The following is a 47,393-nucleotide window of genomic DNA, read 5'->3' as shown; positions in this document are numbered from 1 at the left end:
GTAACACCTGAGCCCCCTGTAACACCAGAACCGCCTGTGACACCGGAGCCGCCTGTTACGCCATCTGTTCCACAACCAGAACGAAAACATCTGTATCGCCCGGAAATTGGTAGCTATCTGGCCAATATTCAGGCGGCAAATACGCTGTTTAATACCCGGCTGCATGACCGTCTGGGGGAAACACAATATACCGACCTGCTCACTGGCGAACAGAAAGTGACCAGTTTGTGGATGCGTAACATTGGCGGGCATAATCGCTTTAAAGATCGTTCGGATGAACTGAATACCCAGAGCAACCGTTATGTTCTGCAACTGGGCGGCGATCTTGCGCAATGGAGCAGTAACGCACTCGATCGCTGGCATCTCGGCCTGATGGCTGGCTATGCCAACAGCAAGAGTCACACGCATTCCAGCCTGACCGGGTACAGCTCACGTGGGCAAATCCACGGCTACAGTGTGGGCGTGTATGGCACCTGGTACGCTAACGAAGCAGACAAAACAGGGACTTATGTTGACAGCTGGTTGCTCTATAACTGGTTTGATAACACCGTCTCCGGCGAGTACCTGCCGAGTGAGAAATATCACTCTGACGGCATCACTGCTGCCGTTGAAGCGGGTTACACCTTCCGTCTCGGTGAAAGCGCTGATGCCCGCACCAGCTACTGGTTGCAGCCCAAAATGCAGCTGACGTGGATGGATGTGAAGGCAGACAATCATACTGAAGACAATGGCACGCTGGTTGAGGACAGCACCGAAGGCAACCTGCAAACGCGTCTGGGGGTGAAAGCGTATCTGCAGGGTCATCATGCTATTGATGATCATAAAGAACGTTCCTTCCAGCCTTTCGTGGAAGCCAACTGGATTTATAACTCCCGCAATTACAGCGTGAAAATGGATGGCATCAGCGATGCAATTACTGGCACGCGTAATATTGGCGAGTTAAAAGTCGGGGTGGAAGGTCAGATTACTCCGCGTCTGCAACTGTGGGGCAACGTCGCCCAGCAGTTGGGCGACAATGGTTACAGTGATACCCAGGGAATGCTGGGCGTGAAATATCTCTTTTAATGCCACTTTGCCACCTGTCACGTACAGGTGGCACTTTCTTAGATCGACAACCTTTGTGATCGCGCTCGCATTCAGTCATTTTTACTATAAATATGATGAAGTTAATTCAGCTTATTTATGGGTGAAATCACTATGGACCCCTTGCACGCCGTTTACCTGACCGTCGGACTGTTCGTCATCACCTTTTTTAATCCGGGGGCAAATCTCTTTGTCGTGGTACAAACCAGCCTGGCCTCAGGCCGTCGTGCAGGTGTACTCACCGGGCTTGGCGTGGCGCTTGGCGATGCCATCTATTCCGGGTTGGGATTGTTTGGGATGGCGACGCTCATTACCCAGTGTGAAGAGATTTTCTCACTCATTAAAATCGTCGGCGGCGCTTATCTTTTATGGTTTGCCTGGAACAGTATGCGCCGACAATCAACACCACAGATGAGCGCATTACAGCAGCCGCTTAATGCTCCCTGGTATGTATTTTTCCGCCGTGGACTCATTACCGATCTCTCTAATCCACAAACAGTTTTATTTTTTATCAGTATCTTCTCAGTGACGTTAAGCGCAGAAACGCCGACCTGGGCGCGGTTTATGGCCTGGGCGGGGATTGTGCTCGCATCTATTATCTGGCGTGTATTTCTTAGTCAGGCGTTTTCTTTACCCGCCGTGCGTCGTGCATACGGGCGTATGCAGCGCGTTGCCAGTCGGGTTATTGGTGCGATTATTGGTGTCTTTGCGCTACGGCTGATTTATGAAGGAGTGACACATCGGTGAGCTGATAATTGTAACCAACCCAATTGAGAAATTGGACCGCCATCGAGGCCTCGAACCCCGTACCATACAACAATCCTGGTTGTCGTCTGCTCTTCCTGATGAGCTAATGGCGGTTTTTTGATACGAACCTTACAGCATATTTCCTGTCAGGCCCTGGTGCGATGCATAAGATACAGAAACTGCCCTACGCGAACATGACGAAATTATGATTTTTTTCATATGAATGTCAACTTATACATTCACAAAATATCTTTGTTGTTCATTAATAAAGCAATAGCAAATCCCTGTCGATTTACTCGCCCATGGCATTCCCTACGCCAGGGGAGTACCCGCCAGCACTGCTTCAAAATCTGCGGCGGTCAGATCGGTTGCCCCTTTGAGCATATCTCTCGCCAATGCCCGGCGTCGGTTCAGTAATTCATCCAGCGTTTCTTCAAAAGTCATTAACTGAGTATCACGCACCGTCGGATAATAGACGTAAACATCTTTCTGCTGCCCGATACGGTATGCCCGATCGGTCGCCTGATCTTCCTTCGCCGGATTCCAGCAACGGGTAAAGTGGATGACATGATTTGCTTTCTGGACATTGACGCCAAACCCAACCGCGATGGTGGATAAAATAATGATGTTAAAACCGGGCGTTGATTGAAATGCATCGATCAGACTCTGACGATTTTGATCGCTGCCAGATTTGGTGCTGGTATCACCATTAATAATAAAAGGCTTAAAGCCAAAATGCTGCACAATCAGATGTTGCAGTTCTCGTTGAATATCGCGCAGTTCCGTAAAAATAATCACTTTGTCATCAGATGACTGGCGAATGGCGTTTAATGTCTCCAGCAGCCATTTTACTTTCGGAGCATCGTTCCGTAAGCGCAAATCTGCACTTACGGAATAAGGCCATGCGCAAATAAGTTTCAGGCGATGCAGTAACCCCAGCATACCTGAGCCTCGTTGATCCAGCCCTTCGCTGATCTCCTGTTGGTTTCGCCAGCTTGCAACCGAGTGGGTATAGAGCTCCCGTTGCAATGGCAGCATATTCAACTGTTTACAGCGTTGATCTTCAATCTTTTCCGGCAGGTCTTTCGCCACTTCTTCTTTGGTGCGGCGCAGCGTCTGCGGTTCAATTAATTTACGTAGCGATTCGAGGACAGCATTATCATTCTGTTGCTCAATTGGGCGTAAATAATCTTTACCAAAATTGTTTAAAGCCCCCAACAACCCCGGTTGAACGAAGTCAAATAAACACCACAGATCAACAAGGGTATTTTCGACCGGAGTTCCGGTACATGCGACTTTAAATTGTGCCTGAATGGCTTTTGCCGATTGGGTAATTAATGCCGCCGGATTTTTAATTTTCTGCGCTTCGTCGCACACCATTATGGACCAGGGCTGGCGAGCCAGGGAAAATTCCTGATCGCGTAACGTCTCATAGGTGGTAAGAACAATATGCGCGTCCCCCACCCAGTCACTTTGTAGTAAGTTCTTAATCCCCTTACTTTTAAGCGCCTGAGGGATGCTCTCTTTCGCGCATTTCTTAGCCTTAAGTTCATTACCGTAGAGTTTTAAAATCGACACCTGCTCGCGCAGGAAGAAATTCCCAACCTCGCGCTCCCAGTTATCGAGTAGCGACACCGGAGCAACAATCAGCGAAGGAGGCGCATCCGGGAAACGTTCACGATGCCAGATGAGAAAAGTTAGAATCTGTAAGGTTTTACCCAGCCCCATATCGTCTGCGAGTAAACATCCCGCCGTCTCTATTGGCGACTTTAGATACAACTGCTGGAGCCACGCTACCCCTTTACGCTGGTGTTCACGTAGCTGAATGGACGTTTTGAGGATCATCGGCAGTTCGACTTCTGCCTGATGTGCGCCGAGCAAGGAATCCCGCCGTTGTTTAACATACAGCGCCTGCTCGATATTTTGTTCTATCAGCAGAACGGCACGACTGACCGGTTCACTACTTACGCCATCATTTATTTCACCGTCGATTTTCTTTTTCCATTTATCGTGGAAAATTTCTGCTTCTTCACGGGGCAAAAGGTTGTCGTTCCAGGGCATGGCGACTTCCGACGCATCCGTAGCTTTTGCCTCTTCCAGCCGCTCTTCCAGTTCCTGAAAATGTTGATGATTATCGAGATCCCAGCCAGAGAACATGGCCTCGCACATCTCTTGCGCAAGGTTCTCCGGAAGCCATTTTTCACTTTCACTTTTGACCAGATAAGGCGAACTTATTTTTTCAAATTCACCGATCCCGATAACCCGGTCGCTGTATTTGTTCAGATCGAGGACGTGGGTAAAATTCATTCCCGCCGCCTGGTGCTGCCAGTTTTCAAGCAACGCCTGATAACCTTGCAGTTCTTCCTGGCTGAATCTGGAAAGCTCCAGATCGTAACCCTGCCAGACTCCGGCGGGCAGTTGTGCCGCTAACTTTTGCTCCAATTCAGAGAGCAACGCCGCCAGTTCACCTGGACGTTTAAAGATATAGGTTTCATCCGCCACAGATTGCTCAGTTCTGGGGCTGAGAAGAAGCGTTACCGCCGCAATTTGCCTGTTTTCATCAATCTGCGGCTCCAGACGGAAATCATAAAAGTAGATCCCGGCGTCCTGCAAATTCTGCTCATAAACGTCAGGATCGAGCACCTGGCTCGCCTCTTCACCAATCCAGGTGTAGGGGTTGCGAACAAATGAGAGCGCATCATCCCCCGCCACGCGACGTCCCGTAATAGCGTGCACGGAGGTCAAGACGTCTTTGACTTCAGGGGAAAGAATGACATGGTTTAAGACACCGTCGTCCCCTAAAACACGGTAACGATCCTGTACCTGTTGCGTACGGTCAAAACTCTGTAACCAGTTGGCAGGCTGCTCATCAAAAACAGGTTCAATTTCCAGTACCGGAGTATCCACCACCAGCGATTTTCGCAGTTTTAACTGCAACGATTCCGGCCTGATGACGATCGTTTTCGCGAGATAGTCATCCAGTTTTGCCCCTGCTTTTTTGGCCTGCCGCCGTATTTTGGCCCAACGGGTTTGGTTGACCGTTTCGCCCGGCGTCTGTCGCTGCTGCAATCTGAGTTGGTGTAGTGCGTCCAGAAGCTGCCAGTTCTCTTCACTTAACACAAAGGTGCCTTCCGCAGAGGAAAAGCTGGCTCCTGTGCTGGTTATCTCAACGGGGCGATAGTCGTCAGGTAGGGTCCATTTATCAATGAAAACGCGAAAAGTGTCATCGCTAATGCTTCCTGTTGCAGCAAGATGAGCCGTCAGATTGCGCTGTGGGGGGAAAGCAAAAATCGCCAGACTGCTGGCATAGTCGTCATTTTTCCGGATGTGATAAAAATCATCCCAGCTAAGAAACCAGCAATCAGACCAGTGTGAAACATAATCTTCCTCATGAAGCTGTTCCAGGCATGAGGCGACAGGCCAGTTATCTTCGCTATCGGCAAGACTAAAGGGGAAAGCAAACCCCTCTTCTTTCATTACATACAGCGGCACAAATGAAGCAGGTAGTGAAGTATTCTCTTTAATAAATTTACCCAACAATTTTTTAAACACTATTTGCTCCAGTAAGTAAATTTACCCAGCACAGGTTTAAACCCAAGGCTGAGTAATTTTTGCGCCGCTTCATGGTCTGGTTCATTGAAATGAATATGGATTGCGCCCCCAAGCCCTCGTTTATCCATCACTTTGCAATCGACCGAACGAATAATCTCCCGGATTTGTTGTTCCCGGTCGGGGAGACCTTTTTTGGCTTTTAACGAGGAGGCGATGATTTTGATTTGCTCTTCCCGGTCTGACTTTACATCACTGACTTCACGTTCAGGTAACGATGCAGGCACTGACCGACTCATGGTCTTTGAGGCATTGAAACGGGAGATATCCAAAGTGACAGAAGACTGATTTATATCTTCCGCAACGTAATCAATACCCAGCTTACGAAGTTCTTCGTCATATCGGCTCATCCACCCCTCAATTCGGTTGAGTGAGTAGAGAAATACCGGCGATAAATGCGGTAAACGCAACCGGACTTTACGGCGGTTATTCCGCTTATCTTTCAGATCATAATCAATATCAAGAATGCCGGTTTCCGGATTAAAGGGCGCATTCCCCATATGGTAGGCATACATTGCCCCCACTTTCGAAAATTCGACAAACAGATAATCACCAATGCGCATAATCATGGCGTTGTTATCGCGTGAACCAGAACCTTGCAGGCGGCTTAATCGCCCTGCGTTTTTCGCCCTGAATTCAACATAATCGACATCTTTGGATCGCAGCGCATCTTCGCCCAGCACAATGCGCGTATAGCTCATTTGGTTGGCAAAACGTAGCCAGTAGAACAGGCGCGCATGGTCAACATCCCGATTACCTTTCAGCAATTCAAAGAACAGTTTCAGATCGTCTTTGGCGAACCAGCCTTGCACCATCAGTAATACGGGATTTTCAACGTGAACCTGCCAGCTTTTATTACGACTGGTTAACTGCGGATTTCCCCAATATTCCAGGGCCAATTGCTTGAGTTCGAAATGTGTTTGATGTTTAAAAGCCGACTGATAATAACGGGTCAGAGTGGCTGCCAGAATATTATCTTTAAACCGCGTAAGCTGGCGGCTCAAGGCGATAATAGAATGAATTTTCTGCTGAAAATCATCGTCAGTCAGGCAAAAAATCTCATTGACCAGGTGGTTAACAATTTTGCGCCATAACCAGCTGGTTTGCGGAATTTGTGCGACTTTCTCCAGCACCGAAATATCCGTGATATCTCCACGCCCAAGCTGTTGTCCGAGAAGAAAACCTGCATTATCGGTAAAAATATCGCTATAGGTGTCAATGACCGACATCCAGGACATCTGACGCGGCGCACTCTCTTTTAGCTGTTGAAACCCGCGAGCAATCTGCGTGCGTAGCTGAAGCCACTGCGGATTCTTTTCCGGTGTATCGCTGGAATGACCAAAGTAGCTGGTACATAACGCCAGCCATTCGCGGCGTGTTAACCGCTGCTGCGCAATTTTTTGTTCAATTTCAGCGATAATCCTCGCGAAGTTTTTTGCATCATCAATCAATGCAATTTCAAACAGATCGCCTTCAGCCACGTCATTAAGACCAAAAAAAATCATCTTCCACTCGAAGGGCTTTGGCGTATCCCCCGCACGCAGCCGGGCAATGGCCTGTCGGCGTTTCTCCAGAGGGGGAACCATCTGCACCGCGCGAGCATCTACCTTCCTCTCTAGTTGCGCGATAACGCGCTGAAGATAGTGAAAAGCATGACTTACCGTCGGCTGCAAGTTCTGCTCCCGATAGGGCAGCAAACGGGTTTTCAGTTTTTCAATAGCGCAAGTCATTGCATGGCTCCCAACTGACAGGTTTCCTGACTAATGCCAGGAACAACATCCATGCTTTCGTCGTGCTTTTTGTCTTTCAGACCAAAGAATTGCATCCGCAGTTCTACGCGACGGCTGGCTTCTTTGCTCTCTTTCGCATTGTTAAACGAAACCCCACCCGCCAGAAATAATTTGCGGATCTGAACCTGTTGTTCCGAGGTTATTTTTTGCTGTAGCGCGCTTCTACTATCCAGCAGACTGCACATCACCCATTCCGAGCGTTGCAACGAAAGGTGCAGGTTATAGAGATAAGAACCGTCAGTATCCGTAAAACCTTCTATAACAATTTGCTTAAACCATTTTTTGCCTTCATCGCTATTTGCCGCTTCCAGCACTAACGGCACCACATCCTGTAGCGCCTGTAATCCTTCGGCGTTAAGCGCAAAGCGATTGTGCTCAAAACGCCCTGCTTCACCAAAGCTGATACGGTTGTCATGGCAGTCAACCTGAATCGTCTTGTTGAGATTCTTTGCCTGAAGCTCAAGTTTTTCACACAGGCGAGCAATATCATGCCCGCGCGATTTCTCCCCCGCTTCCGCCTGCTGGATCCGCTGCGTAACAGAGCTAAGTGACGCCACCATCACCACCAGAAACAGCACCATCATGGCGGTCATCAGGTCTGCATAGGAGATCCAGAAGGGTTTTTCCGCTTCATCGCTGCGCCGTTGCCTGCCATTAAATACCCGGTTAAACATCAGCCTGTTCCTTACGCGCGACGATGACGGAGTACTGTTTCCAGCGTATCCACGCTTTCACCAATAATCTCAACCGAAGAACTTAAGGCTCCCGCGGCTTTAGTCAGCTGCGTATCCATCTCCTGCAGTGAACGATTCAGGCCGTTTTCCACCCCGGTCGTAAAGGATTCAAAACTGGTTCCCATCACCTCGGCAATGTTATGCAGGAACTCCTGAGCCTCACGGTTATATTGTTGCAGGCGTTCCGAATACGCTTTCAGATCATCAACAAAACGGCTGCGGGATGATTGTTCATCATGGCTACGGTTAATCAGCGTTTCGAGTGCCGTTATGGCATTCGCCACGACTTCACGGGTATTACGATAATCGGCAATCAATGCCCCCAACTCCGCGCTGGCACTGGAAAGCGTGCGTCCCGCCTGTTGCGTGCCATTGAGCACCTCAGCAGTTAACTGATTAGCCTCAGCAACACGATCGCCCGCAGCTTCAAAGCGGTCGGCAGCCACGCGCATTTTATCGGCTCCTGTTTGTATCTCTTCCAGATGGCGCGTGGTGTTTTGCGCCATCTGTTGCAGCAGATCGCCAGAAGCAGATTGCTGTTCACGCAGCATCTGCATCAGCGACTCAACCTGACTTTCAAGCTGACCAATGATTCGCTGCGCTTCCTGTTGTAACGCACTCTGCGCCGATTGCTGTTGCTGACTGAGCGACTTCTGACCTTCTTCCAGTTGCCCAAACAGGTTGCCAAGTTGGCTACCCAGGTGATCGATACCGCTGGTCATTTTCTCTCGCAGGGCATCCTGACCGGAATGCATGGTTTGCTGTAACGACGCCATAAACTGTTGTTGTTGCTCAGCCGCCGCCTGCTCACGCGCTTCGCTACGTGCCAGAAGCTGCTGAGTTTCTTCATGCAGCACGCGTTGCCCCTGTTCCTGAGTCTGGCTCATCTGTTTTTGCCCAGACTCCAGTTGGCTGAATACACCCGCCAGGTTTTGCGTCAGCGTTTCGACACCTTTGCTCATATTGCCTATCAGCAAATTTTGCGCCTGGTTTTGCTGCTGATTAAGTTGCTGCTGACCATTTTCCAGTTGTGCAAAGAGCGTCGCCATATGGCTGCCAAGCGTATCCACGGAAGCCGCCATTTTCTCCATGGTTTCATTTTGCCCGTGCTGAACACTGGACTGGATAGCCTCAATAAACGCGCGCATCTGTTCCGCCATCGCTTTTTCACGCGCTTCGCTGTCGGCAAAGATTTTTTCCAGTTGTTGCGCCATCCGTTCGCCCGCGCCCTCACCTTCTGCGCCAATACGGGCAACGGATTCCTGCAAGCTGCGCAGCATCTCATTCATCCCAGCCTGCATCTCCTGCTGACCGCTTTTCATTTCGCTTAACAGTTGAGAGATCAGTTGCGCGCTGCCCTGACGTGAGTCATCCCCGGCCTGACGCATATCCTGCAACAACGTTGAGAAGCCGCTTTGCATAGACTGAATGGCTTCCACAGAACGCCCCATCATCTCCTGCATGGTGGTGAATTGCTGACCAAAGGTGTTATCCATTTTGCTCATAAAGGCGGTCAGGACGTTCTCCAGCATCGACTGCACACGATGGCTCTGGTCGCCGGAGGCGGTTTGCACCACACCAGCAATTTTATCCAGCGGATTTTTCAGACTGGTTTCGATAGCACCACTGACCTGTTCAGCAAACTGTTGGCCTGACTCGCGGTATGTTGTTGATAATGTCTCTGCCAGCTTTTGATTTTCCCGCACATGGCTATCCACCAGGTTTTGCAGCATTTCACGCAGGTCAGTGACCAGACCATCCTTAAGTTGCCGCGCATGGGTGGTGTTTTCTTTAGTACTGGAAAGAAGTTGCGAAAGGTAATCTTCACCGACGCCGCCCTCAAAAAGCTGGTCAATGCTGGCGGTAAGAAGTTCCAGGTTTTTATAGCATTGCGCCAGTCGCCACTTTTCAAACATGGTGACCAGAATGGAGAACGTAATAGCAAACGCCGAACCTAAGAACGCATACAGAACGTCGCGTAAAAGGTTAGCGACGCTGGCGCTGACCTGCTCTGGCGTGCTGGGGTCAAAATGGTGCAAACCAATCATCAGTCCCGAAAAGGTGCCGATGATCCCAATTCCGGTCAGGATGCCAGGGAGATGTTTAAACGCTTCCGTATAGAGAGGAATTTCGACTAATAACGGTTCCGTAAACCATGCTGACGACGGAGCCGTTGAGCGGATGGCGCTAATTTTTTTTTGCCCGCTGTTTTCGTCAAACTCAAACTGACGATGTAGAGACTCTTTAAATTCGCGCCAGGGATGCGCAAAAAATTTATCAGAGAATAACGCGTCTAATTTTTCGAGTTGTTGTGCCGGTTTTTCATTGCCAAGTTGCCGAATTGCTTTCGCTTTTTGTTTAAAGCGCGCTGAAACCCTAAATGAAGGAATAGCGTAACGGACAATGAAACCCAACAACAAAACCCCAACCACAATAGCGACATAAATCGGCACATTTTCTGGATTAACAGAGGTTAACGTGTCGAGGAACGAAGTCAGCGAAAACATCTAAATACCTTGAGTGAAGGAAAAGAAATTTGCAGGGCAGAACATCACCAGCAAGGAAAAAAAATCGCCCGCTCATTATAGGAAAAGTCTCGATTTTTACATCAATAAAACGTTATATATCTCACAAAAACATTGATCACACGCATACGTAAGAAATTTAAACTGCTTGGTGAAAATAATTCACAGAATTTATGCTTTATGGCACAAAGATTGGGGATTTTATTTTTTTCACCGCCAGACTTACGTATGAAACTTTTTCGTAGGGCGCGCTGCTTCTAATAACGTCCAGTCACTATTCAACGAGACAATTAAATGAGTGAGATTGACATTAAGGGCGACGAAACGCTGGTTGCTCTGCTACTGAACGCCGACAAAAACGATATCGATCTGCTGATTGATTACATTACCCCAGACGGAAAATTTAATTTTTCCCAGTCTGACCGAGTTAAAAAGGCCTTGCGCGATGGTAAAAATAGCGAAGCTGTTGATGAGGAAACATTGCGTTTGCTGATTCGCGAACTGCAACATTTTGGCGGTAACACCGTAATGAATCTGTTCCGACGCAATGGCGTTAGCTATAGCGAAATTGTTGACGATGTCGCCAGCCATCTGAAAATTAAAGTCGCGAAAAATGCCCCGGTAAAAGAAAAAGAATCACTGATTATCGATGCCGTTTTCGCGTCATCCTGGAACAAAATGTCAGATGACGATCGCCGTCAGCTTCTCCGTGATATGGGAATTAACACCAGTATTAGCCTGGATAAGTTGTCACGTATGGAGCTGCCACTTTTGCAACGTGCGGCAATGGTAGCAAGCGGTCTGGCGCAGATCGCCACGGGGAAGGCACTCCCGCTAATTGCGGGTCTGGGGATAGGTCGCGTGTTGGGCGTTCTCACCGGTCCTGTCGGGTTAGCCCTCACCGGTTTATATACCGCTTATGATATTTCCAACCCGGCGTTCCGAATCACCTTGCCCTGTGTAGTGCAAATTGCCTGGATTCGCTTAAAAAATTCCCGCCATCACCGTCTGAGCGAATCGGTATCATCAACGGCAATGTCAACCGCAAACTATGACAATCGCTGGGTGTTTGAAAATGAAAAGTCGCAGCACGTTTTAACTGTATCGTCTATCGCTTTAAATGAAATTACCCACCCCGACACTCTGGTACGGCATGACATTACTGAAATTTCACGGTTAGGCCCACTCTTACAGACGCTTCCTTCGCTCGCCACCGCCGCCCATATCGCCAGTCATCACTATATGGAAGTCATTATTGATGGCGCACTGGCGAAAGTGAAAGATAGCTCGGGATATCGTGGCTTCAGTCTCGGGGAAAAAGGAATTAAAGCGCACGCAGTTTTGCTGAACCCTGACAAACTGAATCAATTAGTCAACGCCAGCATATTACTGAATGTCGCTTCGGCGATACTAGCACAAAAACATCTGGCAGATATCAGCAATAAACTGACGCAGATAATTGAAAGTATTCGGGAGATTTCTGCGTTCCAGAACAATGCCCGCAAATCTGAAATTGTCGGCGCTATTCAGTATTTACAGCAAATCACGCCTGTCGTCATTGAGGGGCAATCTTCGCCAGAAATACGGCAAATACTTGAAGCTATCGAAAAGGATTTTTCAACACTCCAGGATCATCTGCTGACGGATATTGCCTTTGCTGGCGAGAAGGTAGCCTCTATAAATGACGGCAGTTTTTTCAGTAGCGCAACCATCACCAGTAAAATTCAGGCGCAACAAAAAATTATTGAAGAACGGACGATGGAGTGGGATTTAGCGATGAGAGTACGCGGGCAAGCATTACATCTGGTCAGCCATAGTGAGGGTCAGACGATGCTGGTAGAACGCCGTCAGCAGGCTATAGAACATCATTATGCGCAGTTCGATACGGTTATCAGCAAGGTAGAAAAACAATTACAGTCACGAATTGATAGCATCGGCGCCGTAGCGGAACAGGCGAATACCACCAGCGCCAATAAAGTCATTTTGCGAAAATGGAGCAGTAACCGCTTAATGCCGCAAAAAGTCGCAATTAAGGAAGCCCGCATGGCGTTCGACCAATTCCAGCAAAATATGCTGGACAAGCCGTTGCAGACCAGCCGCATGTTGGTGGAAATGAAAGACGGTAAACCGGTGAAGTGTTATGCGTTGCCGGATGCTTAAGGCAGCTCGTAAGGTTTACTGTGTGGTTAGCGGTGCCACACACAATGTCTCCGGCTCAGGAGAATCAAGGCCAACAACCCCATATCCAAGCAGCCCCACTCCCTGGGGCTTAAATCTCTTACTATTCACCGTTGCAGACATATCAAATGCGTATCAACCTGCCACACTCCCCCACACCAGTTGTCCTTTATGGAACGTTGCCGTTCTCGGCGAGATACGCGCCACCGCCTCGGCAGAACAGGAGGCGTCCACCAGCACAAAGCTGGCGTCATCCTGCGCTTTTGGCCACACACGCTCGCCTTTTTCATTCAGCGGCAATACGTCTCCAGTGGCTAAAAACAGCGAGCGGGATAAATTCTGTTCGTTAGAGCGAATATAGAGCTGTGCGTACAGATTGGCTTTTTCCAGCATGTCGCCCAGGCCGTAAGGCGACCAGTGGTCGATAACGCTGTCGGTGCCGGTCATCACTTTTACGCCTTTGTCGTGGAGCTGTTTGAGCGGCATATGCAACGTGCCAATCGGCACCGTCGAGGCGATAGAAATTTGCTGCGCCACCATCCGGTTCGCCAGTTCATCAACCTGTTGCTCGTTGAGCGTTGCCAGCGCAAAGGCGTGACTGATGGTCAGTTTGCCTTTCAGCTGTGGCGTTTTCTCCACCGTTTCAACCATATAATTGATGGCTGCCACGCCTGCCGGAGTGGTTTCGTGCAGGTGAATATCGACGCCTTTGTCGTAGTCCAGCGCAATCTGGAACATGGTGTCGAGGGATTTTTCCATCGCGCCATCGACACTGGTTGGGTCCAGCCCGCCGACGTAATGCGCCCCTGCCTGCATCGCTTCACGCATTAAGGGTTCCGATTTCGACAGCAGCAAACCGTGCTGCGGGAAGGCGACAATTTCACACTCGAAACCCGCCTGACGTCGCGCCAGCACCGCCTGCAAATTTTGCAGATTTTTCAGGCCGGAAACCGGTTCGATATTGCAGTGGCTGCGGGCAATGGTGGTACCTTTCGACTGCAATAAATCGATCAGTTTTTCCGCCCGTTCCTGGGTGTACGGTTGCAGCTCCGGCAGCATTTTCTGCTCGAGTTTGATCATGTCCTGGATGGTGGTGCCTGCCGGACGATTGAGCGAGCGCCACGGCCCGCCGTAAAAGGTTTTGTCGAGATGAATATGCATGTCGCGGGTGGTGGGCAGCATCAGCTTACCGCCAGCGTCATAGTGCGGCAGCATGGCGTCCGGATGCTGCTTATTCTCGCGCAGGGCGACAATTTTACCGTCCTGAATCTCCACGGTCTGACGCGTCGTGCGGGTCTGCACCGCCACAGCGTTTTCGTAGTCAAAACCGGTTTCCAGCAGCACGTTGTCGAGATAGTAATGCGGGTCAGTGATTTTCATGGTGTTGTTCGCTTCGCAGTTTATAGTGCCAGAAACCGCCGCATGGGCGAGCGGCACAGAGGTACCAAACAGCGCGGCGGCGGTAACCATCTTACCGCTCTGACTCAGAAACTCACGGCGGCTATTGCTTTCTTTCATCTTACGTCCTTACGTTTTAATAATATGGGTGCCCGTTTCGCCACGCAGCGCCGCAGGCAGGCATTCCGGCGTGGTGATAATCACTTCTTTGCCGCCCTGTTCCAGGAACGTCAGGCTGGCGATGATTTTTGGCAACATGCTGCCGGGCGGGAAATGCCCTTCCTGCATATAGCGGGTCATGGTGGCAATATCTACGCGATCCAGCGCCTGCTGCTGCGGCTTGCCAAAGTGAATACACACTTTTTCCACGCCGGTGGTGATCACCAGAATGTCGGCGTGAATTTCGCGAGCCAGTAGCGCGGTGGAGAGATCTTTGTCGATAACCGCGTCCACGCTTTGGTAATCCCCTGCTTCGCTGCGCACCACAGGAATTCCACCGCCGCCTGCGCCAATTACCACAAAGCCTTGTTGGATCAGCGCCTTAATGGCAGGTGCTTCGACAATACGTTTCGGTTCCGGCGAGGCGACAACGCGGCGATAGCCGCGTCCGGCATCTTCAACAAAACGCCAGTCAGGGTTAGCCTTTTGTAGTTCGTCACGCTGGCTTTCACTGAAGAATGCACCGATGGGCTTGGTGGGATGAGCAAAACCCGGATCGTTTTTATCCACTTCCACCTGAGTCACCACGGTGACGGCTTTTTTCTCGCCGTGACGCGCCAGTCGGTTGTTCAGCGCCTGTTGGATCAGATAGCCGATGCCGCCTTGCGTATCTGCCACACAGTTCGCCAGCGGCGTTAAGGGCAGCCCTTCGCGCTCGTGGGCAATCTCCGCACGGCGTAAATCCAGCCCGACCTGCGGCCCGTTGCCGTGGGTCAGCACAATGTCGTAATCGGAAGCCAGCATTTCCAGCACCGTATCGGCGACGGCTTTCACCGCCTCCGCCTGATGCTCAATCGACTGGCTGGCGTTATCTTTGATAATGCTGTTGCCACCAATGGCAACGACCACAAGTTCTTTCATGTTGTTATGTCCGCTACAGAGGGTGATGGGGTTATGACCAACGCCAGACTGCCTGATGCGCTACGCTTATCAGGCCTACAATTCTTGTGCCATCCGTAGGCTGGATAAGGCGTTCACGCCGCATCCGGCAGTGGTGACAAATGCCTGATGCGACGCTCACGCGTCTTATCAGGCCTACAAATTCTCGTGCCATCCGTAGGCCGGATAAGGCGTTCACGCCGCATCCGGCAGTGGTGACAAATGCCTGATGCGACGCTCACGCGTCTTATCAGGCCTACAGATTCTTGCGCCATTCGTAGGCCGGATAAGGCGTTCACGCCGCATCCGGCAGAAGCAACGCGCACTTTACAGTTCAGACGCCGTAACGTTCGCACCAGCCAAGAATGGCTTTCTCGAAGCAGGCGAATGGTGGATGCACAATGCCCGCGCCAATCATGCCGACGCCCGCATCTTTATGGGCGATGGCGGTGTTGATCACCGGCAGAATGCCACTGCTACCCACGCGGGTGATGTCGATTGCCGACGGCACGCCCATAAAACCGAGCAGCGGAATGGTGACGTTGGGGTTTTCGCCAAGGGTGATTTCGCGCATCTGACGGGAGAAATCGATAGCCTCTTCCACCGTACCGCCCACCAGCGCGACGATTGCGGGCGCGGTCGCCATAGCAAATCCGCCAATGCCGTAGGTTTCAGTGATGGCGCTGTCGCCGATATCCAGCCCCGAATCTTCCGGCTTATAACCGGCAAACATCGGGCCGATCACCTGCTGCGCTGGGCCGGTAAACCATTGTCCCGGTAATCCGCTGACCCGCAGGCCAAACTCGACGCCGTTACGCGCCATGGTGGTCACCACGGTGCTGTATTCGATGCCGTGCGCCGCATCCATCGCCGCTTTACACATCGCCATCCACGTCGGGCCGGAGAAGTAGTCGCTGCTGGCAACAAACTCAAACACTTCGCGCTGTTGCTCCACGGAATAACCTGCCTGAATAATCCCCGGCGTCAGCGCCTGAATCAGTAGCGTCGTCCCGGCGTTATTGCGGTTATGGCACTCATCGCCCATATGCAGCGCTTGCGCCAACATTAAGCGCAGATCGATCTCGCCGATAATTTTCATGGCGTCGCGCAGCATTGGCCCCTGCACATCGCGCATCCAGTTGAGGCGGTCAATCACGCTCTGGTCGTTAGCGCCCATGCGCAAAATCTTCGCCATCTGCTCGCTCATGTTGGTGTAAGCGACGTTGCCGTAGGTTTTGTTTTTTACGATGTGCATAAACATCGAGGCCGAGGTGACGCCCGCCATCGAACCTACGCAGTCATGTTCGTGGCACGGCGAGAAAGTAATCTCCCCGGAAGCCGCCAGTTCAGCCGCCTCGTCGAGATCTTTCGCCAGCCCTTCGAACACCAGCGCTCCGGTGACCGCGCCTTTCATCGCGCCGCACATTTTTTCCCAGGTAACCGGCGGCCCGGCGTGAAGAATGGTTTTCGCCGTCATGCCCGGCACCACGTTGATCGCCTGATCAAAACCAATCAGCACCGGATGCGACTGGATAATGCGCTCCAGCGCCTGCTGGTTAGCGGCGGCGATTTTGTCCGCCAGCGGCGAATCGGCAATGTTGTCCAGCGCCTGCACCACCTGCATATTGCCCTGCCCCGGCGGCGTCCAGTCGAGTTGGGTCACTTCTACATGCTGCTTTTTCAGGTCATCGCTAAACATGGCGATACCGACGTTAATAACATTCAACGGTTGGCTAAACAGTGACTGGCTCATCAGGCTTCCTCCCCTTTGCAGATAAATTCACGCGCCAGCAATCCGGTATTGGTGCTGCTGCTGGCCAGAATCACTCCGGCATCAAGCAGCATCTGGCTTTGTTGTTCTAACGATGGCGTATCGAGATCGGTACCCAGCACATAGGCGAGAATGATCAACTCGCGTCCTTCGGCAGCGGCGATCGCTTTCGCTTCTTTGATCGCATCGATGGTGGAGCCGACCGGATCTTCATGCGATCCAAATCCGAGCACAAAATCCATCACGATCACCGCCACTTCTGGATCGCGCGCTTCTTCGATCAAGCGGCTGATGCGGTTGGTGGGGTCAATCATTGGATGCGGCTTGCCGTTGGTGAAGTCGTCATCGCCAAAGTCGAGGAAGGTGTGTTTGATGCTGCGGTTGATATCTTTCAGGCGGAATTCAGGATCGGGCTGAATGTTGCTGTAGACATCGCCGTGTTTTTCCATCACCGCGAACATGGTTTCGTCACACAGCGTGCCGCCGCAGAACAGGCCACGAATGTATTTCTGCTGCGGTTGCAGACGCGCACGCACATCCGCAATCAACGGCTGGTTCAGGGTATGCAGGTCGAGATGTTCCTGTTTCACGCCGGAGAGCATCACTGCTTTCAGCGCCGCTTCTTTGCTGCCGCGGGCAAACTGGAGTCCCTGCTCGTCAACCGGCGTTTCGCCACGACCGAGGAAGCAGACCACTACCGACTTGCGGCAGGCGCGCGCACGTTCCAGCACTTTGCGGGCCACCGCAGGCGCTGGCGGTTTGGAGATAAGCACAATGATTTCAGTTTGCGGATCGTTTTCCAGCATCCCGATAGCGTCGAGCATCATCAGGCCGCCGATTTTCTCGCTCAGGTCGCGCCCGCCAGTGCCAATCAGTTGCGAAACGCCGCCGCCAAATTCATGGATACGGACGCTCAGTTCCTGGCTGCCGGTGCCGGATGCGCCAACAATACCGATGTTGCCGCGACGCACGGCGTTACCAAAACAGAGAGCCGCGCCGTTGATAATCGCCGTGCCGCAGTCTGGCCCCATCATCAGCAGCCCTTTTTCGTGGGCCAGCTGCTTGAGCGCCAGTTCATCTTCAACCGAGACATTATCGGAAAACAGCATCACGTTAAGGTCGTTTTGCAGCGCCTGACGCGCTTCGCGCGCAGCAAACAGGCCGTTGACCGAAATCACTGCCAGGTTACTTTCCGGGATATGCTTTTTGGCGCTGGCAATAGTGGCGTAACGCGCCTCGTGCGAGCCGCTTTGGGCTTTGGTGTTGAACAACTCTTCAATCTCCACCAGCAACTGCTCGTTGTCCGCGCCCGCTTTGCCGTTGATGACAATCATCAGGTCGCCGTTTTTCGCCTGTTCCAGCTCCGGCGTCAGCAGCCCTAAATTTTTCAGTACGCCTTTGTTCATTTCGGTCGCCATCGCCACAAATGCCTGCTCGACGCCGTCGAGTTTATTTGCACGCGTGGAGATAGACATCAGCGAGACAGAATCAAAATAGGTATTCGGTTTAATGACTATTTTAACTGACATAATTCCCTCCGTAGGTTTGGCTCAGCGCACAACCATCGGCCATGCCATACAGCATGTCGCAGCCGGAACTGGAGCCAATATGTTTAATTTTTTCTATTGCCTGAGTTGCGTTCCCAGGGATGTCATAAATAATGTTGTGTATAAAACGATGAATATTTTCCCGGCAGCGTTGTTGTAATGCGGTTTCCAGCGTTATGGCACTTAATAACGTGGTATTATTTTTGCCGCGTTGCAGACCGAGATAAAATTCCTCTTTGTATTTTTCCGCCGGATGCCCGGATATAAATAAAATAAGCGCCAGTCCTGTTAAATAATCGTCGGCTGATGGCGTAAGGCCAATCCCTAAGCCCATCATACTGGCGACTGCTAAGGCGATATTTTGTTTATCGTTTACTGCCTGAATAACTGCCCGTCGTTTAATATGTAATTCTTTATTTAATGCCTGATAAAACGGATTATCGCCGCGATAATTAAACAGGGTTTCATTTTCCCCCAGGTGCTGATGAATAATGTCGTGCCACTGTTGCCAGGCGATAAGGTGAAAATTCAGAGCGGTCATTTGCAAGGTTGGGGACAGCCAACGCTGACATCGACTCATCTCTATATGAAGATGTTGACCAACCGTAATGCCTTGATCGTCAAACTGAACCTTATCACCATGCCGGAACAGACCATCAAAGTGAGTGAGTGCCAACCGACAACTGTTTGGCGCATTGTCGTACTCTTCACAAAGCAGCGTCAGCAACTGCTGGCGAGCCGGGAGTGCGATATTTACCGCTCTGGCAAAGACCTGTTCAACCTGTCCTTTCCCCCGCTGCGCCAGAAAATCCGCATCCGCAGTTAGCGCCCACACACACCGTCTTTCTGGTGTGTCGATAGCCAGCCTCCTGGTTTATGCGCCTGCGGCAATCAGCAACTGCGCAATCTCTTCAAAACCCCGTTCCCGCGCCAGTTCCAGCGGCGTTTTGCCATATTTATCCGTCATGTGCGGGCTGGCACCGTGTTCCAGCAATAGCTGGACAATCGCCTGCTGTTTAATCCCGCCATCGTTAAGCACAATCGCTTCCAGTAGCGGCGTCCAGCCAACATGGTTGGTCTGGTTAACGTTAATCTCCGTATGCGCCAAAAGTTCTTTCACAATACTTAAATGGCCTTTTTCACAGGCAGGCGTCAGGCCGACACCACCGAAACGGGTGACGCAATTAAGGTCTGGTTTAGCCGGTAAAATAATTCGTAGCAGCGTTAAATCACCGTTCAGGCAGCTCATTAAAAAAGGATTTAAACATGTCAGGTCTTGTTTATTAATATCCGCTCCGGCATCAATTAATGCCTGAACGCAAGCATATTGCTGATATAAACTTGCCAGCGTAATTGCCGTTTTCCCCTGGCGATCGCAGGTATTAATATCGACACCCAGCGCAAGACAGGTTTTTACTTTATCGATATCGCCCTGTTGTGCAGCCAATAAATAGTCGGCAGGTAGATTTTTTATAGTCATTCACATTCCCCTGGTTTTTGTGGCTGTTTTCGATGAATTGAGAATAGCAACGATAATCTGATAAAAGAACCCGCTTAAATTTAATTCGCCGTATTTCGCCTTTTTGTTGAATGATGTTCAACAATCTTTTCGCAGTGTGCGGTAGTGCAATATTTGTTTCTTTGACCCGATACCCTTTCACTCAATCAGGTTTTATTTCTCTATAGTCTGCACATGTAAGCGCAGCTTTCGTCCATGTCTAACCAGAGGGGAACAAGATGAACGGACTCACTGCAACGGGTATAACCGTCGGTATTTGTGCAGGGCTTTGGCAGTTAGTGTCTTCACATGTCGGGCTCTCTCAGGGATGGGAATTATTAGGTACGATTGGGTTCGTCGCCTTTTGCAGTTTTTATGCCGCAGGCGGCGGTAAATCGGGGTTTATCAGAAGTCTGGCGGTTAATTATTCCGGGATGGTGTGGGCGTTTTTCGCCGCGCTGGCTGCCGGTTGGCTGGCCTCTGTGAGTGGACTGTCCGCGTTCTGGGCGAGCGTGATTACGACTGTACCCTTCTCGGCGGTGGTGGTCTGGCAAGGGCGTTTCTGGTTACTGTCATTTATTCCCGGTGGCTTTCTCGGCATGACGCTGTTTTTTGCCAGCGGGATGAACTGGACGGTAACGTTACTGGGTTTTCTGGCGGGTAACTGCGTGGGGATAATTTCAGAATATGGCGGACAAAAATTAAGCGAAGCGACGACTAAACGCGACGGGTATTAAAAGTTATTCAAAAATGATTATCTATCTTTAACCGATACCTCTACAGTCATAGCTGGAGAAATTCATAGTAGATAATGGCGGGAATGGTTTAATGAACTCAATTTTTACCGAAGAGAATCTGTTGGCATTTACTACCGCTGCGCGTTTTGGCAGCTTCAGTAAAGCGGCAGAAGAGTTGGGTTTAACCACTTCCGCCATTAGCTACACCATCAAGCGTATGGAGGCGGGGCTGGATGTGGTGCTGTTCACTCGTAACACCCGCAGCATTGAGTTAACCGAGTCCGGGCGTTATTTTTTCCGCAAAGCTACCGACCTGCTGAATGATTTTCACGCCATCAAACGCAGTATCGATACTATTTCTCAGGGCATAGAAGCGCGCGTGCGCATTTGTATTAATCAGCTACTTTATACGCCCAAACACACCGCACGCTTATTACAGGTGCTGAAAAAGCAGTTTCCTACCTGCCAGATTACCGTGACGACCGAAGTGTATAACGGCGTCTGGGATGCGATTATCAATAATCAGGCGAATATCGCCATCGGCGCGCCCGACACGCTGCTGGACGGTGGCGGTATTGATTACACTGAAATTGGCGCGATTCGCTGGGCTTTTGCCATTGCCCCGGATCACCCACTGGCCTTTATGCCAGAACCGATCGCTGAAAGTCAGTTGCGTCTTTACCCTAATATTATGGTGGAGGACACCGCGCATACGATTAATAAAAAAGTAGGTTGGTTGCTGCATGGGCAGGAGTCGATTCTGGTGCCAGATTTCAATACCAAATGTCAGTGCCAGATTTTAGGTGAAGGGATTGGTTTTTTGCCGGATTACATGGTCCGTGAGGCGATGACGCAATCCCTGCTGGTTACCCGACAAATCCATAATCCGCGCCAAGATTCGCGCATGTTACTGGCGACTCAGCATTCTGCTACGGGGCAGGTGACGCAGTGGATTAAAAAACAATTTGCGCCAAATGGCATATTAACGGGGATCTATCAGGATTTACTGCATCGGGAGAATTGATACCACTCAACCTCCCGATGCGTTGTGAATAGCGGTTTAGATCAACCACCTGCTTTCATTACCCATTCAGAGATAAATTTATTACCCGGTACTGGCGGAGAATACAAATAGCCCTGCAAAAAGTGAACGCCTTTACCGATCATTAAGTCCGCCTGTTCCTGAGTTTCCACCCCTTCAGCCACGATACTCAGACCAGGCTTACGCGCCAGTTCAACAATATTGTCAACAATATGACCAGAGATTTCGTCCACGCTCGCCATTTGCACAAACGACTTATCGATCTTAATAAAATCGACCGGGAACGCCTGCAAGTAACGATAGGTCGCATAACCAGTACCAAAGTCATCCAGCGCAAAGGTAATGTTGTGCTGATGAAGGCTGTCAAATATCGCTCTGGCTTCTGGTGTTACCGGAATAGGGTTACGTTCTGTCAGCTCAAGAACCAGCTTGATTTTATCGTTACCTAATTTCTTAACCAGGTTCAGGCACTCTTTTTCAAATCCCGCAGCCAAAAAACAGCCCGCCGAGACGTTGATACCAATATGGAAATTGTCCGGCAGCAAATGTTTTACCGGCATCAGAATATCCGCAGTCTGTTTCATCAACTGGCGGGTCATTATGACGATAAGACCAGATGACTCCGCCAGAGGAATAAATTGATCCGGCGGGATGATTCCCGTTTGCGGATGTTCCCAACGAACAAGCACTTCACAACCTGTCAGTACCCCTGTCTGAGCACAAAATACCGGTTGGATCCACGGTTTGAATTCATGGTTTTCCAGCGCCAGACTGATGGCTTCAGGTGTGACAATATGGTGACAACGGTTGTCAGGAAGATAAATTTTATTTTTATTTCCCGTAGCAGTGGTTACCTGCGGGTGATACTGAAAAAAGATATCCCGCCAGAAGGTAATATCACTCTGGATACCTAATTTCTCATACAACTGCTTCTTTTGATGTGAAATTGTCTTTGCACTGCGATTTCTGTACTGTGAGATTTCTGTAACCGACATCCCCTCCATTAGCAGCTTGAGTAAAAGCCGTTCTTTTTCGGACACAATACCAGGCAACGTCAAATTTACCGTTGCGCCGAACTCTTCCAAAAAAACACTCAAATCATGCGAAGCCATTGAACACACCTTGATTAAATCTTGTGCGCCAGCTTAATCTGCTTGTCTTCACTCCGGCAGGAAAAGCTGGCTGCAAGAAAATGACACAGAGAGCCGAATTAGCACCAATTCGGCTCTCTCCTTTTACTTATTATTCAGATCAGAATTGCCACTTAACGCCAATCATTGCAGAGGTGTCATTATATCCCTTATCAGCAACCTGAACGCCCACATTTCCCCAGACATTCAGGTTGGCATTTAGCTGTCCTTCAACACCCGTCTTTATCTCGGCAATATTTCGGGCGCCATCCTGAGTGACTGACACGCCATCCATGCTGGTGCTGAAATCCTTACTGTTATGCAACCAGTTCACTTCCACAAATGGCTGGAACTCGCGGGATTTACCGTCGTCCATTTTATGATGACTCTTCAGCCAGGTTTTTACACCAAGTCGAGTCTGAATGTTGCCGTCACCGCTGCTCCTAACGAGAGTCCCATTGCTTTCGCGGTGCTTATCGGCTTTGACTCCCATCCAGGTAACCTGTGCTTGCGGCTGAACATACCATTCATTACGCGTTCCCTGACTGCCATTAAATTCAGCTAATTTGTGTTTGTATCCAGCTTCCAGTGAAGCGGTAAATCCTTTTGATTTATAGGATTCACTTTGTAAATCATCACCTTTCACTGTGTTATCAAACCAGCTGTACTGCGCCCAACTGTCGAGATACGCGCCATTATGCGATTCGTCATCAGCATACCAGGTGGCATACAGGCCAGTGCTATATCCATTCACACTCGCTTTTGAACGATAACCGGTTCGCGAGGAAATGGTTTTGCTGTCGCTGTTGCCATATCCCGCCATGACCCCAACATGCCAGCGGTCGTTGCCGTTTTGGCTCCACTGCGCGATATCGCCTCCCAGTTGCAGAACATAGCGATTGCTTTGGGTTTTCAGCTGGCCGCTGCCATCGCGCCATTTATTATGACCACCTTCATGGCGCATCCACATAGTGGTTTGTTTCTGCTCACCCGTCACCATGTCGGTATAGTACGTATTACCCAGACGCTCATGCAGACGCGTAGTGAACATGGTATTCGCTGCTGCAAGGTTCGCGATGTAGCTACCCGCCTCCGGTCGCAGGTCATTATCCACATTCAGATCCGGACCCGGCGTCGGCTCTGGAGTCGGAGTCGGAGTCGGATTAGGCTCCGGATTCGGCATCGGCTCTGGTTCCGGCTGCGGTTCAGCTGAATCACCACCACTGGTCAGATACCAGTTTCCGCTGTTTGCCCCCTTACCACGCGCGAGAGTGTAGTCATATGCGCCCGCAACGATACGTCCCGCCTGAACAAATTCCCCCTCAGACTTACCATCAACATGGATAAGTTCAATACCGTTAAGCGTTTTAGCGCCTGTACCACCAGCGTTATTCACCGTAACGGAAGTCGTGCCGCTGGTATCGCCCTCAACAACCAGTTTATCCGTCACTGAATCATCGCCATTCAGTGCCGTATTCATCACCAGTCGGCCGTTATCACCATGGTAGTTCCCCTTCACCACTAACGCGTTGCCCGCTTGCTGTCCAGACTCTCCGGTCATCAGCGTACCGTTGTTAGTCAGGTTGCCGCCCAGGGTGTAATTCACAGGCACAGCCGCTCTTTTTTCAGCGCTATTATTCAACACCAGGGTACCGTTGTTCTCAACATTTGCGCTACCCAATCCCTGTGCATGACTTACCAGAACATTAGCCGAGCTAGCAATATTCATATTAGCCGTCAGGTTGCTGTTATCGCCCGCAAGGTCCAGCGTGCCGTCCTGAATATTCAGCTCCCCGTTACCCGTTAACGAACCGGCTGAAGTCCCCCCGTTGGCAAGAGTCAGGCTCCCGCCGTTTAAGTTCAGCAGCGAATCGGCGCTCCCATTGAGCGTATCCACGGTCTGGCTGTGACCATTCATATCCAGTTCAGTCTCTGCCGCCAGACGCAGTTCACGGGTATTACCCAACACGTTATCGTTATTCAACAAGAGCGTCCCGCTGCGCAGATCGGTAATACCGGTATAGTCGTTGTCTTTGTTAGAAAGCGATACGGTCTGACCTTTCTGGCTGCTGAATGCCAGGTCACCACTGCCGGTAATCTTTGCGCTGAGATCGGCGGCATTGTCGCTTTTACCGTTTGCACTCAGCACCAGGGCATCGCTGTCGGTAGCCTGCAAATCAAGCTGCGTCAGGCCATAGCCGATATACAGGCCATCATTGTTTACCCCACTCGTCAGACGATAGTCGTAAGTGCCGACGGCCGCTGTTTGTCCATTCTGCTGAATATCACGTTGGGCGCTGCTGGAGAGAATTTGCCCATTTTTATCCTGCAATTGCAGGTTGCCCGCATCCCCCAGAACTTCCGCACCTTGCGCATCAACCAGCTTAATGGCGCTGTTACCATCATCAACTTCAGTAAGCGATAACGCGGAGTCAATATCACGAGATACTGAGCGGACAACGTCACTGTCAGAAACCTGAATCACACCCTCGCCGCGCAGATCCAGCGTTTTACTAACGTTGACCGTCCCTTCTGTCATCTGTGCACCCGCTGTCAGGGCACCAAAATCAACGGTTCCGCCGGAGAATCCCAAAGTGCTAATGGAGTGAGCGCCCTTACCAACTGTTACCAGGCTTCCCTGACCCGCAGTGATCCCGCCTTTCTGCAGAAACTCAGCATTCTTTTCCAGGTTAAATGTCGTGTTCTGGAACGCCAGTGAACCCTGGAACCAGTCTGTATAAGCAAACTCATCGAAGGAGAATTCGTGATTCCCCATGTTTATTTCAACAATGCCTCTACCTTCAAGATCGTTATCAAATACCCAATCTTTGTTGGCATTAATTTGCAATTTGCCATCAACATCCAGATCCGCGTTGCCAATGTTTTTTTCTTCAGAAATAACCGCGACAGCATCGGAAGCAACATCAATATATCCGCTGAATGCATAGTTATTGCCGGTCAACTCCACCGTCCCACTGTCGATACTTATTGTACCGTTGCCGGAGATCTTATTGGCAAAGGTCATGCTATCGTCAGCCTTCAGGTGTAATTTCCCGCGGTTGTTGATTTCTGCTGTACCTATATTTTGAGTGATCCCTAAAGCGCCATTTTGCTCAATTTTGACTTTACCGCTAAAGGCAGAGTTATCACCGGTTAAGTAAGTCGTGCCATTGAGCGCATTGATATAGCCCAGGCCCTCGCTGCCACTGACAATATCCGCGGAAATAGTCGCGTCTTTATCCGTGTGGTTTAAGGTGATTTTCTTATCGGATGTCGAAGCCCAGACAAACTCAATTTTTTCGGCATCAATAATCCCTGCTGCCTTCGCTGCGCTTCCTTCCTGTGCACCTAACGCCAACTCAGAGTTGGTGCTTAAACTAATAGTAGGCGCAGAAATTTTACCACCGTCTGAAACAGCAAGTGTTGTATCGGAGACTTGATCATAATAGCCCAGGCTAATTTTCTCACTGGCATTAACTTCACCGCCGTTATTAACTGACAGGTACTGATTACCACCGTAACTGCCGTAAACGCCCATAAAGAAGGTTTTAGAATTTACCTGGCTGCCTTCACCACTGACATTTCCCTGCAAATAAGTCAGACGACTGGTGCCCTTAACATGGATTTTGCCGCCGTTGGAGACGTTAAAATAGCCTCTATCGTGGGTAATATTAGAGTAAGACTCATATAAATCATCCGCATATAACTCACTGCCGGCATTGGAGACGTTCAGAAACCCCGTCCCTTTTAACAAAAAGTTAAGTGGGCCATTGATACGCACCTTCCCTCCGGTGATATCCAGCCCACCACCAGAAGCGAGAGTCAGACGTGGACGAGAAGAGTCTGTCGCATTGATAACCAGATTAGCATTATTGGTCACCGTAATATGGTAATCAATGCTCTTGTTCTCTTTGCCAAAATCAATAGTCGCATCCTGGTTTACGATGACATTATCAGCGAACGCCAGAGATGAATATAAACTTATCGCGCTAATTAAAACAGCCCGGGACTTTTTTCCTTTTATTTTGCTTCCCAGTTCAGAGCAGACGCTCCAACAGTTACGGGACCTGTTCCACTTTAGCCGATATATTTTATTCATCACAATCTCCAGCAATACATCCAAATAAAACCAAGATTGCATAAACAGCAACACATAAAATGCCATCCCGGTTGCTGCTCATGGCATATATAAATTCAAAAAAATCGCATAACATTGATAACCACATACCTGGGTATGCAGTTCAGAGAGTAATAATAGATTAACTTACTACCGGACACCTATTTCAAATTAACAATCTTAACTTTACCCTTACATTAGCACCCAGTCTCAAACATATGCGCATTATATGTATCTGAAAGCTCAAATCAACTCAAAACATAAACAAGGAGCAGGCATTACACCCATAATATATAACCAACGAAAGTGATAACTCTAATTAGGTATTTAAATATAAGAATTGTCTTATTAATAAATATATATGCGCATAAGACTGAATCCATTCAGCTTTCATTCATATAAAATCGTTAATTAATAGAATATAAGATTTACAAGTGACTAAGAGGAATTACAAGATATGAAGTTACAACTATATATAATATATGCATAAAATTCTACAGTGGTTCAATGATTCCCGTACCATATGCAGAGATGGCGCAGTTTTATGCACGTCCTGGAACATCACACTATTTCCTGTGTGTCGATTGTCAGACCGATGAACAGCTCAACGAACTTGTGCGTAATTGCACCGAAACCGCCTTTCCCCCGTGCGATGCGTACAGAACAGACTACGACGAGACGGCGGGCCGTATACGAACTGGAGGGCCTGCGCGTGGTGGATGCAATTATGATTGGCGAAAAGCACGGCTGCGTATTTTGTGGCGAATGGAATGCCGCTGAGAACTAAAAATTCAGTCGCGACTTGATTTGGCTGTAGGCCTTGTAAGGTTGAGAGTTACCGTTTTGATATGGGACTGAATCCTGCCATAAAAACGTGAGGTAACTCTCATGTTACTCCCTCTCAGCAATCCTCAATAATCAGGTACACCGCCTTTACCGGGCCATGAACCCCGACGACTTTGATAAGCTCAATATCCGCCGTTGAACTGGGGCCACTAATAATGTTAATGCAGGACGGCATACGTTCACCGGACTGCGCTTTCTGATGCAATTGTTCTGCGAGTTGCGCCACACGTGGCAGGATGGTGCTTTTGCGCAGGATAAAAATTGAGGACTCAGGGAGCAAACTCAACGAGCGCCCACGCTCTGCAGCGGAAAAAAGCACCACGCCTCCCGATTCTGTTAAGCCATATTCAGCATACACTACGCCAACGTTAGCCTGCTCTGCCTGCGAGATATTCTCGGCACCTTTCAGCGGATCCCACACGACGGCATTGCATTCCTGCTGTAAACGTTCACTGATCCCCAGTTCTTCCAGTCGCCTGTCGCCACTAACCACAACCGACTGATCTCCCAGCTCTTTACACAGGCGTAATGCAGCATCCGCGGCCTGCGCCTCGCTGATCAGTTCACAACGCGTCAACATGACATCACTGGCAAACTGGATAAACGCGTCACAGCGCTGTTGCTGGCTAAGTTCAGTAAGACGCTCGTTTGCATAGTTGTTAAGCGGTACATCTTCTGTTTGCGGTTCGAGTCGCAACGGACGCCCCAGTGCCTGAGCGATGTTTTGCAAGAATTCGCTTCGATTATCCATTCTTTTTCTCCTGCGCCTGATGTTTCTTAAACCAACTACGGAAACTCTCGCCGTCAGCTTCAGGAAGATCGCGGGCTTCCATCCAGTCGCTAATCGCACCGATCTTGAGTGGTGTTTTGCCGCCACTGATAAACCAGCTTGCCGCATGAGCGCCTGCCATCATTCCGACTTTCCACAATCCCGGATGACTATTGGCATAAGCGAACATTTTAATCGCCCGTTGCTCTGCTTTTGCGGTGATCCCTTTTTCAGCCATCACCCGACGATGACGCAAAATCAGTTTTGACAGAGGAATACGCACCGGACACACGCTGTCACAGGCCGTGCATAAAGAGCAGGCGTAGGGTAAATCTTTAAAATCTTTATAGCCGCCAAGTAGCGGAGAAATCACCGCGCCGATTGGCCCTGGGTAAATAGATCCGTATCCGTGACCTCCAATGTGGCGATATGCCGGACAAGTATTCATGCAGGCCCCGCAGCGAATACAGCGCAGCACATCCCGAAATTCAGAGGCCAGCACTTCAGAACGCCCGTTATCAACAATAACCAGATGAAACTCTTCTGGCCCGTCCACATGCCCCGCTTCGCGCGGCCCTGTCAGCCAGGTGTTGTATCCCGTCAAACGTGCGCCAACGGCACTACGCGCCAGCATGGTGATCAATACATCAACCTCGGCAAACGTGGGGGCAATACGCTCCATCCCCATCACCGCGATGTGCGTTTTAGGTAGCGTGGTACACATTCGCGCATTGCCTTCATTGGTCACCAGGCATACCGAACCTGTTTCTGCTACCGCGAAATTACAGCCGGTTATACCGATTTCGGCACTGAGGAAATCTTCACGGATCTTTTGACGAATGAATAAGGTCATCGCTTCAGGCGTCTCCGGGCCATCATAGCCCAGACGTTCGTGTAGCACCCGGCGGATCTGGTGGCGATCTTTATGGATAGCCGGAACCACAACATGAGATGGCGGATCTTGATCCAACTGAAGAATGTATTCACCCAGATCGGTTTCAATCACCTGAATGCCAGCATCCTGCAACACATGATTGACGCCAATCTCTTCGGTCACCATCGATTTAGATTTCACCACCTTCCGGGCATTTTTGCGTTGGGCGACCTGTAAAATGTAGCGGGTAGCGTCTTCTTTGGTTTTTGCAAAATAGACGTGACCGCCGTTTTGCGACACTTTTTCGGAGAGCTGGTACAGATAAGCGTCAAGATTACTCAGAACATGATCACGTATCTGGCTGGCACGATCGCGCCACTCCTCCCAGTGACCTAATTCATCGACCATTTTTTGCCGATTTGCCCCAATACGCTGCTGCGCGTTTGCCACCGCTTTGCGCATGATCGGATCTTCAATTTGCTGACGGATGCGTGTCTTGAATTCTGTATTACTGGTTTTGATCGACATCTTTATACCCTCAGCGGCTCATCAGCACTTCAGCAATATGCATCACTTTGACTTTCTGCCCTTCCCGTTGTAATCGCCCACTTATATTCAGCAAGCAACTAATGTCGGCACCAATTAAATACTCAGGACAGACCTCCATCAGGTGTGAAACCTTTTCTTTCACCATCTCGCCGGAAATTTCGGCCATTTTGACCGAGAACGTACCGCCAAACCCGCAGCAAGTATCCTGTTCGGCAAAGGGCAACAGCTCCAGTCCACGTACATTTTTTAGCAGCGTAAGTGGTTCATCCTTCACGCCCAACTTACGGGCCAGACTACAGGATGGATGGTATACCGCCCTCCCTTGCAAGCTGGCGCCTACATCAACGACCCCAAGTGTATTGACAATAAAAGAAGTGAGATCCTGCATACGCGCGGCAACCTTTTCTGCACGTAATGCCCATTCTGGTTCGTCAGCCAGATATGTTGGGTAACTTTTTACGGCGTAAGTGCAGGAACCGGCGGGCGAAATAATGGGATCGTCGTTATCTTCAAGTGCAGCGATCAGATTTTTCATTCCAGGGATCGCTTCTTTGATATAACCACTATTGATCGCAGGCTGACCGCAGCATCCCTGTTTCTCAGGAAAATTTACGCGACAGCCGAGTTTTTCCAGTAGCAGCACAGAGTCGCGTGCCATCCTTGATTTCAGGGCATCACCGATACAGGTAACAAAGAAATTTACATTCACAACCAATACTCCATTGCTTCATTTCTATTTATGCCTGATCGCAACCACTCCTTCCGGGTTATCAGACATCAATAAAAATGGCGGCTTTTTTATTGGGTAGCAGAATACAAATTCAAACTGATTTGTATGACAAATCAATAATCCATCATTGGATACCTGGATGCAATAGCTAATTTTATTTCTTTCGGCGTCGCTCACATTTTTATAATGATCGCCACTAACAATACGGAATCATGCATTCGATATAATAACGTCATGAATCCAATCGAATTTATCTTAAACACCCATTTAGAGATACTCATTTGGTATCTGTTAAAACAGTCCCCCAAATGAGTATAAATGAAATTATTAACAATAATTACACAACCATTAATAACTGTAATTTTATCTTACTGAAGCGATTCAGTGTGTTTTTATAATGAGATCCCGCCTTCAGAAAATATATAAAAACACCTGCTATAAGTCATATTTTCAGAGTGCGGGTCAGGTAGTATTCTGATAACGCTAATTAGTCATGTATTTTTACGCCAAGACAGCCACGAACAAACTCAGGATTAAAATGTTTTACGGATTCGCCAACATAACCCAGATCAAGTGAGCTTATTTGCGCCATTTCTTTCTCTGTCAGTGAAAAATCCCAGATAGCGAAGTTCTCTTCAATACGATGCTGATGAGTCGATTTTGGAATAACAACTACTCCCCGTTGAATATTCCAGCGTAGAATTACCTGAGAAATCGATTTTTGGTGAGCATTTGCAATCCCCTGAAGCAGGCTGTTTTCAAATGGTTTATGTCTTCCACCGCCTAATGGTGCCCATGCTTCAGGCTGCACGTTGTAGTATTTCATGGTTGCTAGCGCTTCTGGTTGGGCAAAATAGGGATGCAACTCAACCTGGTTGACCATTGGCTTAATTCTGACTGTTTCACAAAAGTTTGCCAGAACATGAGGATAGAAATTGGAAACCCCAATTGCTTTCAGTTTGCCCTCTTCATAGGCATCTTCCAGTGCACGCCATGCACTGAAATAATCGCGCATTGCCTGGTGCAATAAATAGAGATCAAAGTATTCAAGTCCCGATTTTTTTAATGACGCTTCAATACCTGCTTTTGCCGTATCCTGATCAACCATGTCCTGTACCCATAATTTAGAAGTAATAAACAACTCCTCGCGGGTACAGAAACCTTCCGAAATGGCTTCACGAATAGCCTCGCCGACGGCGTCTTCATTACCATATACCGCTGCAGTGTCGATTAGTCGATAACCGGTTCGGATAGCATTCAACACGGATTGTTTACACACGTCTTTATCGGTAACCTGAAAAACACCAAATCCCATCATCGGCATTTTCAGATTGTTGCTTAATATGGAAAATTCCACTGGCAGTCCCTCCATTACATATGAATCATTAGTCTACGTTAAAACATGACCTCCGATTAGTAGGTCGGTTTTGATATCACTTATGTAAAAATTTCATTAATAATAGGGAACTGTAATCTCTCTATTATGGGAGAAATGAAGCAGATACGATGAGACTGATGGCAAGCAAAAAATCGCCTGATGCGCTACGATTATCATGCCGACCAGAGAGTCGCAATATATTGAATTTACGCTATTTTGTCGGCTGGATAAGCCCCACATGAACAACAAGTATTTGTCAACACTCTGAGATTCTGTCAGTCGCCTGGCCTCGGACCTTTCTGTTTTTGATACACTTATAGCCTTTGTCATACGAAAAATGTGCGAAATGGCGAAGAACAAATGGAGAATGTTATGATCAGGCAGAAGATTTTGCAGCAGCTCCTGGAGTGGATAGAGTGTAGTCTCGGTAACCCTATCTCAATCGAAGATATCGCACAGAAATCTGGCTACAGTAGACGCAATATCCAGCTCCTGTTCAGAAACTTCATGCATGTGCCGCTGGGAGAATACATTCGCAAACGAAGACTTTGCCGGGCAGCTATTCTTGTCCGACTCACAGCGAAATCTATGCTTGATATTGCACTATCTTTGCATTTTGATTCACAGCAGTCATTCAGTCGCGAATTTAAAAAATTATTCGGCTGCACTCCCCGAGAATACCGACTCCGTGATTATTGGGATCTGGAAAATATCTTCCCTCCATTTTTAGCACGCCAACATACAAAAACTGATTGCATATTAATTCATTTCCCTGAAACACGTATTTTTGGCAATTCATTTAAGTATGATACTGAAATATCGAATAAATCACCGGATGAAGAAGTCAAATTGCGACGTCATCATTTAGCCAGATGTATGAAGGATTTTAAGACGGATATCTATTTCGTCTCAACGTTTAAACCATCAACAAAGTCGGTCGATTTACTCACAGTTGAAACCTTTGCTGGTACGGTATGTGAATATGCTGACATGCCGAAAGAGTGGACAACGACCCGAGGACTTTATGCCTCTTTCCGTTATGAAGGAAACTGGGAACATTACTCTGACTGGGTTCGGAACATCTATCTGATAGAGTTGCCTGCCAGGGGGTTAGCCAGAGTGAACGGCAGCGATATTGAGCGATTTTATTACAATGAAGATTTCGTAGAAAAGGATGGCAATGATGTTGTTTGCGAAATTTTTATCCCCGTTCTTCCGGTTTAGTTTGTCGCTATGTCTTATTGAGTTTTATCCTGGCCTGCTACTGTTTAATCAGTATCAGGCCAGGTATTCAGTGAATAATGGCGTTGAACATATCAACACCATTATTCTTTATTAGATCGTAACTTTCATACTATTCAAATTATGGCATCTCCTCCTCGCCCTTTTCAGTATCTGCAGCCTCGGCGTTAATTGTCACCTTCACAGGCGTCATTTCGTACCCGCCATACGTCAGTGCGTGGAATGTGAACGTATAGAGACCCGGCTTCTTGGTACTAAATGTACGCGTAATTTTCCCGCTCGAGAAATGGTCGGCCTTCGACGGCGAGAACTTATAATCCGCCTCTGTCACGTCTTTCGGAGCCTCAATGTCGACCCACATAGTTCCTCCTACGGGATTGTTTGCCGAGAACAGGGTAACCGTCATTGTTGCGGTCGTTACCCCATCCGCCACCAGAGATGACACATCAGATTTTGCGGTGAGCTCCGCGTTTTTATCATCCGCGACGAATTTAGATTCGGCGGTTTTCATCGAGACCTGACCGTCTGCCTGTTCCACTTTCGCCGTGAGTGTATATTTCGCTGCGACAGTGGTCGTGGCGGTGAAAATAGCCTGTCCTTGCTCATTAGTTTTCGCCGTCCCATTGGGAGTCAGCTCTAACTTCGCCGGGCTGGCGGTCAGCGTCACGTCGGTATCTTTCAACAGGTTGTTATTAGCATCAGTCACCGTAACTTTATACGTCTGTTTGGCTTTGCCATCCGCCAGTGCATAGTTGCCAATCACCTCAATACCGGAGACGGTTGCGGTAGCCTTATCGGCCACAAACGTTACAGTCTGCGTATTCGAAGGCTTGTCATTTCCTGCCGACGCCGTGATTTCATACGTTCCGGCAGTCACGGAAACCACTTTCAGTACCGCTTTACCCTCCTCGTTGGCGTTCACCATGATATTACCGTCTGCAAGCGGTTTGACGCCCCGAGGCAGATTAAAGACGACCACAGCGCCAGGAAGAAGGTTGCCGTATTGATCCTTAACCGTTGCCGTCAGCGTAAAGGCATCTTTGTCGTTTGCCACTTTTGGATCAGCACCATCAACCTCCAGGCTCGCCTGACCGGTACTGAAATCCGCCTTGAATTTCACCGTAACCGTCTTCTGAGTATTATTCACTGAGGCCGTGATGCTGTGTTCCCCGGCAACCGTTGACATCAGCTCAATGTCGGCTTTACCTGCCGCATCGGTTGTTACCGTATTCCCCGTCTTGCTGGTCACACCTTTCGGCAGAGTCAGCGTCACATTTTGTCCCTGCAACGGGTTGCCATAGGTGTCCACAACGGTCAGGGTTACCTGGTTAGTCGACTGTCCATTAGCCAGCTGGTTATCAACCTTCACCGTCATATCACTGATCACTGCCTGGGAAGCATCGCCTGCAACATTCAGCACCAGTGGCTGAGCAACGGCATTTTGGCCGTTCACTCGCGGCATCACAGACAACTGGCCCGCGGCAGATCCCAGAGTCAAGGTCGCCACGTAGACCCCATTACTTGTTTCTGTCCAGTCTCCTGTTGAAGGTCTCACTGACCCCGTGCTGGCGGCACCACTAAACTGCGGTGCATCTGGCTTCAGCCCGGTGACAAGGTTCCCGTACGCATCCTTCGCGGTGAAGGTGAGTTCCGTCGTCGCTTTGACGGTCGGAGCATCATTATCCGCAACAAGCGTAGAGTTCGCTGATGACATATCCCCCGCTACGACAGTCAACCGCGCAGCATCGGTGGCTGCTGGCTGACCGTTGAATAGCGGCATGACAAGAAGCTCACCTGTCTTTCCGCCTGTGGTCAGCGTAGCGACATAGGAACCATCGCCTTGCTCGGTCCAGTTGGATACCGTCGCCCCTTCAGATGCAACACCTGTCAGGCTTGCCGACAGGGAAAGGCCGCTGATAGCGTTGCCATGCGCATCTTTTGCAATAAGTGTCACGGTTGTGCTTTCGCCTGCTTTTACGCGATCTTTTGCCACAGAGACTGTCGACTGGCCTGAAGATAACGCATCAGCCACCACGGTCACTTTAGCCGCATTCGCTGCCGCGTCCTGTCCATTGAGCTTCGGCATTACCGCTAATTCACCCGCCGTAGTACCGAGAGAAATCTGCGCAGTCCAGGTCCCGTCGCCATTATCCGTCCAGCCTGAGGCCTTAGAACCTGCAGCGGCTGCGCCCGATAATGACGGTGCATCCGGATTGAGGCCAGTTACAGGGTTGTCATTAGCATCTTTTGCCGACCAGATTGCCGTAACTGTACCGCCAACCACCGGTTTATCCGGATTCAGGGCGATGGTCGAATGTGCTGCATCAAGCGGCCCGGCGACAAACTTCAGCGTTTGTTGTAATGAGCCCAACTGATACTGCTCGCTAAAGGCATGCACAACAACGTTTCCGGCACGGGTCGAAGAAACCGTAGCGCTGTAAACGCCTGGTTTTATCTCCGAAATGGTACCAATGGTGACACCATTGCTATCCTGCGGAACAAATCGCAAGCGGCTGGCCTCTCCCGTCACCGGGTTACCATCAGTATCCACCGCAGTCAGCGTCAGCGTGTGGGATTGCTGACCATCGGCAACCACGTCTCCTGAAGATTCATTCACGCTCAGAGTAGACTTCGACACATCCATCATCGTGGCGCGCAATTCTGCAGTGACGGTTTTGCTCATGCCATCAACGCTAACCGTAATCGTTGCCTCACCTGATTGCGTTCCGGTAGTAAAGACAGACTGGTACACCCCAGCTTCAGTTTCGGTGAACTCACTCAGTGTTGGCTGTGCCTGTGATTTAGTGGCCTTCAGGGTACGAGTCACAATATTTCCAGCTGGCTTGAACGTCAGCTCAGACTTGATCTGATCTTTCATACCCGTGACTGGCTGCCCCTCTGCATCGCGCAGAGAAAGCACCAGTGGCTTTTGCTCACTACCGTTAGCAAGCATTTGGATACGGCTCTGACCGTCAAGCGTTAACGCCGTGCGCTCGGCACTCATACCTGCTCCGGTAATGACCACCTCTGTCTGCACGCGTTTTGAGGCATTGCCTTTGTTGTCGTAGGCAACCGCAGAAATCGCATAATAATTGTTTTTGCCTGCCTGGTAAGCCGGGAGCGTCACTTGCCACTGATTACCCTGCCCGGTAATTTTTCCGCCTGCGGCCAGCAAAGACGGCGCTTCCCATTGAACATTTTTCAGACCGTGAGTTGCTTTGCTCACCACAAGCCCCAGGGAAACCGTCTGCCCGCCCTTACCTTCAATGCGCTCAGGCAGAGCAATACGGATCACTTCAGATTTGCGATACTCAAGAACGATATTGTTATTACGCTCAACCAGGTCATAGCGGCTGCCTGCCAGTACCCGACGCTCGCGAATGCTATCCGTATCGAGTTGTTTCGCCAAAGGTTCGCCAATTCGGTAGTTAACTTCCAGGCCAAAGCGAGTGTCATTCTCACCGCTCTTGCCCTGCTTATGCCCGGCGCTCAGTGTCAGAAGAGGCACTGGCGTATAGGTCACCTCGGCAGAAATAGCATGCGGGTCTTTCTGGCGCTTATCTTTACCAAACAGCCCGACTTCATCGCCATAATACTGTTCGTACATCAGGCTTGCGCCAAGCTGCGGCCAGGCAGGTAAATAGCCCTCTGCGCGGATATCCCAACCATTCGCCGGGCGTTCCTGATAATCCTCAATATCCGGCGATTTTTTCCAGCCAGAAGCGCGGATATAACCATTGGCGCTCAGTTTCAGATAATCGCGCCAGTATTCCGCACCAACACCAATGCGGGTATGACTACGGGATAAATCATGGTCGATAAAGGTGTTCACCCCCGCCATCCAGTCATTTCCTGAAAAATGACGCCAGCCAAAACCAATATTTGACTGAGTACGATCGTCTGTACGATGTATTGCCCCTTGAGTGAACAACATATTTGTCGGTGTATCATAAATCGGATAAAGCATTTCCAGCGAAGAATCCTTCAGCGAGAAATCTTTATCGACATTCAGTTTAACGCGCGCAGTACCATATTTCCCGAGCCACTCCTGGATTTCCTGGGTAGCTTTAGTGGTGGCCATCCCGGTAATAAAATTACGTGTCGCATCGCTATCTGGCTGACTACTCAAAAATGTCCCGGCATTTGCGGCAAACGACGCGACATTTTTCTCCACATTATTATCAGCAGTTACCGTAGTATTTTCCATGCTCAACCGTGGCTGAACCGCATTCTGCGCACGTGCCGCCATTACCGGCGTAAAGGTGACTGCGAGTGGAAAAAGAACTTGAACAGAGATATTTGCCCACGCCACGCAGCGGGCCAGAACTGAATAACGAAATCGTGGTTGTTTATGACCTGTTTTATAACGTGACATTGAGATAATTTCCTGATGAACGAATTAACGAACATAGGCAGACACAAATAATGGCGTCCGCTTGTCAGAAAAACCGGGAATTTCCCGGTTTCCTTTTCCGCAGAAAAGGAAATACCTTTATGTAAGAAAGTACACCGCCACCTAATATATCCAGTGCCTGTAGCCACTCATCAGGTGGTTGGGCGCGGGATTATATTTTTATTTATAGGTGAAAATTTAGCTTTTTGTGCAAGTCATTAAATAGATATCTAAGTTATATTTCCTAGTCTGCGGACAGTGAATAATTCATTATTCAGAGTGAATAATAATGACCTGCCTTTAATTTATCACGATTGGCAATACGTCGAAGTAGGTATATACGCCAGGATAAACCAATATATTTTTTATGGATATTCATTTTCCTTCATCAGACTGTAAATTCCGGGGATATCGAACTTGCACGACTCATCTCAACACTCAAACAGATTTATGAATTTCGTTCATAACCCCTGACAGATCCTGCCGTCTAATCGAGCTCTTCCCTTTACGTTATGCTTCTCATGAACGATAACGGAAGGATAACACCATGCAAAAAGTAAAACTGAACAACGGTATTGAAATGCCCCTGCTGGGCTTTGGTGTATTTCAGATGACCGATGCCGCCGAATGCGAAAGAGCGGTCATTGACGCTATTAACACCGGTTATCGACTGATTGACACCGCCGCCTCCTATCAAAATGAAACCCAGGTCGGGAACGCACTGAAACAAAGCGGTATCGCCCGTAACGAACTCTTTGTCACCACCAAACTCTGGTTGCAGGATACCAGTTATGAAGGAGCCAAAGCCCAGTTCGAACGCTCTTTGAATCGGTTGCAACTTGATTATGTTGACCTGTACTTGATTCACCAGCCATACGGTGATGTCCACGGTGCCTGGCGCGCCATGGAAGAACTGCAACAGGCAGGCAAGATCCGCGCTATTGGCGTCAGTAACTTCCATCCTGACCGACTGGCTGACCTTATCGCCTTTAATAAAGTCGTTCCGGCGGTAAACCAGATTGAAGTTAACCCCTTCAACCAGCAATTACAGGCCGTTCCGTGGATGCAAAGTCGTGGCATTCAGCCAGAAGCCTGGGCACCGTTTGCGGAAGGGAAAAATGGTCTGTTCCAGCATCCCGTATTGACGGCAATTGGCGCGAAGTATGGCAAAAGCGTGGGCCAGGTTGTTCTGCGCTGGATCTACCAACGAGGCATTGTTTCACTGGCAAAATCAGTGCGAAAAGAACGCATGGAAGAGAACATCAACATTCTCGATTTTGAACTCAGCCCTGAAGATATGCTGCAAATTACCGCCCTGGATACCGCAACCAGCGCGTTCTTCTCTCACCGCGATCCCGCAATGGTGGAATGGCTGACTGGCCGCAAACTTGATGTTTAAGCCGCGATAAAAGAGGTATTCATTCAATGCAAAAACGTTATCTGGGTAAATCCGGACTCGAAGTCTCCGCCCTTGGGCTCGGTTGCATGGGCTTAAGCCACGGCTACGGCCCGGCGACCGATACCCGTCAGGCTATCGAACTTATTCGTGCTGCGGTTGAACGTGGCGTCACCTTCTTCGATACCGCCGAAGTGTATGGTCCGTATCTGAATGAAGAAGTGGTCGGCGAAGCCTTAAAACCGTTTCGTGACCGTGTGGTGATTGCCACTAAATTCGGTTTTACCTTCGGCGATGATAATAAGCAGCAGATTTTAAACAGCCGCCCGGAGCATATCCGTGAAGCCGTTGAAGGATCATTACGCCGTCTTAAGACTGATGTCATTGACCTTCTGTATCAACACCGTGTTGATCCGGATGTTCCTATTGAAGATGTTGCAGGAACGGTGAAAGACCTAATTGCAGAAGGTAAGGTCAAACATTTCGGCCTGTCTGAAGCGGGAGCACAAACCATTCGTCGTGCACATGCGGTACAACCTGTCACCGCCCTGCAAAGCGAATATTCCATGTGGTGGCGTGAGCCTGAACAGGAAATTCTGCCGTTGCTGGAGGAACTGGGGATTGGTTTTGTACCCTTCAGCCCACTAGGTAAAGGTTTCCTGACGGGGTCGATTAAGCCAGGAACCACTTTCGGCAAGGATGATTACCGTAGCACCGTACCGCGTTTCGCGGCACAAGCTATTGAAGCCAATGAAAAACTGGTCACCTTGTTAGGTGAACTGGCCGCGGAGAAAGGGGTAACATCTGCACAAATCGCACTGGCATGGCTGTTAGCACAAAAGCCATGGATTGTACCCATCCCTGGCACCACTAAACTGCACCGGCTGGAAGAAAACCTGGGTGCTGTCGACATTGTTCTTTCGCGCAATGATACGCAGCAGATAACCGAGGCACTGGAAACAATTAAAATCGTCGGTGAACGTTACTCGCCTGAGCACCAGGCACGCGTAGGCCGTTAATGCCCAAACGGGTCCACAACAAAATGTGGACCCGTTACTCTGAATACGATCAACAGCGCAAAAGCTGGCGGATGCTGCTTGTGGCTGGGGTAGTAAAGGTAATATCCGGGAAAAGTTGGACACCACTCCTGCAACACCTGAATAAGCTTGCCTGACTTTACATACTTCTGAACCATGTCTTCAGAGAAAGCGATCCCAAACCCTGATAACGCGGCATCAATTCTTACTGGCAATGGGCTACACGTCAGTTGCCCCTCAACCTTGACGCGAAGTGGTTTCCCTTCTCGCTCGAACTCCCAGTGGTAAAGCCCACCGGCGGTTGGCAAACGCATATTGATGCAGCGATGATTTTGTAGCTCGTGAGGCGTTTCAGGTAAGGCGTTAGCGGCAAAATACTCCGGTGCCCCCCCACGGCCATCCGCATCTCTGGTCCAATCCGCACTGCAATCATATCCTTATCCACACTTTTCAAAGCGCACTCATGAAGGGCGTTCATAGATACAATTATTTTAGCTACATTACTGACAATTATGATAATTGATAATCTGTATGTATCGAAAATAAAGATTAATTATCATGAGGTTTACCATGAAAATACTCGTTGCAGGAGCAACAGGATGCATCGGTATTCATGTAGTAAATACCGCTATTGCAATGGGTCATCAGCCCGTGGATCTGGTCAGTACCCTTAGCAACGACGCCGCTAAAAATAAAACATTCGAACTGGTCGCAGAACGAGGAGAAGCGCAGCAGGATCTGCCCACTCTGTTTGCAAACATGCAGAGTGATAATCCTCAAAAAAACGATGGGGTTTTGGATATAGACAATATGCCTGTGCGTGAAGAACCTGAATGTATTATTAATGACCTGAATCTGCACACCAAGGTTAACTAATTTTAAAATATGACAATTTTATCATATAGCGGTCAGTATTATGACAGCTTTAATCTGTACAATTATCAGGAAAGAGACGTTCTCTCCTATATTAATTCATTTTCAAACATATAACTTAGATTAGGTATTAGTTATGAAAACACTACTTGTTACTACATTAGTCATGGGTTTTATTTCGGTGAATGTTGCATTTGCAGCGCAAGAAATTAATCATACAGATGGCAAAGAAAAGATTGGTGTAATCTCAGCCAGCAATGCCTTGACGCTTGATGAGTTATCGAATGCGCTTTCTCGTAAGGCTGATGAGCAAGGAGCAACGTCGTTCAAAATCCTGTCTACCACGGGGAATAACAAACTGCACGGAGTTGCTGAAATCTATAAGTAAATAGTAAATGATGTGCCATGGACTGTTTATCATGAGCATCGGTTCCATGGCTTGTCCTTACGACGAAAATGCAGTCTCAGCAGATTGTAAACACGGTACATTTCTAAGCGTGAATAGCACAATTATGCGGGGATCATACAAGGAGAGCAGCGTAATCCTCAGGGCCAATCTCAACGTAGACTATGGATCACTTGTGTGCGATTAGTAATAATTGATGTAATACATCTTTCCAAATTTGTGATACAGTTCAAAAAATTGGTTGACCAAACTCGTTATCTATATAAGAGGCGCTTATGAGGTGCGCTCTTTTTTAAAGCGAGGAAATACCAATGAAAGAGAATAAGATACAAGAAATCAGTAATAAGCTGATTAATATTGTTGTTTTGGTTGCAGTTGTAGAATATGCTTATTTATTCCTCCATTACTATTAATTACATCTAAAAACAATTCCCTTAGGTGATATTTAAAATATGTATCCTCCACCTACTTTGTAAGAGTTATGTCAGTGGGGAAGGATATTCGTACGGTTTCGAAGGGAAGTTTAAAGAAACCGTATTTGTGCCGCACTAAAAGAGATTGCGCATTGAGTCAGCATTTTAGTTACCCAATGCGCATGTTGGTTCACCAAATTGTTACTTTGGCTGTGTGATAAATAATCAGCCGGTAAAGCAAGGCTCACCCACATTCTCAATGCGTTCATACCGATCAGCGGGTAGTGACATAAATCAGCATGAATAGTGCCGTCACCAACGATAGCCAACAACATCTCTCACTTCCGGCACATTCAGTTAGCTGCGGGAATCCCACATATCCAGACTGTCAGATTGTGAAGCGAAAAGGACGGCTATATGTCATTTGCAAATCTAATCCCCGCTTTAAGGCTGTTCAGAGGCGCAAGAAAAAGCGTTAACTCTGAGTTTGAAGGTTCAACGACACCTGGCTGGCTGCATAATCATGCCTGATTAACGCTGGTGTATTCAGTACGCCAGCATTAACTTTCCTGCAAACGTATCTTCTTACTCATTAATGGCTTGCTACCTGCTGATGCTGTGTATGAGCCGCATCAACCGCTTTTTGATACCATTTTTTAGCCAGTTGTGGATTTTTCTCTACGCCCAATCCCAAAGAATAAATATCACCTAAAGCCACAAAACTGGGAGCAGTGATATGATCCATTCTGCTGATATGTTTAAGATAAAGGTTTATCGCTTTTTGATAATCGCGTTTTACGCCATTACCTTGTTCATAAAGTTTAGCCAGACGATACTGCGCCGTAATATCATTATTTTTATCGCCTTTCTTATAATATTTCGCCGCTTTATTATAATCCTGAGGAACGCCTAATCCTCTTTCATAAATAATCCCAAGATAACGTGCAGCTTTCATTTCTCCCGCCAGGTCAGCTTGCTCAAAAAGGCTTAAGGCTTTTGCATAATCATACGGTACGCCATATCCATTAAGATATAAAATCCCTAAATCCAGTTTCGCGCGGGGGTTTCCGCTGGCTGCTGATTTCGTCAACCATTTAAAAGACTCAGTATAATTCACCGTTTGATTGTAGTTTCCATTCAGGTATGCTTCCCCCAATCTGGCTTGCGCTTCTGCATCTCCCTGAGCAGAGCGCGTTATTATTTCATCAAAATTCATTTTTGGTGGAGTATCTGCATATACAGATGCAGAAAAAAATAGAATTACAAATAATAACGCCTTCATTCTGTCTCTCGGTAAAAATGACTGCCAACACGATACCTGATGACAGTCTGGCCTACACTTTATTGTTTGCGTTGGTTAAATAACCATTCACGAACTGGTTCTATGCTGTAAGCAATACGCCATGTGTTACGATGCCCGCTGGCACCTTCTCGCGAAGAGTATTCATCAAATACACTGTCTTTTATAAAAACGGTATAACGGATATTACTTTGCTCTTCAAACAATGTGTCGGCAGCAAATCGATATTGTTCAGGGTCCCATTGACCATTCCATGCTGCACGAGAAACTTTTCCCCCAAACTGCTCAAGACATTCAGTAATCGCGTTGAAGCTGGGAAAAGCCCCTGCATCATCTTCTGAGGCCATAAACCACAATTTGTTTTTAGCTATTGGAGCAACCTGTTCCGCATCCCATTTTCCTGCAACCAGGTAACTCGCTGTGAAAAAGTCAGGATATTTGATATTCATAGCGATGGCCAGCATACATCCCCCTGACTGACCAGTAACATAAATACGTTCAGGATCTATTTTATATTCTTTCATCAAAGACTGAACAAGATTTATTGTTGTATCAAGCAACGTAGATGTACGCCAGTCATCATCAGCAATGATTTCATTATACTGAGGAGCTAAAACATAGCAGGGACGTTTCAGTTGTTGTTCCGGTTCTGCCCAAATTACTGCGCCTAGCCCCTGAAACAGAGTCGTTGTTATTTGTGCACTGGTAGCCCCTGCATCATGCATAAAAATAACCAATGGTAATACTTTATTTTGCTCTTCAGGAATAAAGAAATTATATTCTAGTATTTTTCCGCTTTCATTGTCTTTATATTTACCTTGTCTAAAACTATCGACCACCAGATTTGAAACGGCGTTAGTTTCCAGCGTGGTATTTTGTGTAATCACAGTTGCAGATGCATCTTTATATCTAATAGTTTGGTTTAGTTTTTCTCCTGCAACCCAGGAGGGTTTACCTTGTCCTTGTTTGGGAACTGCTTTTTGTATTGTTGGGTCCGTTATAGTTTCTTGCCATTCATTTTGTGGTTTGCTGTGGTCCAGTTCAAGAATCGCGTACTTACCTGATTTTGCCTCAACCAAAGCTGTTGACTGACTGATAAACACTTTATTGATATGATAATTTTTTACGCTAAACTCTGTTGACGAAAGTTCTTCCTTATTTATAGGCTTTTCAAATTCTACAGCTATCGCAATAAGTCGAACTCCGTCACCAAAAACTTGTGTAATAGCTGTAGCCTTTATTGCCTTGTTGTTTGTGTTTGCGAATACAATGCGAGGCATTGAAACAACTAAAGCACCCGCAATACTTTTAATTAAAAACTCTCTGCGCGTCGGCATAAATGTCCTCTTTACTTTTGATAAAAATTAAATAAATATCAGCATGATACCAGGACTATATTTTTTCAACTTTATCATTCGTGCTTGTATTTAACTTATCTTCAGTGCTAACTCTGTACCTCGTTTTATCGGCAATGTTATAGAAATAAAACCATTCTGTGGATCACGAACATAAGATAAAAAATCCGGTTCTGCGTTATCATTTAATATATATCCTCCTACTCGTAACTGTGGCGCAACGATCTCAGTAACCTTACGAGCGAGGCTTGGGCCATCCGCAAGAGGGAAACCATCAATAAGAATAAAATCGACAGGACCACCGAGATCTTTCAGCGTTTCTCTCGCATCACCGACACGAATATCAACAAAAGACGTAAGACCTGCCTCTGCCAGATTTCGAGACGCGACTTCAGCCTTTTCCCGTACCATTTCAGAACCAATCACCAGTCCGCCACCATTATCTTTCATCGCAGCGGCAAAATAGAGCGCTGACATACCTACAGAAGTTGCAAAGTCCACAACGCGAGTGGCTTTCATTGCCCGGCACAGTAAGTAGATAAGTTCCCCCTGTTCTGGGGCTATGGAAAAGCCATAACTGGAAAATCTTTCAGGATCAAGTGCCGGAGCTTCGCGAAACAGTTCCTGCGGGGGATGTTTGCGTTCATTATTCATGCGTTCCAGAACACGTATAACCTGGGGATCACGAATGGGGCAGATACTATTATTTAATCGATTCATAAATAAGGACCTGTATTTTATGAAGTGATGTTACCTGGTTGTTTTCATACACCATGTTATGATCATTGCTTATGTTGTTGGTATAGTGATACCATTTTTGGTACTGGTCAAGTACCAAAAATGAATGCAGGAGTAAATGTTTTGATGAACAAGAGCGAAGTGAGGACACCGGTGCGACGGGGAAGACCTAAAAGTGCGGGGCTTGATGAGCGTAAGAAAGCGATAGTTATTGGCGCGTATAGTGCCTTCATTGAGCTTGGTTTTGCCCAAACCTCAACCACAGAAATTGCTCGTCGGGCAAAAGTATCAAAAAGAACAATTTATGAGGTATTCAGTAATAAGAAGGAAATTTTTTCTGAAGTAATTAAAGAATATAAAGCCCTGTTCCTCGATCTCCCAAGACCGGAAAACGAGAAGCTCCCCATTAATGAAACTCTGTTTCGTATATTCCGATTAGATATAAGTCAAGAAGAAGCTAAAGAGAGAGAAGCACTCTTAAAATTAATGACACGTGAATCAATTCTCTTTCCAGAGCTTTCAGACTATTTATATGCCACTAAAACGCTTCGCTCAAGAGAACTGTTAATCGAATGGCTGGATATTCAGCAAGCTCAAGGGCGTATTGCTGTTAAAAATACGGGTAATTGCGCTGGAATGCTAATGGATATTGTTTTTGGCGCATTGCTTCCTCGTCGATGGGTTTTGGATGTTAACGAAGATCAGACATTAACACCTGAAGGTCGTCAGCAACAACTTGAGGAAATAAAAGAGCGTATCGAAACTGTTATACAAGGGATTGAAGTGGTCAACAAAAACTAGCCACGATTATGCGGGATACTTACACAACATCATAATCCCCAAAATTGAGTCCATTCCGTTTAGGGAGATATACAAAAATGATAGCAAGCGCATGCCTGGTATGACTAAAATACGCCATGAATCTGAATCGTTTTTGCTATTTGCTCCTCCTTTTAACGGCTGCCAGCAGTGTGTTACTGGCGGAGCCGTTTGCTGCGTGGGTTACATGCGTAAACCTGCTCACCCTGGTAATTTATGGTACTGATAAGCTGGCTGCACGTAGAGGCTGGCGCAGAGTGCCAGAAGCAACTCTGCTGGTGTTTGGCTTTGTCGGAGGTTGGGTTGGTGCAATTATTGGTCAACAGGTCTTTCGACATAAAACACAGAAACAGCCATTCAGAACCTACTTCGCAATCAGCGTCGTATTGAACGTGATGATCCTGTCAGTTGTGATATATGAATTGTATCAACCATAAAACCCGGTATCCGCTCCGGGAGTTACAGGCAGTAGCTCCATGCTATTTCACCGGCGCTTTACTCATGCACTTATTTGGATCCTTACGACCAGGAAACACTAGAGGATAATTTCCTGTCATTATCTGAAGCGTTTTGAGTATTGTAATTGCCTGAATTGAAAGCGGAACAATATGTGGTCGCCTCATTTTCATCCGTTGCGCAGGGATCTCCCATATCGCTTTATCGAGGTTGAATTCGCTCCAGAGCGCCGCTCTCCACTCTCCGGTTCGAACACCTGTAATAATCAACAATCTCGCCCCCAAAACAACCAGCGGACTACCTGTGTAACCAGATAACGCATTAAAGAAAATACGGTTGATAATGGAAGATAAGGAACGGGCAGTGAGCTGTAGTATGTGCGGGGTCAATTGACTTAGATAGACTTGGGAAGAGTTTGAAATGGTGCCGATAATAGGAGTCGAACCTACGACCTTCGCATTACGAATGCGCTGCTCTACCAACTGAGCTATATCGGCCCTGAAAGGACATGTTCACGAACGTGAATCACGGTGGACAAGGTTAAAACTAACCGGGCGATGCGTCAATGGCCTTGTGAATCAAATGGCTACTTTTGCATCACCCGATTTTATTTACGCACGAATGGTGTAATCACCAATGCCGATCCACTTGTAGGTGGTCAGTGCTTCCAGCCCCATTGGGCCGCGCGCGTGCAGTTTTTGCGTGCTTACCGCGACTTCCGCGCCCAGACCAAACTGGCCGCCGTCGGTAAAACGCGTAGAGGCGTTAACGTAAACAGCGGAGGAATCCACTTCGTTAACAAAACGCTGGGCGTT

Annotated in this window: 34 protein-coding genes, 1 tRNA gene and 5 pseudogenes (1 of these 40 only partly in view); 15 read left to right on the top strand and 25 right to left on the bottom strand. The window is 48.3% G+C overall.

The window, feature by feature from the left end:
• Both FEK66_RS07550 and FEK66_RS07545 read left to right on the top strand, forming a co-directional pair.
• Positions 1-1,065: autotransporter outer membrane beta-barrel domain-containing protein (locus tag FEK66_RS07550; protein ID WP_138211436.1), on the top strand; the 1,065-nt coding region annotated here is incomplete at its 5' end.
• Between the two features lie 132 nt (positions 1,066-1,197).
• Entirely contained in the window at positions 1,198-1,830 is a 633-nt protein-coding gene (locus FEK66_RS07545; protein ID WP_130218317.1) for a LysE family transporter, read from the top strand.
• A gap of 312 nt (positions 1,831-2,142) precedes the next feature.
• Here the strand turns inward: FEK66_RS07545 and zorD are convergent, their stop codons facing one another.
• The 4 genes from zorD to zorA1 are packed head-to-tail and all read right to left on the bottom strand — an operon-like array spanning position 2,143 to position 10,470.
• Positions 2,143-5,382, bottom strand: a complete 3,240-nt coding sequence (zorD, locus tag FEK66_RS07540) for a type I Zorya anti-phage system protein ZorD (protein ID WP_135494346.1) — start codon at positions 5,380-5,382, stop codon at positions 2,143-2,145.
• Entirely contained in the window at positions 5,382-7,169 is a 1,788-nt protein-coding gene (zorC, locus tag FEK66_RS07535) for a type I Zorya anti-phage system protein ZorC (protein WP_138211435.1), read from the bottom strand. The genes zorD and zorC overlap by 1 nt, the downstream gene beginning before the upstream one ends.
• On the bottom strand, positions 7,166-7,903 hold the full coding sequence (zorB1, locus tag FEK66_RS07530; protein ID WP_130209798.1) for a type I Zorya anti-phage system protein ZorB1: 738 nt from the start codon (positions 7,901-7,903) through the stop codon (positions 7,166-7,168). Before zorB1 ends, zorC begins: the two co-directional genes overlap by 4 nt.
• Before the next feature lie 11 nt (positions 7,904-7,914).
• Entirely contained in the window at positions 7,915-10,470 is a 2,556-nt protein-coding gene (gene zorA1 / locus FEK66_RS07525; protein WP_130209796.1) for a type I Zorya anti-phage system protein ZorA1, read from the bottom strand.
• A 312-nt stretch (positions 10,471-10,782) separates the two neighbouring features.
• Here zorA1 and FEK66_RS07520 point away from each other — a divergent pair, with 312 nt between their 5' ends.
• A complete protein-coding gene (locus tag FEK66_RS07520) occupies positions 10,783-12,648 on the top strand; it encodes a YaaW family protein (protein WP_130209794.1) in 1,866 nt (621 codons plus the stop codon).
• Between the two features lie 153 nt (positions 12,649-12,801).
• Here FEK66_RS07520 and FEK66_RS07515 read toward each other — a convergent pair whose 3' ends face one another.
• The 7 genes and pseudogenes from FEK66_RS07515 to FEK66_RS07490 form a co-directional block, all read right to left on the bottom strand.
• Positions 12,802-14,184, bottom strand: a complete 1,383-nt coding sequence (locus tag FEK66_RS07515) for an amidohydrolase family protein (protein WP_135494348.1) — start codon at positions 14,182-14,184, stop codon at positions 12,802-12,804.
• Positions 14,185-14,193: 9 nt separating this feature from the next.
• Positions 14,194-15,144 carry a carbamate kinase family protein gene (locus tag FEK66_RS07510; protein WP_000661631.1) on the bottom strand — a complete coding sequence of 317 codons (951 nt, stop codon included), beginning with the start codon at positions 15,142-15,144 and terminating at the stop codon, positions 14,194-14,196.
• A 75-nt stretch (positions 15,145-15,219) separates the two neighbouring features.
• Positions 15,220-15,473: pseudogene (locus tag FEK66_RS26185) on the bottom strand (hypothetical protein); the annotation flags it as partial.
• A gap of 23 nt (positions 15,474-15,496) precedes the next feature.
• Positions 15,497-16,915 (bottom strand): DUF1116 domain-containing protein, encoded by a 1,419-nt coding sequence (locus FEK66_RS07505; RefSeq protein WP_130209788.1) that lies wholly within the window; start codon positions 16,913-16,915, stop codon positions 15,497-15,499.
• Positions 16,915-18,462, bottom strand: coding sequence for an acyl-CoA synthetase FdrA (gene fdrA / locus FEK66_RS07500; RefSeq protein ID WP_130209786.1), 1,548 nt, complete (start codon positions 18,460-18,462; stop codon positions 16,915-16,917). Before fdrA ends, FEK66_RS07505 begins: the two co-directional genes overlap by 1 nt.
• Complete coding sequence (locus tag FEK66_RS07495; RefSeq protein ID WP_135494350.1) at positions 18,452-19,315, bottom strand: DUF2877 domain-containing protein; 864 nt, start codon at positions 19,313-19,315, stop codon at positions 18,452-18,454. The genes fdrA and FEK66_RS07495 overlap by 11 nt, the downstream gene beginning before the upstream one ends.
• Before the next feature lie 39 nt (positions 19,316-19,354).
• A complete protein-coding gene (locus tag FEK66_RS07490) occupies positions 19,355-19,960 on the bottom strand; it encodes an ankyrin repeat domain-containing protein (RefSeq protein ID WP_130209782.1) in 606 nt (201 codons plus the stop codon).
• Between the two features lie 257 nt (positions 19,961-20,217).
• On the opposite strand from FEK66_RS07490, the gene FEK66_RS07485 reads away from it, so the two are divergent.
• Both FEK66_RS07485 and FEK66_RS07480 read left to right on the top strand, forming a co-directional pair.
• The gene (locus FEK66_RS07485; RefSeq protein WP_135494352.1) at positions 20,218-20,715 is read left to right on the top strand and encodes a DUF1097 domain-containing protein; all 498 of its coding nucleotides are present in this window, start codon (positions 20,218-20,220) and stop codon (positions 20,713-20,715) included.
• A 91-nt stretch (positions 20,716-20,806) separates the two neighbouring features.
• Positions 20,807-21,739, top strand: coding sequence for a LysR substrate-binding domain-containing protein (locus tag FEK66_RS07480; RefSeq protein WP_135494354.1), 933 nt, complete (start codon positions 20,807-20,809; stop codon positions 21,737-21,739).
• A gap of 41 nt (positions 21,740-21,780) precedes the next feature.
• Here the strand turns inward: FEK66_RS07480 and FEK66_RS07475 are convergent, their stop codons facing one another.
• Positions 21,781-22,869, bottom strand: a complete 1,089-nt coding sequence (locus FEK66_RS07475) for an EAL domain-containing protein (RefSeq protein WP_130209778.1) — start codon at positions 22,867-22,869, stop codon at positions 21,781-21,783.
• 139 nt (positions 22,870-23,008) lie between these two features.
• Positions 23,009-26,986, bottom strand: a complete 3,978-nt coding sequence (gene ehaA, locus FEK66_RS07470) for an autotransporter adhesin EhaA (RefSeq protein WP_138211434.1) — start codon at positions 26,984-26,986, stop codon at positions 23,009-23,011.
• 597 nt (positions 26,987-27,583) lie between these two features.
• Here ehaA and FEK66_RS07465 point away from each other — a divergent pair.
• Positions 27,584-27,810, top strand: a pseudogene (locus FEK66_RS07465) (choline dehydrogenase); the annotation flags it as partial.
• A 95-nt stretch (positions 27,811-27,905) separates the two neighbouring features.
• Here FEK66_RS07465 and FEK66_RS07460 read toward each other — a convergent pair.
• The 4 genes from FEK66_RS07460 to FEK66_RS07445 all read right to left on the bottom strand — a co-directional run bounded on the left by FEK66_RS07460 (position 27,906) and on the right by FEK66_RS07445 (position 32,129).
• Positions 27,906-28,601 carry a lactate utilization protein C gene (locus FEK66_RS07460; protein WP_138211433.1) on the bottom strand — a complete coding sequence of 232 codons (696 nt, stop codon included), beginning with the start codon at positions 28,599-28,601 and terminating at the stop codon, positions 27,906-27,908.
• Entirely contained in the window at positions 28,594-30,021 is a 1,428-nt protein-coding gene (locus tag FEK66_RS07455; protein ID WP_135408117.1) for a LutB/LldF family L-lactate oxidation iron-sulfur protein, read from the bottom strand. The genes FEK66_RS07460 and FEK66_RS07455 overlap by 8 nt, the downstream gene beginning before the upstream one ends.
• A 10-nt stretch (positions 30,022-30,031) precedes the next feature.
• Positions 30,032-30,751 carry a (Fe-S)-binding protein gene (locus FEK66_RS07450; protein ID WP_135409559.1) on the bottom strand — a complete coding sequence of 240 codons (720 nt, stop codon included), beginning with the start codon at positions 30,749-30,751 and terminating at the stop codon, positions 30,032-30,034.
• Between the two features lie 508 nt (positions 30,752-31,259).
• Positions 31,260-32,129 (bottom strand): aldo/keto reductase, encoded by an 870-nt coding sequence (locus FEK66_RS07445; protein WP_135494356.1) that lies wholly within the window; start codon positions 32,127-32,129, stop codon positions 31,260-31,262.
• Positions 32,130-32,522: 393 nt separating this feature from the next.
• On the opposite strand from FEK66_RS07445, the gene FEK66_RS07440 reads away from it, so the two are divergent.
• The gene (locus FEK66_RS07440; protein WP_135494358.1) at positions 32,523-33,374 is read left to right on the top strand and encodes a helix-turn-helix domain-containing protein; all 852 of its coding nucleotides are present in this window, start codon (positions 32,523-32,525) and stop codon (positions 33,372-33,374) included.
• A 139-nt stretch (positions 33,375-33,513) separates the two neighbouring features.
• On the opposite strand, the gene fdeC is transcribed toward FEK66_RS07440, so the two are convergent.
• On the bottom strand, positions 33,514-37,767 hold the full coding sequence (gene fdeC / locus FEK66_RS07435; RefSeq protein WP_135494360.1) for an inverse autotransporter adhesin FdeC: 4,254 nt from the start codon (positions 37,765-37,767) through the stop codon (positions 33,514-33,516).
• A gap of 565 nt (positions 37,768-38,332) precedes the next feature.
• Between fdeC and FEK66_RS07430 the strand changes: the two genes are divergently transcribed.
• On the top strand, positions 38,333-39,184 hold the full coding sequence (locus tag FEK66_RS07430) for an aldo/keto reductase (RefSeq protein ID WP_130210798.1): 852 nt from the start codon (positions 38,333-38,335) through the stop codon (positions 39,182-39,184).
• A gap of 26 nt (positions 39,185-39,210) precedes the next feature.
• Positions 39,211-40,200, top strand: coding sequence for an aldo/keto reductase (locus tag FEK66_RS07425; RefSeq protein ID WP_130218362.1), 990 nt, complete (start codon positions 39,211-39,213; stop codon positions 40,198-40,200).
• Here FEK66_RS07425 and FEK66_RS07420 read toward each other — a convergent pair.
• Positions 40,197-40,669 (bottom strand): annotated as a pseudogene (locus FEK66_RS07420) (LysR substrate-binding domain-containing protein); the annotation flags it as partial. The gene FEK66_RS07425 and the pseudogene FEK66_RS07420 sit on opposite strands and share 4 nt — an antisense overlap.
• 206 nt (positions 40,670-40,875) lie before the next feature.
• On the opposite strand from FEK66_RS07420, the pseudogene FEK66_RS07415 reads away from it, so the two are divergent.
• From FEK66_RS07415 to ykgR, 3 genes and pseudogenes are all read left to right on the top strand, one after another.
• Positions 40,876-41,094 (top strand): annotated as a pseudogene (locus FEK66_RS07415) (SDR family NAD(P)-dependent oxidoreductase); the annotation flags it as partial.
• Positions 41,095-41,227: 133 nt separating this feature from the next.
• Complete coding sequence (locus FEK66_RS07410; RefSeq protein WP_130210792.1) at positions 41,228-41,479, top strand: DUF1471 domain-containing protein; 252 nt, start codon at positions 41,228-41,230, stop codon at positions 41,477-41,479.
• Between the two features lie 329 nt (positions 41,480-41,808).
• The gene (ykgR, locus tag FEK66_RS07405) at positions 41,809-41,910 is read left to right on the top strand and encodes a small membrane protein YkgR (RefSeq protein WP_064530486.1); all 102 of its coding nucleotides are present in this window, start codon (positions 41,809-41,811) and stop codon (positions 41,908-41,910) included.
• A gap of 110 nt (positions 41,911-42,020) precedes the next feature.
• Here the strand turns inward: ykgR and FEK66_RS25630 are convergent, their stop codons facing one another.
• Positions 42,021-42,245 carry a hypothetical protein gene (locus FEK66_RS25630; RefSeq protein WP_167854226.1) on the bottom strand — a complete coding sequence of 75 codons (225 nt, stop codon included), beginning with the start codon at positions 42,243-42,245 and terminating at the stop codon, positions 42,021-42,023.
• A gap of 42 nt (positions 42,246-42,287) precedes the next feature.
• Between FEK66_RS25630 and rpmJ the strand changes: the two are divergent.
• Positions 42,288-42,389, top strand: a pseudogene (rpmJ, locus tag FEK66_RS07400) (50S ribosomal protein L36); the annotation flags it as partial.
• A 113-nt stretch (positions 42,390-42,502) separates the two neighbouring features.
• Here the strand turns inward: rpmJ and FEK66_RS07395 are convergent.
• The 3 genes from FEK66_RS07395 to FEK66_RS07385 all read right to left on the bottom strand — a co-directional run bounded on the left by FEK66_RS07395 (position 42,503) and on the right by FEK66_RS07385 (position 45,285).
• Positions 42,503-43,192, bottom strand: a complete 690-nt coding sequence (locus tag FEK66_RS07395; protein ID WP_130218368.1) for a tetratricopeptide repeat protein — start codon at positions 43,190-43,192, stop codon at positions 42,503-42,505.
• Positions 43,193-43,251: 59 nt separating this feature from the next.
• Positions 43,252-44,547, bottom strand: coding sequence for a PHB depolymerase family esterase (locus FEK66_RS07390; protein WP_135494363.1), 1,296 nt, complete (start codon positions 44,545-44,547; stop codon positions 43,252-43,254).
• 90 nt (positions 44,548-44,637) lie between these two features.
• Positions 44,638-45,285: a class I SAM-dependent methyltransferase gene (locus tag FEK66_RS07385; protein ID WP_135494365.1), complete on the bottom strand. Its 648-nt coding sequence runs from the start codon at positions 45,283-45,285 to the stop codon at positions 44,638-44,640.
• Between the two features lie 144 nt (positions 45,286-45,429).
• Between FEK66_RS07385 and FEK66_RS07380 the strand changes: the two genes are divergently transcribed.
• Together FEK66_RS07380 and FEK66_RS07375 are read left to right on the top strand one after the other, a co-directional pair.
• Positions 45,430-46,104, top strand: coding sequence for a TetR/AcrR family transcriptional regulator (locus tag FEK66_RS07380; protein ID WP_135409554.1), 675 nt, complete (start codon positions 45,430-45,432; stop codon positions 46,102-46,104).
• Positions 46,105-46,220: 116 nt separating this feature from the next.
• Positions 46,221-46,559 carry a DUF1294 domain-containing protein gene (locus FEK66_RS07375; protein ID WP_130210782.1) on the top strand — a complete coding sequence of 113 codons (339 nt, stop codon included), beginning with the start codon at positions 46,221-46,223 and terminating at the stop codon, positions 46,557-46,559.
• A 440-nt stretch (positions 46,560-46,999) separates the two neighbouring features.
• Here the strand turns inward: FEK66_RS07375 and FEK66_RS07365 are convergent.
• A tRNA-Thr gene (locus FEK66_RS07365) sits at positions 47,000-47,075 on the bottom strand.
• 114 nt (positions 47,076-47,189) lie between these two features.
• A protein-coding gene (gene proA, locus FEK66_RS07360; protein ID WP_135406111.1) for a glutamate-5-semialdehyde dehydrogenase crosses the window boundary here: on the bottom strand, positions 47,190-47,393 show its 3' portion. 1,050 nt of this gene lie beyond the right edge of the window; 204 of the gene's 1,254 nt are visible here — the last part of the coding sequence; its start codon lies beyond the right edge, outside the window — the gene reads right to left on this strand; the stop codon is at positions 47,190-47,192.

Source organism: Escherichia sp. E1130 (assembly GCF_005781065.1).
GTDB lineage: Bacteria > Pseudomonadota > Gammaproteobacteria > Enterobacterales > Enterobacteriaceae > Escherichia.
Note: the sequence above shows the minus strand (reverse complement) of the source record. Positions and strands in the feature narration are given on the sequence as shown.

Bases quoted from the DNA above. Each gene is read 5' to 3' on its own strand.
- FEK66_RS07545 (WP_130218317.1), top strand. From the start codon at position 1,198: ATGGACCCCTTGCACGCCGTTTACCTGACCGTCGGACTGTTCGTCATC.
- zorC (WP_138211435.1), bottom strand. From the start codon at position 7,169: ATGACTTGCGCTATTGAAAAACTGAAAACCCGTTTGCTGCCCTATCGG.
- zorB1 (WP_130209798.1), bottom strand. From the start codon at position 7,903: ATGTTTAACCGGGTATTTAATGGCAGGCAACGGCGCAGCGATGAAGCG.
- zorA1 (WP_130209796.1), bottom strand. From the start codon at position 10,470: ATGTTTTCGCTGACTTCGTTCCTCGACACGTTAACCTCTGTTAATCCA.
- FEK66_RS07520 (WP_130209794.1), top strand. From the start codon at position 10,783: ATGAGTGAGATTGACATTAAGGGCGACGAAACGCTGGTTGCTCTGCTA.
- FEK66_RS07515 (WP_135494348.1), bottom strand. From the start codon at position 14,184: ATGAAAGAAAGCAATAGCCGCCGTGAGTTTCTGAGTCAGAGCGGTAAG.
- FEK66_RS07510 (WP_000661631.1), bottom strand. From the start codon at position 15,144: ATGAAAGAACTTGTGGTCGTTGCCATTGGTGGCAACAGCATTATCAAA.
- FEK66_RS07505 (WP_130209788.1), bottom strand. From the start codon at position 16,915: ATGAGCCAGTCACTGTTTAGCCAACCGTTGAATGTTATTAACGTCGGT.
- fdrA (WP_130209786.1), bottom strand. From the start codon at position 18,462: ATGTCAGTTAAAATAGTCATTAAACCGAATACCTATTTTGATTCTGTC.
- FEK66_RS07490 (WP_130209782.1), bottom strand. From the start codon at position 19,960: ATGACTATAAAAAATCTACCTGCCGACTATTTATTGGCTGCACAACAG.
- FEK66_RS07485 (WP_135494352.1), top strand. From the start codon at position 20,218: ATGAACGGACTCACTGCAACGGGTATAACCGTCGGTATTTGTGCAGGG.
- FEK66_RS07480 (WP_135494354.1), top strand. From the start codon at position 20,807: ATGAACTCAATTTTTACCGAAGAGAATCTGTTGGCATTTACTACCGCT.
- FEK66_RS07475 (WP_130209778.1), bottom strand. From the start codon at position 22,869: ATGGCTTCGCATGATTTGAGTGTTTTTTTGGAAGAGTTCGGCGCAACG.
- ehaA (WP_138211434.1), bottom strand. From the start codon at position 26,986: ATGAATAAAATATATCGGCTAAAGTGGAACAGGTCCCGTAACTGTTGG.
- FEK66_RS07460 (WP_138211433.1), bottom strand. From the start codon at position 28,601: ATGGATAATCGAAGCGAATTCTTGCAAAACATCGCTCAGGCACTGGGG.
- FEK66_RS07455 (WP_135408117.1), bottom strand. From the start codon at position 30,021: ATGTCGATCAAAACCAGTAATACAGAATTCAAGACACGCATCCGTCAG.
- FEK66_RS07440 (WP_135494358.1), top strand. From the start codon at position 32,523: ATGATCAGGCAGAAGATTTTGCAGCAGCTCCTGGAGTGGATAGAGTGT.
- fdeC (WP_135494360.1), bottom strand. From the start codon at position 37,767: ATGTCACGTTATAAAACAGGTCATAAACAACCACGATTTCGTTATTCA.
- FEK66_RS07430 (WP_130210798.1), top strand. From the start codon at position 38,333: ATGCAAAAAGTAAAACTGAACAACGGTATTGAAATGCCCCTGCTGGGC.
- FEK66_RS07425 (WP_130218362.1), top strand. From the start codon at position 39,211: ATGCAAAAACGTTATCTGGGTAAATCCGGACTCGAAGTCTCCGCCCTT.
- FEK66_RS07410 (WP_130210792.1), top strand. From the start codon at position 41,228: ATGAAAACACTACTTGTTACTACATTAGTCATGGGTTTTATTTCGGTG.
- ykgR (WP_064530486.1), top strand. From the start codon at position 41,809: ATGAAAGAGAATAAGATACAAGAAATCAGTAATAAGCTGATTAATATT.
- FEK66_RS25630 (WP_167854226.1), bottom strand. From the start codon at position 42,245: ATGTTGTTGGCTATCGTTGGTGACGGCACTATTCATGCTGATTTATGT.
- FEK66_RS07395 (WP_130218368.1), bottom strand. From the start codon at position 43,192: ATGAAGGCGTTATTATTTGTAATTCTATTTTTTTCTGCATCTGTATAT.
- FEK66_RS07390 (WP_135494363.1), bottom strand. From the start codon at position 44,547: ATGCCGACGCGCAGAGAGTTTTTAATTAAAAGTATTGCGGGTGCTTTA.
- FEK66_RS07385 (WP_135494365.1), bottom strand. From the start codon at position 45,285: ATGAATCGATTAAATAATAGTATCTGCCCCATTCGTGATCCCCAGGTT.
- FEK66_RS07380 (WP_135409554.1), top strand. From the start codon at position 45,430: ATGAACAAGAGCGAAGTGAGGACACCGGTGCGACGGGGAAGACCTAAA.
- FEK66_RS07375 (WP_130210782.1), top strand. From the start codon at position 46,221: ATGAATCTGAATCGTTTTTGCTATTTGCTCCTCCTTTTAACGGCTGCC.